This window comes from Phytopseudomonas seleniipraecipitans, from assembly GCF_900102335.1.
GTDB lineage: Bacteria > Pseudomonadota > Gammaproteobacteria > Pseudomonadales > Pseudomonadaceae > Aquipseudomonas > Aquipseudomonas seleniipraecipitans.
Map to the genome: position 1 here is coordinate 1 of NZ_FNBM01000001.1, position 56,144 is coordinate 56,144.

Annotated in this window: 52 protein-coding genes and 1 tRNA gene (1 of these 53 running past the window's edge); 28 read left to right on the plus strand and 25 right to left on the minus strand. The window is 62.9% G+C overall.

Annotated features, from left to right (window positions below):
- The first annotated feature begins 505 nt into the window (after positions 1–505).
- Genes BLS60_RS00005 through BLS60_RS00015 form a run of 3 tightly spaced genes read left to right on the plus strand, consistent with a single transcriptional unit; the run spans position 506 to position 4,065 of the window.
- The gene (locus BLS60_RS00005; RefSeq protein ID WP_092363288.1) at positions 506–1,165 is read left to right on the plus strand and encodes a paraquat-inducible protein A; all 660 of its coding nucleotides are present in this window, start codon (positions 506–508) and stop codon (positions 1,163–1,165) included.
- Positions 1,152–1,775: a paraquat-inducible protein A gene (locus BLS60_RS00010; protein WP_070881143.1), complete on the plus strand. Its 624-nt coding sequence runs from the start codon at positions 1,152–1,154 to the stop codon at positions 1,773–1,775. The genes BLS60_RS00005 and BLS60_RS00010 overlap by 14 nt, the downstream gene beginning before the upstream one ends.
- Positions 1,768–4,065, plus strand: coding sequence for a PqiB family protein (locus BLS60_RS00015; RefSeq protein ID WP_092363291.1), 2,298 nt, complete (start codon positions 1,768–1,770; stop codon positions 4,063–4,065). Before BLS60_RS00010 ends, BLS60_RS00015 begins: the two co-directional genes overlap by 8 nt.
- Positions 4,066–4,192: 127 nt before the next feature.
- Here the strand turns inward: BLS60_RS00015 and mksF are convergent, their stop codons facing one another.
- From mksF to mksB, 3 genes are all read right to left on the minus strand, one after another.
- Positions 4,193–7,012 (minus strand): Mks condensin complex protein MksF, encoded by a 2,820-nt coding sequence (gene mksF, locus BLS60_RS00020; protein WP_092363294.1) that lies wholly within the window; start codon positions 7,010–7,012, stop codon positions 4,193–4,195.
- Positions 7,009–7,704, minus strand: coding sequence for an Mks condensin complex protein MksE (gene mksE / locus BLS60_RS00025; protein WP_092363297.1), 696 nt, complete (start codon positions 7,702–7,704; stop codon positions 7,009–7,011). The genes mksF and mksE overlap by 4 nt, the downstream gene beginning before the upstream one ends.
- Positions 7,705–7,871: 167 nt before the next feature.
- Positions 7,872–9,116 carry an Mks condensin complex protein MksB gene (gene mksB, locus BLS60_RS00030; RefSeq protein WP_070881147.1) on the minus strand — a complete coding sequence of 415 codons (1,245 nt, stop codon included), beginning with the start codon at positions 9,114–9,116 and terminating at the stop codon, positions 7,872–7,874.
- Between the two features lie 288 nt (positions 9,117–9,404).
- Between mksB and BLS60_RS00035 the strand changes: the two genes are divergently transcribed.
- Both BLS60_RS00035 and BLS60_RS00040 read left to right on the plus strand, forming a co-directional pair.
- Positions 9,405–10,502, plus strand: a complete 1,098-nt coding sequence (locus BLS60_RS00035; RefSeq protein ID WP_070881148.1) for a carboxynorspermidine decarboxylase — start codon at positions 9,405–9,407, stop codon at positions 10,500–10,502.
- 139 nt (positions 10,503–10,641) lie between these two features.
- On the plus strand, positions 10,642–11,886 hold the full coding sequence (locus BLS60_RS00040) for a saccharopine dehydrogenase family protein (RefSeq protein ID WP_092365199.1): 1,245 nt from the start codon (positions 10,642–10,644) through the stop codon (positions 11,884–11,886).
- A 73-nt stretch (positions 11,887–11,959) separates the two neighbouring features.
- Here BLS60_RS00040 and BLS60_RS00045 read toward each other — a convergent pair whose 3' ends face one another.
- Positions 11,960–13,585: a HAMP domain-containing methyl-accepting chemotaxis protein gene (locus tag BLS60_RS00045; protein WP_070881149.1), complete on the minus strand. Its 1,626-nt coding sequence runs from the start codon at positions 13,583–13,585 to the stop codon at positions 11,960–11,962.
- 187 nt (positions 13,586–13,772) lie between these two features.
- Between BLS60_RS00045 and BLS60_RS00050 the strand changes: the two genes are divergently transcribed.
- Positions 13,773–14,906, plus strand: coding sequence for a lactonase family protein (locus tag BLS60_RS00050; RefSeq protein ID WP_092363300.1), 1,134 nt, complete (start codon positions 13,773–13,775; stop codon positions 14,904–14,906).
- A gap of 65 nt (positions 14,907–14,971) precedes the next feature.
- Here BLS60_RS00050 and BLS60_RS00055 read toward each other — a convergent pair whose 3' ends face one another.
- The 3 genes from BLS60_RS00055 to BLS60_RS00065 are packed head-to-tail and all read right to left on the minus strand — an operon-like array spanning position 14,972 to position 18,003.
- The gene (locus BLS60_RS00055; protein WP_092363303.1) at positions 14,972–16,279 is read right to left on the minus strand and encodes a CitMHS family transporter; all 1,308 of its coding nucleotides are present in this window, start codon (positions 16,277–16,279) and stop codon (positions 14,972–14,974) included.
- A 54-nt stretch (positions 16,280–16,333) separates the two neighbouring features.
- Positions 16,334–16,657, minus strand: a complete 324-nt coding sequence (locus BLS60_RS00060) for an AtuA-related protein (protein ID WP_092363306.1) — start codon at positions 16,655–16,657, stop codon at positions 16,334–16,336.
- A complete protein-coding gene (locus BLS60_RS00065; protein WP_092363308.1) occupies positions 16,657–18,003 on the minus strand; it encodes an acyclic terpene utilization AtuA family protein in 1,347 nt (448 codons plus the stop codon). Before BLS60_RS00065 ends, BLS60_RS00060 begins: the two co-directional genes overlap by 1 nt.
- Positions 18,004–18,111: 108 nt before the next feature.
- On the opposite strand from BLS60_RS00065, the gene BLS60_RS00070 reads away from it, so the two are divergent.
- The 3 genes from BLS60_RS00070 to rimI all read left to right on the plus strand — a co-directional run bounded on the left by BLS60_RS00070 (position 18,112) and on the right by rimI (position 20,333).
- Complete coding sequence (locus BLS60_RS00070; protein WP_092363311.1) at positions 18,112–19,005, plus strand: LysR family transcriptional regulator; 894 nt, start codon at positions 18,112–18,114, stop codon at positions 19,003–19,005.
- 120 nt (positions 19,006–19,125) lie between these two features.
- On the plus strand, positions 19,126–19,884 hold the full coding sequence (locus tag BLS60_RS00075) for an energy transducer TonB (protein ID WP_420848415.1): 759 nt from the start codon (positions 19,126–19,128) through the stop codon (positions 19,882–19,884).
- Positions 19,881–20,333: a ribosomal protein S18-alanine N-acetyltransferase gene (gene rimI / locus BLS60_RS00080; RefSeq protein WP_092363314.1), complete on the plus strand. Its 453-nt coding sequence runs from the start codon at positions 19,881–19,883 to the stop codon at positions 20,331–20,333. Before BLS60_RS00075 ends, rimI begins: the two co-directional genes overlap by 4 nt.
- Before the next feature lie 4 nt (positions 20,334–20,337).
- On the opposite strand, the gene BLS60_RS00085 is transcribed toward rimI, so the two are convergent.
- Entirely contained in the window at positions 20,338–20,583 is a 246-nt protein-coding gene (locus BLS60_RS00085; RefSeq protein WP_092363316.1) for a hypothetical protein, read from the minus strand.
- Between the two features lie 173 nt (positions 20,584–20,756).
- Between BLS60_RS00085 and can the strand changes: the two genes are divergently transcribed.
- A complete protein-coding gene (can, locus tag BLS60_RS00090; protein ID WP_070881157.1) occupies positions 20,757–21,398 on the plus strand; it encodes a carbonate dehydratase in 642 nt (213 codons plus the stop codon).
- Positions 21,395–22,321: a DMT family transporter gene (locus BLS60_RS00095; RefSeq protein ID WP_092363319.1), complete on the plus strand. Its 927-nt coding sequence runs from the start codon at positions 21,395–21,397 to the stop codon at positions 22,319–22,321. The genes can and BLS60_RS00095 overlap by 4 nt, the downstream gene beginning before the upstream one ends.
- Before the next feature lie 77 nt (positions 22,322–22,398).
- Here BLS60_RS00095 and BLS60_RS00100 read toward each other — a convergent pair whose 3' ends face one another.
- Positions 22,399–23,316 carry an ABC transporter substrate-binding protein gene (locus BLS60_RS00100; RefSeq protein WP_092363323.1) on the minus strand — a complete coding sequence of 306 codons (918 nt, stop codon included), beginning with the start codon at positions 23,314–23,316 and terminating at the stop codon, positions 22,399–22,401.
- 397 nt (positions 23,317–23,713) lie between these two features.
- On the opposite strand from BLS60_RS00100, the gene BLS60_RS00105 reads away from it, so the two are divergent.
- Entirely contained in the window at positions 23,714–24,406 is a 693-nt protein-coding gene (locus BLS60_RS00105) for a hypothetical protein (protein ID WP_092365205.1), read from the plus strand.
- Positions 24,407–24,436: 30 nt separating this feature from the next.
- Here the strand turns inward: BLS60_RS00105 and BLS60_RS00110 are convergent, their stop codons facing one another.
- Positions 24,437–24,778: a zinc ribbon domain-containing protein YjdM gene (locus tag BLS60_RS00110; RefSeq protein ID WP_092363326.1), complete on the minus strand. Its 342-nt coding sequence runs from the start codon at positions 24,776–24,778 to the stop codon at positions 24,437–24,439.
- A gap of 77 nt (positions 24,779–24,855) precedes the next feature.
- Positions 24,856–25,260, minus strand: a complete 405-nt coding sequence (locus tag BLS60_RS00115; protein ID WP_092363329.1) for a RidA family protein — start codon at positions 25,258–25,260, stop codon at positions 24,856–24,858.
- 225 nt (positions 25,261–25,485) lie between these two features.
- Between BLS60_RS00115 and BLS60_RS00120 the strand changes: the two genes are divergently transcribed.
- Positions 25,486–26,379, plus strand: coding sequence for a YihY/virulence factor BrkB family protein (locus tag BLS60_RS00120; RefSeq protein WP_070881160.1), 894 nt, complete (start codon positions 25,486–25,488; stop codon positions 26,377–26,379).
- On the opposite strand, the gene BLS60_RS00125 is transcribed toward BLS60_RS00120, so the two are convergent.
- The 3 genes from BLS60_RS00125 to BLS60_RS00135 form a co-directional block, all read right to left on the minus strand.
- Entirely contained in the window at positions 26,372–26,854 is a 483-nt protein-coding gene (locus BLS60_RS00125) for an LEA/WHy family protein (protein ID WP_092363332.1), read from the minus strand. The genes BLS60_RS00120 and BLS60_RS00125 overlap by 8 nt on opposite strands.
- 55 nt (positions 26,855–26,909) lie before the next feature.
- Positions 26,910–27,755: a DMT family transporter gene (locus BLS60_RS00130; protein ID WP_092363335.1), complete on the minus strand. Its 846-nt coding sequence runs from the start codon at positions 27,753–27,755 to the stop codon at positions 26,910–26,912.
- A gap of 150 nt (positions 27,756–27,905) precedes the next feature.
- Positions 27,906–28,541 carry a TetR family transcriptional regulator gene (locus BLS60_RS00135; RefSeq protein WP_070881163.1) on the minus strand — a complete coding sequence of 212 codons (636 nt, stop codon included), beginning with the start codon at positions 28,539–28,541 and terminating at the stop codon, positions 27,906–27,908.
- A gap of 198 nt (positions 28,542–28,739) precedes the next feature.
- Here BLS60_RS00135 and BLS60_RS00140 point away from each other — a divergent pair, with 198 nt between their 5' ends.
- From BLS60_RS00140 to BLS60_RS00150, 3 genes are read left to right on the plus strand one after another with little or no spacing between them, the layout of a single operon-like run.
- Positions 28,740–29,879 carry an efflux RND transporter periplasmic adaptor subunit gene (locus BLS60_RS00140; RefSeq protein ID WP_070881164.1) on the plus strand — a complete coding sequence of 380 codons (1,140 nt, stop codon included), beginning with the start codon at positions 28,740–28,742 and terminating at the stop codon, positions 29,877–29,879.
- Positions 29,880–29,893: 14 nt separating this feature from the next.
- Positions 29,894–33,037, plus strand: a complete 3,144-nt coding sequence (locus tag BLS60_RS00145; protein ID WP_092363338.1) for an efflux RND transporter permease subunit — start codon at positions 29,894–29,896, stop codon at positions 33,035–33,037.
- Positions 33,034–34,485, plus strand: coding sequence for an AdeC/AdeK/OprM family multidrug efflux complex outer membrane factor (locus BLS60_RS00150; protein ID WP_092363341.1), 1,452 nt, complete (start codon positions 33,034–33,036; stop codon positions 34,483–34,485). Before BLS60_RS00145 ends, BLS60_RS00150 begins: the two co-directional genes overlap by 4 nt.
- Before the next feature lie 58 nt (positions 34,486–34,543).
- Here BLS60_RS00150 and BLS60_RS00155 read toward each other — a convergent pair whose 3' ends face one another.
- Positions 34,544–34,984, minus strand: coding sequence for a hypothetical protein (locus BLS60_RS00155; RefSeq protein ID WP_092363344.1), 441 nt, complete (start codon positions 34,982–34,984; stop codon positions 34,544–34,546).
- Positions 34,985–35,102: 118 nt separating this feature from the next.
- The gene (locus tag BLS60_RS00160) at positions 35,103–35,465 is read right to left on the minus strand and encodes an RcnB family protein (RefSeq protein ID WP_070881168.1); all 363 of its coding nucleotides are present in this window, start codon (positions 35,463–35,465) and stop codon (positions 35,103–35,105) included.
- Positions 35,466–35,676: 211 nt separating this feature from the next.
- Between BLS60_RS00160 and BLS60_RS00165 the strand changes: the two genes are divergently transcribed.
- From BLS60_RS00165 to BLS60_RS00205, 9 genes are all read left to right on the plus strand, one after another.
- The gene (locus tag BLS60_RS00165) at positions 35,677–36,066 is read left to right on the plus strand and encodes a DUF3592 domain-containing protein (RefSeq protein ID WP_070881169.1); all 390 of its coding nucleotides are present in this window, start codon (positions 35,677–35,679) and stop codon (positions 36,064–36,066) included.
- 273 nt (positions 36,067–36,339) lie between these two features.
- The gene (locus BLS60_RS00170) at positions 36,340–36,903 is read left to right on the plus strand and encodes an antibiotic biosynthesis monooxygenase (RefSeq protein ID WP_092363347.1); all 564 of its coding nucleotides are present in this window, start codon (positions 36,340–36,342) and stop codon (positions 36,901–36,903) included.
- 37 nt (positions 36,904–36,940) lie between these two features.
- Positions 36,941–37,759: an alpha/beta fold hydrolase gene (locus BLS60_RS00175; RefSeq protein WP_092363350.1), complete on the plus strand. Its 819-nt coding sequence runs from the start codon at positions 36,941–36,943 to the stop codon at positions 37,757–37,759.
- An 18-nt stretch (positions 37,760–37,777) separates the two neighbouring features.
- The gene (locus tag BLS60_RS00180; protein ID WP_092363352.1) at positions 37,778–39,748 is read left to right on the plus strand and encodes an amidohydrolase; all 1,971 of its coding nucleotides are present in this window, start codon (positions 37,778–37,780) and stop codon (positions 39,746–39,748) included.
- Positions 39,749–40,059: 311 nt separating this feature from the next.
- Complete coding sequence (locus BLS60_RS00185; protein WP_092363355.1) at positions 40,060–41,715, plus strand: MFS transporter; 1,656 nt, start codon at positions 40,060–40,062, stop codon at positions 41,713–41,715.
- Positions 41,712–42,338 carry an isochorismate family cysteine hydrolase YcaC gene (gene ycaC / locus BLS60_RS00190; RefSeq protein WP_070881174.1) on the plus strand — a complete coding sequence of 209 codons (627 nt, stop codon included), beginning with the start codon at positions 41,712–41,714 and terminating at the stop codon, positions 42,336–42,338. The genes BLS60_RS00185 and ycaC overlap by 4 nt, the downstream gene beginning before the upstream one ends.
- A gap of 51 nt (positions 42,339–42,389) precedes the next feature.
- Positions 42,390–43,292: a LysR family transcriptional regulator gene (locus BLS60_RS00195; RefSeq protein ID WP_092363358.1), complete on the plus strand. Its 903-nt coding sequence runs from the start codon at positions 42,390–42,392 to the stop codon at positions 43,290–43,292.
- Positions 43,293–43,467: 175 nt separating this feature from the next.
- Positions 43,468–44,424 carry a GlxA family transcriptional regulator gene (locus BLS60_RS00200; RefSeq protein WP_092363361.1) on the plus strand — a complete coding sequence of 319 codons (957 nt, stop codon included), beginning with the start codon at positions 43,468–43,470 and terminating at the stop codon, positions 44,422–44,424.
- Positions 44,425–44,632: 208 nt separating this feature from the next.
- Complete coding sequence (locus BLS60_RS00205) at positions 44,633–46,057, plus strand: ATP-binding protein (protein WP_167357631.1); 1,425 nt, start codon at positions 44,633–44,635, stop codon at positions 46,055–46,057.
- A gap of 17 nt (positions 46,058–46,074) precedes the next feature.
- Here BLS60_RS00205 and BLS60_RS00210 read toward each other — a convergent pair whose 3' ends face one another.
- The 3 genes from BLS60_RS00210 to BLS60_RS00220 all read right to left on the minus strand — a co-directional run bounded on the left by BLS60_RS00210 (position 46,075) and on the right by BLS60_RS00220 (position 50,330).
- The gene (locus tag BLS60_RS00210) at positions 46,075–46,506 is read right to left on the minus strand and encodes a helix-turn-helix transcriptional regulator (RefSeq protein WP_092363367.1); all 432 of its coding nucleotides are present in this window, start codon (positions 46,504–46,506) and stop codon (positions 46,075–46,077) included.
- A gap of 141 nt (positions 46,507–46,647) precedes the next feature.
- Entirely contained in the window at positions 46,648–47,286 is a 639-nt protein-coding gene (locus tag BLS60_RS00215; RefSeq protein ID WP_070881179.1) for a response regulator, read from the minus strand.
- Entirely contained in the window at positions 47,283–50,330 is a 3,048-nt protein-coding gene (locus BLS60_RS00220) for a sensor histidine kinase (protein ID WP_143024559.1), read from the minus strand. The genes BLS60_RS00215 and BLS60_RS00220 overlap by 4 nt, the downstream gene beginning before the upstream one ends.
- Before the next feature lie 178 nt (positions 50,331–50,508).
- On the opposite strand from BLS60_RS00220, the gene BLS60_RS00225 reads away from it, so the two are divergent.
- The 3 genes from BLS60_RS00225 (at position 50,509) to BLS60_RS00235 (ending at position 51,880) form a co-directional block, all read left to right on the plus strand.
- Positions 50,509–50,841, plus strand: coding sequence for a hypothetical protein (locus BLS60_RS00225; protein WP_092363373.1), 333 nt, complete (start codon positions 50,509–50,511; stop codon positions 50,839–50,841).
- Positions 50,842–51,327: 486 nt separating this feature from the next.
- Positions 51,328–51,600, plus strand: coding sequence for a type II toxin-antitoxin system Phd/YefM family antitoxin (locus BLS60_RS00230; RefSeq protein WP_208597275.1), 273 nt, complete (start codon positions 51,328–51,330; stop codon positions 51,598–51,600).
- Positions 51,566–51,880 (plus strand): type II toxin-antitoxin system RelE family toxin, encoded by a 315-nt coding sequence (locus BLS60_RS00235; protein WP_092363379.1) that lies wholly within the window; start codon positions 51,566–51,568, stop codon positions 51,878–51,880. Before BLS60_RS00230 ends, BLS60_RS00235 begins: the two co-directional genes overlap by 35 nt.
- A gap of 135 nt (positions 51,881–52,015) precedes the next feature.
- Here BLS60_RS00235 and BLS60_RS00240 read toward each other — a convergent pair.
- The 6 genes from BLS60_RS00240 to BLS60_RS00265 form a co-directional block, all read right to left on the minus strand.
- A tRNA-Met gene (locus BLS60_RS00240) sits at positions 52,016–52,092 on the minus strand.
- A gap of 138 nt (positions 52,093–52,230) precedes the next feature.
- Positions 52,231–52,791, minus strand: a complete 561-nt coding sequence (locus tag BLS60_RS00245; RefSeq protein WP_244153334.1) for a cupin domain-containing protein — start codon at positions 52,789–52,791, stop codon at positions 52,231–52,233.
- Positions 52,792–52,928: 137 nt separating this feature from the next.
- On the minus strand, positions 52,929–54,029 hold the full coding sequence (gene ychF / locus BLS60_RS00250; RefSeq protein ID WP_070881184.1) for a redox-regulated ATPase YchF: 1,101 nt from the start codon (positions 54,027–54,029) through the stop codon (positions 52,929–52,931).
- Between the two features lie 35 nt (positions 54,030–54,064).
- Entirely contained in the window at positions 54,065–54,655 is a 591-nt protein-coding gene (gene pth, locus BLS60_RS00255) for an aminoacyl-tRNA hydrolase (RefSeq protein WP_092363381.1), read from the minus strand.
- Positions 54,656–54,706: 51 nt separating this feature from the next.
- Positions 54,707–55,330, minus strand: a complete 624-nt coding sequence (locus BLS60_RS00260) for a 50S ribosomal protein L25/general stress protein Ctc (protein ID WP_070881186.1) — start codon at positions 55,328–55,330, stop codon at positions 54,707–54,709.
- Positions 55,331–55,440: 110 nt separating this feature from the next.
- Positions 55,441–56,144: the 3' portion of a ribose-phosphate pyrophosphokinase gene (locus BLS60_RS00265; RefSeq protein WP_070881187.1), read on the minus strand. Its footprint extends 238 nt past the window's final position; 704 of the gene's 942 nt are visible here — the last part of the coding sequence; its start codon lies off the right edge, out of view; its stop codon occupies positions 55,441–55,443.

A 56,144-nucleotide genomic window follows, 5' to 3' on the forward strand; every position in this document is an offset into this window, starting at 1 on the left:
ACGATGCATCGCCGATGGTAGTGTGGGGTTTCCCCATGTGAGAGTAGGTCATCGTCAAGCTTCTACTAGAAACCCCAGATCTCGACAGAGGTCTGGGGTTTCGTCTTTGTGGCGGCGGAAAAGTAGGTCAGCCGCCAGGGGAAAAGAAAAGGCGGGGCCGTGGGCGCAGACAAAAGCCTAAAGTGCGACGCTTTTGTGGCACTTCCGGGTGTCGCTTCGCTCGACCCAGGCTACGCAGCACGCCCAGGTGAGGGCAGTGGCGATCTTGTGGTGGAAGGGTGGAGCGTCTTCCACCCTACGCGAGCGTGGAGGTTTTATAGCCTGGGTTAGCCGAAGGCGTAACCCGGGACTGTGAGGTTCTGGCGCTCATATGAGTTATCGAAGAGCTTAGCCCGGCGAGCACGGCGCTAGGCTGGAAATGTCAGCAAACGCAAATAATCGCTACAACTGTGCGCCGTTTCCCGGGTCTCGTTTAGAATGATTCGATACTTCCGAGAATTCATCCATGCCCGAGTCGGCCGAGCAGCAATCGTTAGCTGAAATACCTCTGACGGAGCTGGTCGCCTGCCATGAATGCGATCTGCTGATGCGCAAGCCGGCGATCAGTGATGGGGAGAGTGTCGAGTGCCCACGTTGCGGCTATGAACTGTACAACCATCGCCATCAGGTTGTTCGCCGTAGCCTGGCCCTGGTGGTGGCTGCGCTTCTTCTGTACATCCCCGCTAATTTCCTGCCGATCATGCACTTGACCCTGTTAGGGCAAACTGCCAATGACACGGTATGGAGCGGTGTGCTCGGTTTGTACGACAGCGGCATGCAGAGTATCGCCGTGGTGGTGTTCCTAAGCAGTATGGCGGTGCCGCTGCTCAAGCTTGTTTGTCAGCTTCTGGTGCTCTTGAGTATTAGCCTGAAAGTCGGCCGTGGTTACGGATTGCTGCTGTATCGCATTTATCACCACATGCGCGAGTGGGGGATGCTGGAGGTGTACCTGATCGGCATTCTGGTATCGATCGTCAAACTGGCCGATATGGCGGCTTTATCGGTGGGCTTTGGCTTGGCCTGTTTTATTGCGCTGTTGTTGGTGCAGGTCTGGCTGGAAGTGACGATGTCACCTCACCAGATCTGGAAAGCCCTCGCTGGGGAGGATATCAGTGCGCGCCATTGATGCCGGTCTGCTGATCTGTCACGAATGCCACCAGTTGAATCGCCACCAGCCTGAAGTGAAGAAGCAATTCTGTACGCGTTGCGGTGCACGGGTACACCCGCGCCAACCCAACAGTCTGGTGCGCACCTGGGCGTTACTGATCACCGCAGCCATTCTCTATATTCCCGCGAACCTGCTACCGATCATGACCGTTAACTCCCTCGGCAAGGGACAACCGGACACCATCATGTCGGGTGTCATCAGCCTGGTCGAGAATGGCATGCTGCCGATTGCTGCGGTGGTATTCATCGCCAGCATCCTGGTGCCTACCTTCAAGCTGGTGGGTATTGGCCTGTTGCTTTATTCGGTGCAGCGACATCAGCCGATGTCGGTGCGTCAGCGGATATTGATGTATCGCTTCATTGAATGGATCGGGCGCTGGTCGATGCTGGATATTTTTGTCATTGCCATTCTGGTGGCCGTGGTTAGATTCGGCAGCCTGGCAAGCGTCGAGCCGGGGATTGGCGCTGTGGCATTCGCCAGCGTGGTGATCTTGACAATGCTCGCGGCGCTTACCTTTGACCCTCGATTGATTTGGGATAACACGGAATCGGATGACGACCATGAATGATCTGCCCACCGCCAGGACGCGTCCGGCTTCCAATTGGTCTGCCATATGGGTACTGCCGATCATCGCCTTGCTCATCGGTGGCTGGCTGGGCTGGCGTGCCTACAGCGAGGCCGGTATCGAGGTCCAGGTGGTATTTGCCAGTGGCGAAGGCATCGAGGCAGGCAAGACCGAAGTGGTGTACAAGGGCATGTCGGTCGGCAGGGTGACCGCTTTGGGACTGGATCAAAGCGAAGCGCAGCGGGGTGTTATTGCGACCCTGGCAATGAGCAAGGATGTCGAGTATCAGCTCCGCTCCGGGACACGTTTCTGGCTGGTCAAGCCAAGCGTCAGTCTGGCTGGCATTACTGGATTGGAGACCCTGGTTTCCGGCAATTACATTGCTGTGAGTCCTGGGGACGGGGAGCCTGCCTATGAGTTCAAGGCGTTGCCGCAAGCGCCGCCGTTGTCGGACAGCCAGCCTGGCCTGCACCTGGTGCTCAAGGCCGAGCGGCTTGGTTCGCTGAACAAGGACAGCCCGATTTTCTACAAGCAGATCCAGGTCGGCCGGGTGAAGAGTTTTGCCCTGAACGACGATCAAACGTCGGTTGATGTGAAAGTGTTCATCGAACCGGCGTATGCCGATCTGGTACGCAAGCACACGCGCTTCTGGAACGCCAGTGGCATCAGTATCGACGCCAATTTCTCCGGGGTGAAGGTGCGTAGCGAATCGCTGACCAGCATCGTCGCCGGTGGTATCGCCTTTGCGACACCGGAGCATCGCAAGGACAGCCCGCCTACCGATCCAAGCAAACCCTTTCGGCTCTACGAAGACTTTGATGCCGCGCAGGCGGGAATCAAGGCCGTAGTCAAACTGACTGACTTCGAGGGCCTGCAGGCAGGGCGCACACCAGTGATGTACAAAGGTATTCAAGCCGGTACGTTGAAGAACCTGAAGGTCGATGCGGATCTGAAAAGCGCCACGGCCGAGCTGGCCATGGATCCGCTGGCGGAAGACTACCTGGTCGAAGACAGCCAGTTCTGGGTCGTCAAGCCGTCGATCTCCCTGGCAGGGATCACGGGTTTGGAGGCGCTGGTCAAAGGCAATTACATCGCCATGCGTCCGGGCAAGTTGGGCGGTACGCCGCGCCGCGAGTTTGTGGCACGGACCAAGGCGCCACCTCTCGATCTCGGCGCGGAAGGTCTGCACTTGGTGCTGTTTAGCGACACGTTGGGTTCAGTGGACGTCGGCAGCCCGATCCTCTACCGGCAGATGAAAGTGGGTACCGTGCAGAGCTACCAGTTGTCCCGGGACAACAAACAGGTGGTGCTCGGTGTGCACATCGAGCCGGAATATGCCGGGCTGGTGAACCGTACCACGCGTTTCTGGAACGTCAGCGGTATCACCCTTAAGGGTGGGCTTTCCGGTATCGAGGTCAAGAGTGAGTCGTTGCAGACGCTGATGGCGGGTGGCATCGCGTTCGAAACCGATGACCTGAAAGCGCCGGCCGACAAGAAGCGCGTGCAACGCTTTGGCTTGTATACCGATCGTGATGCGGCCATGCAGCATGGCGATGCGCTGAGCATCCGCGTGGAGCGCGGCGACGGCCTCTCGCCAGGCACCGAGATCCGCTTCAAGGGCTTGCAGATCGGCACGATCGACGGCGTCGAGTTAACCGCTGACCTGCAGGCGGTGATGCTCCATGGTCGTCTCACCACTGCTGCCCAACAGGTGCTGCGCCCTGGCTCGCGCTTCTGGGTTGTGAAGCCTGAGGTGAGCCTGGCCGGAGCGCAGAATCTCGATACGCTGATCAGTGGGCAATATATCGAGGTCCTTCCGTCAGAGCAGCAGCAAGGGCGGCAGACCGAATTTTTCGCCTTGAAGAGCGCGCCCAAACCGGTCGTCGATGAGCCGGGGCTGCGGCTGGTATTGAGCGCCGCCAGACTCGGTTCGCTGAAGGCTGGAGCGCCGGTCACCTACCGGGAAATTCAGGTCGGCCAGGTGACGGGCTACGAGCTCGGGGCTACTGCGGATCGGGTGCTGATTCAGGTACTTATCGAGCCGCGTTACGCCGGCCTGGTAAGAACCGGCAGCCGCTTCTGGAACAGCTCGGGTTTCGGTATTGATGTGGGCTTGTTCAAGGGTTTGACGGTGCGTACCGAGTCCCTGGACACCCTGATTGCTGGTGGCGTTGCCTTCGCGACGCCAGAGACCGACAGCAACACGGCAAGAGCCGGGCAGACCTTCGCGCTATTCGATGAAGCGCAGCCGGAGTGGCTCGAGTGGGCGCCGAAAATCGCCTTGCCGAAGTGAGGGCAGCTGCGCCTCGCTCCTGCGATGTTGAACACAGGCTTGTAGGCCTCTAGCTCGAAAGCCTTCAGGCAATATGAACGTAAAAGGCCCGCGTGAAAACGCGGGCCTTTTACGTTCCAAAGCGATATCAGGCGGGCTCGATGCTCGCCGGCGCCTCGGCTTGCTCACGGCGCTTGATGTACTTCCAGTCGGCTTCGTCAATGTAAATGCCGTTCGGCCCGCTGCCACCTTCCAGGTCGATGGCCACAGTGGCCGACACCTGCGGTTTCACCGAGGCAAGGATCGGCACAAAGCCCAGTTGCAGGCTGGTCTCGATCAGCGCTTGCTGGTTGCGCTCATCAATATCCGCTGCCTCGTCGAGGTAGTAAGGCAGGCGCACACGACCGGCCTGATCGCGATCCATCAGGTGCAGCAGCAGGTACATGTTGGTCAGCGCCTTGATGGTCATCGTGGTGCCGTTCGAGGCAGCGCCGTCGATGTCGGTGTGAATCACCGGCTGGCCATGCACCTTGGTGATCTCGAAGGCCAGCTCGAACAGGTCCTTGAGGCCCAGCTGGTTGCCATTGGCGGCGACCAGGCGCGCCAGGTATTCCTTGGCCTCTTCGTTCTTGGCATCCTGATCGCTGCTCTGCTGCAGGTCGAATACCGACAGCGTTTCGCCTTCTTCGTACTGCCCGGCGCTGTGGATGATCTGGTCGATGTGCCGCAGGGCATCCTTGTTCGGCGCGAGGACGATGCGGAAGCTCTGCAGGTTGGACACCTGACGCTTGTTGATCTCGCGGTTGAACAGCGCGAGCTGGTGCTCGAGGTTGTCGTAGTCGCTACGGATATTGCGCAGGGTGCGGGCGATGTCGGTGACCGCCGCACGTCTGGCCTTTGCCAGGGTGAGGGCTTCGTCCTGGCGGTGAGCGTAGGCGTTGACCAACAGTTGCAGGCGGCGCTCCATGTCATCTTCGCTGTCGAACTTGGCGACGCCCTTGAGGCGCACCTGGGCGTACAGCGCCTCGATATGCCCATCCACGCGCTGCAGACCCTGCCAGCTATCCTGATAGTCGTTGAGCAGCGGCTGCAGGTTGTCCAGCGAGTCGTCGACCGGCTCCATGTACGGCGTGCCGAAAGGCAGGTTGGCGGGCAGCAGCTGGCGGCGGCGCAGGGCATCTTCCAGCGTGCGCTCTTTGGCCTCGAGATCGGCGATCTGTCGACCGATCAGTTGCAGCTTGGCGGAGAGTTGCTGGACGCGCTCGGTGAAGGCATCACTGGCGCGCGTGAGCTCGTCCTGGGCGGCTTCCAGTTGTGCCAGCTTTTCCAGCTTGCCGTTTTCCTCGGCGGCCAGTGTCTGGCTGCGGCGGAATTCTTCCAACGCCTTCTGGGCATCCAGTACCGCCTGGTACAACTGCTCGGCCTGGGCTTTGCTCGCGGCGCGGTCGGCGGCGACCGATTGCTGGGTTTTGAGCTGCTTGTATTCGCGGTCGAGGCGGTCTTTCTGGTCACGCAGGGCGGCGCGGTCGGCCAGTGCCTGCAGGGCCGGCGGCTCGATGTGCGACAAATCGATGTCCAGGCCGGGCACCTGAAAGCGCTCGCCTTTGAAGCCATCGAGGATCGCTTCCAGGGATTTGACCCAGACGTCGCCGTCGTCGAGCTGAATGCCTTTTTCGCCCAGCGGCAGGCTGAACAGTTGGCCATTGAACAGGCGCATCAGACGGTCGACGTCAGCCTGGGAAAACTCTTCGCGCAGGCGCGAGTAGCTGTTGTTATCGGCGTGGTCGAGCTGCTGCTTGACCGACTTGAGGCGTTTTTCCAGATCGCGCAAGCGTTCGTCCAGATCCTCGCTGGAGAACTGGCGAGACTGCGCAAGCGCACCCGCCAGCTCGTCGTGGGCATCCTTGGCGGCTAGTAGCTGGGCTTCCAGCACCTTGACGTCGTCGACCAGGGCAAAGCGATTCTTCAGCACCGCAAGCTCGCCGAGCCAGCGCTGGATTTCGCTGATCTCGCGCTCCATGCGCATCAGTTCCTGAGTGCCGCCGCGCTGGTCGTTCTGCAGGCCGTCCTGCTCGTTGCGGTAGTGCTCGGCCTGGATCACCAGCTCTTCCTTGCGGGCACCGGCGTAGTCGTGCCAGGTGCCGAGCAGCGAGTCGAGCAGCGGCGACAGGCGATGCAGCTTGCCGCGCAGGTGTTCGCGCTGGGCAACGCCGGACGCCAGGGCTTCGATCAGCGGGCCAGCGGTAACCAGTGCCTGGTAATCCTGCTCCATACGGCGTACATCGCGGAAGGCTTCTTCGGTAGCGGCGATGTAGTCGACGCTGCCGGAGCGCAGGCTGTGCTCGAAGGCATCGAGGAACAGCTGCTTGAGCTTGGCGGCGGTGATCTCGCGCATGTGCAGCAGGTTGATGAATAGCGCGCGGAAGGTCTTCAGGCTCTGCTCGCTGGTCGAGCGCAGCGGAATCAGGGTCAGGTCCAGCGGGATGCTGGTGTGGCCGCCGACCAGCAGGCGGCGCAACTCATCCGGCTTCAGCTCGTAGGCGGTGATGCCGGCCTGGCCGAGGTTCTTGAACAGTTCGCGCTGCCGCAGGCAGGTGCCGTTCTGCTGGTAGTGATCCAGATCCAGTTCGCCGGCATAAGCGAAGAACTGGTGGCCGAAACCACCGCCCGGGCCGCGACCAGCCACACCAATCACGTGTGAACCGTGGGGCAGGACGACTTCGACGAGGATGTAGCTGGTGTCGGTGGCGAAGTAGAACTTACGCGACTGCTCGAGGCTGTACTTGCCGAAACTCATGTCCGACATGCGCGCCAGGATCGGAAACTGCAGGGCGTTGATCGATGCCGACTTGCCGAGGTTGTTGGCGCCGTACACCGACAGCGGATTTTCCAGCGGGAACAGGCCGAGGCTGTAGCCGGCGGTGTTGAGCAGCGCGAAGCGGCGGATGCCGTAGCGTTCCTGGGTCATGCGTCTTGCTCCTGTGCGGCGCGTTCTTCAGCCAGAGCACGAGCTATGGCCTCCTCCTCGGATTCTTCGATGCCCTCGTCGAGGGTGATGATCGGGTCACCACTGTCGTCGTCGATCAGCACCGGAGCCGGCAATGGCAGATCGGAGCTGTGCAGGCTGGCCGCCAGGTCGCGGTCGTGCTGCACCGACAGGCAGACATCGAGGAAACGGTGCATCGGCGGCAGGAAGCGGTACACGCCGTTGCTGTCCTCGGCGAAACCGAGTTGGGTCAGGCGGCGGATGATTTTGTCTTCGAGTTCTTCGTGGGTGGTCACTTCCGCCTGCAGGAACAGGTCGCGGTATTTGTCGAGCAGCGCCGGCAGCTCATCACGGCCGATGGTGCCGCCGTCGAGCACGGAAAGCGGGTCGCGCCCCTGGTCGGCCAGGTGCTCGACCAGGATGAAGGTGAACAGCGCCAGACGCTGGGCGGTCTTGTTGACCTGCGCAGCGGCCTGCTCGGGCACGAAATAGTAGAAGCCGCGCGGGTCGCATACCAGCTCGAAGCCCATGGCCTTGAACAGGGCGCGGTACTGGTCCTGCAGCGTGGAGAGCTGGGCGTAGCATTCCGGTTCGCTGCGCGACAGGTGATAGCCCTTGAACAGCTCGCGGAAGATGGCCGCGAGCTGGGTCATTTCTTTCAAATCAATGTTCATGCGTCATGCTCACGGGCAGTCTTAGGGTGAACGGCGCGAAGCGCTTTCCACCTGAGAATTTGATAGGGCTGATGGCGGGCTGGAGTAGGGTGGGCGACGCTTCATCCGTCCACCGCCCGGCAATCGACAAGGTGGACAAAAAAAGCGTTGTCCACCCTACGTAAAAATCAGCCATTGGGCCGGCCCACCAGGGCATAGGAGCTGATGCTGATCTCGTGCTCGCGGGTCAGGTAGACCTGGCGCTCCAGGCGATCGCGCTGGAAGCGGCCTTCGCGTGACAGCCGCGAGAACCAGTAGAGCAGCTCGTCAGTGGCGCCTTCGGGCTCCTGCTCCAGCAGCCAGGTCATCAAATCCGGCAGCGGCAGCGACTGTTCGCAGCGTTCGATCATCTCGCGCGCGGTCTTCGGGGCGCGTGGGTTGTCGCCCTTGCGCTTGCCGGTGGCTTTCGGGAAGTGATTGGGCTTGGCCTCGAAGCGCGCCAGGGCATAAACGTACGCCTCGACCTGCGATGCGCTGCCGAGGAAGTTGCTCTGTGGTCGGCTGAACAGCGGCATGGCCGCTTGCGGCACGGCGTCGATGCCTTTCTTGCGGATCACCGACAGCGCCAGGGCCGCACCGCGGGTCACGGCGTTGTGGCGGCGCGCTTCCTCGCGCAGCGGCAGCAGCAGCTCACGGGCCTTGCGCAGGGTCAGCTGGGCGGTGGTCTGCATTTCCAGGATGCGCGCGTGAGTACGCAGCAGCAGGTCATCATCGACCAGTTGGCCGAGGCGCTGCTGTTCACCGAGCAGCTTGAGCAGCACCTGTTCGACACGGCGTACGCCTTGCTCGAAGGCGCCGTCGGCGGCGACCAGCTGGATCATCGGTTCGACGTATTCGTCCCAGGTGGCCAGCACTTCGGCGTAACGCTGACGCAGGGGAATCTGCCGGTCGCTGGTCTTGGCCCGTTCGGCCACGCCCATCAGTGCCTGCTCATCGTTGCCCAGTTTCTTCAACACGTCGCGTACGCGCATGTCGAGCAGGCGCAACTGGCGCGCCAGATCATTACCGTCGCGGACCTCGAAGGCGTCCTGGATATAGCCGGCGAGGCGCTCGAGGTGGCGCAGGTAGGCCTCGATTTCCAGGCACAGGCCGAGGCGGTGCTCGCGGCGCAGGTAGGCGAGAAAGTCGTGGATCTGCGCGTTGAGCTCGAAGCGGTTGGGGCTCTTTGCCACCGGCACCAGAATGTCCAGACGAATCCACTGATCGAGCAAGGCAGTTACGTCTACCGGCGTGCTTTGCGGCGGAAGTTGGGCGGTGAGCTGGTTGCGCAGCTCCACCAGGCTCAGGGTGCCGGCGTCGAAGTGTTCGCAGAGCGGTTCGAGCAGCGCCCAGTGCTCGGCAAGGGCGCGCAATACGCGTTTGGGATCGATCATCGCGGGGCGGTCGCTCGATTTTGAAAAAACGCCGATTGTACGGGAAAGCCATTCGATTCTCTAAGTCACGACCTCACGTGCCGACTGTCATGCCTCCGTCATCGCCGATGGGCATGCTCGGCGGCGAATCGACGGCTATTGGTCCGCGCTGCGGCGTCACATGTCTGCAAATGGACAAAATATGCCCAGTGGCCTTTCGATCTGCAGCGGTTGTCGGCACAATTCGCGTCCGCTTTTTTCAGGAGGCTGGCGGGCTCCTGTTGGCCGACCTTTATTACGGACTGCGCAATGATCAAAACGCCGTACTACCTCATCGACAAACAGAAGCTGCTGGGCAACATGGAGAAGATCGCCTACGTGCGCGAACACTCCGGTGCCAAGGCGCTGCTGGCACTCAAATGCTTTGCCACCTGGTCGGTGTTCGACCTGATGCAGCAGTACATGGACGGCACCACATCGAGCTCGCTCTACGAGCTCAAACTCGGCCGCCAGAAGTTCGCCGGCGAGACCCATGCCTACAGCGTGGCCTGGGCCGATGACGAGATCGAGGAGATGTTGGCGAACTGCGACAAGATCATCTTCAATTCCATCGGCCAGCTCGAGCGCTATGCCCAAGCGTCGGCGGGCAAGGTGCGCGGCCTGCGCGTGAATCCGCAGGTGAGCAGCTCCGATTACCTGCTCGCTGATCCGGCGCGTCCGTTCAGCCGCCTGGGCGAGTGGGACCCGGAAAAGATCGAGGCGGTGATCGATCAGATCTCCGGCTTCATGTTTCACAACAACTGCGAAAACGGCGATTTCGGTCTGTTCGATGGAATGCTCAGCCATATCGAAACGCGCTTCGGCCACCTGCTGCACAGGGTCGGGTGGGTCAGCCTCGGTGGCGGCATTCACTTTACCGGCGAAGGTTATGCGCTGGACGCCTTCTGCGCGCGCCTCAAAGCGTTCTCCGAGAAGTATGGCGTGCAGGTCTATCTTGAACCGGGCGAAGCAGCCATCACCGGCAGCGCCTCACTGGAAGTCACCGTGCTCGACACGCTCTATAACGGCAAGCACCTGGCCGTGGTCGACAGCTCCATCGAAGCGCACATGCTCGACCTGCTGATCTATCGCCTCAACGCCAAGCTGGCCCCCAGCGAGGGTGAGCACACCTACATGGTGTGCGGTAAATCCTGCCTGGCCGGCGACATCTTCGGCGAGTACCCATTCGCCAAACCGCTGCAGATTGGCGATCGCCTGTCGTTCGTCGACGCGGCGGGTTACACCATGGTCAAGAAGAACTGGTTCAACGGCCTGAAGATGCCGGCTATCGCGGTCAAGCAGCTCGACGGCAGCGTCGAGGTGGTGCGTGAATTCGGCTTCGACGATTACCTGTCGAGCCTTAGCTGATCAGTAGGGTGAACGGCGCTTCAGCCGTCCACCACAGCATCACCATTTTTAAACCGGTGGATGAGAAAGTGTCGGCTTCGCGCCGCCCCGATCCACCCTGTAAACGTCTCTAAAACGCAGTTCCCTGGGGGTGAAACAATTGAAGAAGAACGTTCTTATCATTGGTGCAGGAGGTGTCGCCAAGGTGGTGGCCCACAAGTGCGCGCAGCACAACGACGAACTCGGTCGTATTGCCATCGCGTCACGGAACATCTCCAAATGCCAGGCCATCATCGACAGCGTCAAGGCCAAGGGTAGCCTCAAGGTTCCCGCCGACATCCAGGCCTTCTCGCTCAATGCACTGGATATCGAGGCGACCAAGGCGCTGATCCGCGAGACTGAATCGCAGATCGTCATCAACGTCGGTTCCGCCTTCCTCAACATGTCGGTGCTGCGTGCCTGCATCGATACCGGCGTGGCCTACCTGGACACCGCCATTCACGAAGAACCGGGCAAGATCTGCGAAGCGCCGCCTTGGTATGGCAACTACGAGTGGAAACACCTCGAGGAATGCCAGCAGAAGAACGTCACCGCCATTCTCGGCGTGGGCTTCGACCCGGGTGTGGTCAATGCCTATGCGGCACTGGCCCAGCAACAGCATTTCGACCGCATTGATTCGATCGACATTCTCGACGTCAATGCCGGCTCCCACGGCAAGTATTTCGCCACCAATTTCGACCCGGAAATCAATTTCCGCGAGTTCACTGGCCAGGTCTACAGCTGGCAGAACAGCCAGTGGACGACCAACACCATGTTCGAGGTCAAGCGCACCGATGACCTGCCCGTCGTCGGCGAGCAGAATCTGTACCTGACCGGCCATGATGAAGTGCATTCTATCTCCAAGAACCTGGGCGTGCCCAACGTGCGTTTCTGGATGAGCTTCGGCGAGCACTACATCAACGTGTTCACCGTGCTGAAGAACCTCGGCCTGCTCTCCGAGCAACCGGTGAAGACCGCTGAAGGCCTCGAGGTCGTGCCGCTGAAAGTGGTCAAGGCCGTGCTGCCTGATCCCGCCTCGCTGGCGCCGGGCTACACCGGCAAGACCTGCATCGGTGATCTGGTCAAAGGCACCAAGAATGGCCAGTCGCGCGAAGTCTTCATCTACAACGTGGCCGACCACGAAGACGCCTTTGCCGAGACCGACAGCCAGGGTATTTCCTACACTGCCGGCGTACCGCCCGTGGCGGCTGCTCTGCTGGTCGCGCGCGGCGAGTGGGACGTGCAGCGTATGGTCAACGTCGAGGAACTGCCCGCTGAGCCGTTCCTCAAGGCGCTGGACGTGATGGGCCTGCCGACGCGTATCAAGGACGAGCACGGCGACCGTCCCTGGGATCAGTCGCTCTAAGCCTTGTTTGCGTAACGGCTGCACAAAAAAGGATCGCCTCGGCGATCCTTTTTTTATTGCGCGATAGGTCGGGTTAAACGCTGAAGCGACCCACCAGGCGATTGAGGTCTGCGGCCAGGCGCGACAGCTCGTGGCTCGACGCGCTGGTCTGGTGGGCGCCGGTGGCGGATTGCACCGACAGGTCGCGGATGTTCACCAGGTTGCGGTCGACCTCACGGGCGACTTGGGCCTGTTCTTCCGCCGCGCTGGCAATCACCAGGTTGCGTTCATACATTTCGCTGATGCCGTTGGTGATCTCGTTCAGTGCGGTGCCGGCGCTTTGCGCCAATTCGCGTGTCGCCTGAGCCCGCTGGTTGCTGGCCTGCATCGAGGTCAGTGCCTGGCTGGCACCGGTGCGCATGCTGGACACCATCTGCTCGATTTCCTGAGTGGAGTTCTGGGTGCGATGGGCCAGGGCGCGCACTTCATCGGCCACCACCGCGAAACCGCGGCCTGATTCGCCTGCGCGCGCCGCCTCGATGGCCGCGTTGAGTGCCAGCAGGTTGGTCTGCTCGGCGATAGCGCGGATCACGTCCAGCACCTTGCCGATTTCCTGGGATTGCTCGGCCACTCGCTGCACCAGCGACGAAGTACCTTCCACTTCACCCGACAGGTCGCTGATCGCTGCGATGGTTTCCGCGACGCGTGTCTGACCGACCTGAGCCGACTGGTTGGAGGCTTTGGACGCTTCCGAGGTGGATACCGCATTGCGGGCCACTTCGTCGACCGCGGCGCTCATCTGGTTGACGGCCGTGGCCGCCTGTTCGATTTCGTCGTTCTGCTGTTGCAGGCCGCGCCCAGCTTCCTCGGTCACGGCGTTGAGCTCCACCGCCGCGGCGGCAAGCTGGGTGGAGGAGCCGGAAATCTCTGCAAGGGTTTCGCGCAAACGCTGCTGCATACGCGCCAGCGCGGCCTGCAATTGACTGACCTCGTCGCTGCCGGTGACTTCGATGCGTTTGGTCAGGTCACCGTCGGCGACGTGCTGCGCCGCTTGCACGGCATTCTTCAGCGGCCCGACGATGCTGCGGGTCAGCAACCAGGCCAGCAGCACGGTCACCAGGGCGGCCAGCAGGATGACGGCCATGACGATAAGGCGCGACTGAGCGTATTCATCCGCCGACACCTTGCCTTCCTGTTCGATGCCCTTGCTATAGATCTCGCCGAGTTCGGCGAGCTGGGCGCCGGTGCCATCGACCACCGGCTTCATGTCCACCAGCAGCAGCTTGTTCAGCGCTTCCCGATCACCGTTGCGCGCCAGTACGAAGGACTCGGCCATGCCGCGTTGGTAGGCCGCGAAGTCCTTGCGGAACTGATCGTAAATGCGCTGCTCTTGCGGCGTGTCGATGAACGGCTCGAAGTCCTGGATGTTCTGCATCAGGATCTTGTTGCGCGCCTCATACTGGCCCACATAGGTATCGATGTTCTTGGGGTCGGGATCGAGCGCCACGCGCAGGGAGATGGTGCGAATGCGCAGCATGTTCTCGCGAATGGTGTCGACGGTACGGATGCTCGGTACCCAATCGGTTTCGATGGCTGACGCTCGGTCGCGGATGCTCGACATGGTGGCGAGCGAGAAAATACCTAGGAACGCGACCATTAACGCGATCAATGCGAATCCGCAGGCAGCCCGCGGGGCGATGGTGAACTGGCGTAAAGACATGAAGGGCCTCTTGGGCAGACAACTGTTGTTTTAGTCAGGCAGCGTATCGGCTGAGGCTGCTTGGTCTTGAGGGGGCAGGGCGTCATCTGGCTGCCGGCGAAAAAGGAGTGCACATGACGCTTGCGGTAACAATTACGGGGTCATACGATGACTGACCACAATAATCACAACAACAAGGCCACCCATCATGTTCAAGCCGCTCCTGCTCGCCACCGCACTCGCTTCATCGCTGGCGCTTCCAGCCCACGCCGCTGCGCCCTTTGCCTACATTTCCAGCCCCAACGACGGGCTGATTTCCCAGTACCAGTTGGATGAAAGCAGTGGGGCCATCTCCCTGGTCGAGCAGACCAAGGCGGGTGACAAGGTCAATCCCATGGCGCTGTCGCCGGATGGCACCACGTTGTTCGCGGCACAGCGCGTCGCGCCGTTCACGGTGCTGGTCTACAGCATCGACGCGAAGACCGGGCATCTGCAGAAACGCAGCCAGGCGCCGCTGGCGGACAGCCTGGCGTACATCTCCACGGACCGTAGTGGCCGTTTTCTGATGGGCGCTTCCTACGGTGGCGCGGTGCTTACCGTGCAGGCCATTGATGCCGAACAGCAGGTGTCGGAAAAGGTTGCGGTGTATAAGACCGGCCCGTTCGCCCACTCGATTCGCAGCGATATCAGCGACCGTTTCGTCTATGCCGGCAACCTGGGCGCCGACAAGGTGCTGCAGTTCAGCCAGGACAAGAAAACCGGCGCGCTTACGCCCATCGGCGACGGCTACGCCAGCACAACCGCCAAGACCGGGCCGCGGCACATCGTGTTCTCGCCCAACGGCAAGTTCCTCTACGTGGTCGGCGAACTCAGTGGCGCCGTGACGGGCTACGCCATCAACCCTGATAGCGGCGCGCTGAAGCAGGTCAGCCATGCTGACGGTATTCCTGCCAGCCTGGGCCTTGCTCAGGGTGAGGCGCGCAGCGCCGCCAACAACGACCTCAAGGATGACCCGACGCCGCGCATCTGGGCCGCCGACATCCGCCTGTCGCCAGACGGCACGCTGCTGTACATCACCGAGCGCACCACCAGTTCGGTGTCGGCCTTCAAGGTCGATCCCGACAGCGGCAGCCTGAGTTTTGTCGGCAACTACCCGGTCGAGGAAAAGCAGCCGCGTAACATCGCCTTCTTCCCCAGTGGCAAGTGGCTGCTGGTGACTGGCGAGAAGAGCCAGACGGTGGGCAGCTATGCCATCGGTGATAAAGGCAGCCTGAAGCGAGTTGGCGAAGCGAAATCGGGTGATGGCGCGCTGTGGATCGAGATTCTGCAACCCAAGCCCTGATCTGTTTTCACCTTCAACAAAAAAGGATCGCCTCGGCGATCCTTTTTGTTGCTGTCTCGGGCTTTTTATACGGTGACGACGCCCAGCAGCACGGCGCTCGCCAGCATTACCAGACTGATACCCCAGGCCCACAGCACCGTGTAGCGGATGTGCTTGTAAAGCTCCACGCCCGCCAGGCCAATGGCCAGGTAAACACTGGGCACCACCGGGCTGACGCCGAAACCGGTGTTCTCGCCGATCAGCATGGCATTGGCCACGGATGCCGGATCAACACCGGCTGCCACCGCAACATCACGAATCACCGGCAGCAGCGCGAAGTAATAGGCATCCGGCGAGAACAGCATGCCCAGCGGTACACCGAAGGCGCCAATGATCACGTGCAGCCAGTTGGCCGAGCCCTCGGGCAGGATGTTGATCATCCAGTGCGCCATGCCCTCGGACATGCCAGCACCGGCCAGCACGCCGAGCAGAATGCCTGCCGCGAGCATGACCAGGGCCATCTGCATGGCATCGCTGGCGTGGCGCAGCACGGCTTTGTTCTGTTGCTCCAGGCTCGAATAATTGAGCACCAGCGCCACGCCGAGGCCGACCATGAAGCAGGCGAACAGTGGAAACGCGCCAGTGAACAGGCACACAAGAATGATTACGGTCAGCGTCAGATTGGCCCAGTAACGCCAGTCCCTTGGGCTGAGCAGGTGTGCGGTATCCGCAGCAGGGGTTTGATCTGGGGCGTACTGGCCCGTCACCACGCCACTGTTGGCGAGATGGCGCTGAGCGCGCAAACCGAGGAATACCGCCAGGCCCATTACCAGTGCCAAGCCGATCAGCTGGATCGGGATCAGCGAGATCCACAGTTGCGAGGCATCGATGCCGGTCACTGCCGAAGCGCGGGCAGTGGTACCGCCCCACGGCACCATGTTCATCACCCCGGCGCTGAGTACCACCAGGCACAGCAGCATCTCGCGGCTCATGCCCAGGCGTAGGTACAGCGGCAGCATGGCGGGGATGACCAGCAAGAAGGTCGCCGCGCCGATGCCGTCCAGGTGCGTGACGGCAGTCACCGCCACCGTGACGATCGCCACTGCCAGTGGGCGGCCTTTGGTGCATTTGAGCAGGAAGGTGACCAGTGGAGCGAACAGGCCGCGCTCGCGCATCACGCCGAAATAGAGGATGGCGAAGATGAACAGGGTGGCCGTAGGCGCGACTGCCTTCAGGCCTTCTGTGATGAACTTGCCGATCTCGCTCAGGCCGAAACCGGCGATCAGGCAGGCAATCACCGGCAAGGTGACGAACGCCACCAGCGGGGTAACGCGGCGCATCAGAATCAGCGCGACGATGACGAACATCAGGGTGAAGCCGAGGGCGGTGATCATGTTGATCTCTCCGATTTTATTATTGTTGGAGTCGCAAGGCTGAACGCGCGGGCGCTATGCAGGCGCGGGTAGCCTCAGGTCGAGCAATAGGTAGCTGAGGCTCTTGCCGTGCCGGTCGATGCCGGGGCTGGCATTCACGCCACCCTCCAGGGCGTTTTCCACCACGAAGTTGAAGCCGCCCAGATTCGGTAGCTCATAGCGGCGCACGCGGCCGATCTGCCGGTGAGCCAGGCAGCTCGCCACGCGCTCCACGGTGAGCTCGGCGGCCAGCCAGGCGTAATGCGCCGGGTCGTAGGCGAATATCGCGACGCTCAGAATGTTGCCCTTGTCGCCCGCGCGGGCATGGGCGTAATCACACAGCACTACGTTTTCGGTCATCAGAACCACTCCACCCGTTGCTGCACCTCGGTGCGTGGGATCAGAAAACTCGCGGTACCCAGCGACTCGCTCAGGTGCCGCCGCACGCCGCCGCCGCCTGCCGGGCCATTGGTGTACAGCGACTCGGCGTCGAGCAGCAGGTTTTCCAGCAGGGCCTGATCCTGGTCGACGAAGCTGATGCGCAGGCGCACGTCCTGCGGGTCAGGCGTCTGGGCCAGGCGCTGCTGCAGCCATTCGCCGCGGGCATCGTTGAACAGGCTGGCGACGCCGATCAGGTCGATCCAGGGTGTGAGCTGCGGCGCCAGGCGCGCGCAGCGTTGCAGCAGAATGTCGCGGGCCAGCACGGCGCGGGGCAGGGCGCCGGGCCCAGCGTAGGAGATTTCCGCTTCGGCAAACCATTTCCCGCGCAGGCCGACCAGCCCCTTGAGTTCGGCTGGGCGTGGATGGCCGCGCACGCCTTCGACCTCGACCCGGTCGGGGCCGACCTGGCGCACCCGTGCCTGGGTGAGATCCAGGGTCACGTCGGGGGTCAGGTAAGCGGCCGGGTCATGCACTTCGTAGAGCAGCTGTTCCTTGACCGTGCGCTCGGTAACGCAGCCGCCAGTGCCAGCCGCTTTGCCGATGGTCAGGCGGCCATCGGCCTGGATGCTGGCGATCGGGCAGCCGACATTGGCCAGGTCCGGCACGTCCTTGAGACCGGGGTGGGCGAAGTAGCCACCAGTGACCTGGGTGCAGCATTCGAGCAAGTGGCCCACCGTAGTGGCCAGGGCGACGCGGTCCCAGTCATCGGCCTGCCAGCCGAAGGCATGGCGCAACGGGCCGACCGCCAGGCTGGGGTCGGCCACGCGACCACAAAGGACGATATCGGCACCTTCGTCGAGGGCCTGAACGATACCATCGGCACCGGTGTAGACATTGACCGACACCACTTGGCCGTCCAGAGACTCGGGCAGCCAACGTTGCAGCGCGTCGTTCGAGTCGAGCAGATCGTCACCCAGTACGCAGGCGATGCGCGCCGCGGCGAAGCGGGTGCCTTGCAGAAGGTGGCGCAGGCGTCGGCCGGCGGCGCTGGGATTGGCCGCGCCACCATTGGTGATGATCGGAATGCCGGCCGCCAGGCAGGTCTCCAGCACCGGCTCGAGAAAGTCGAACAGGCGTGTGGCGTAACCGCTTTCGGTATCAGCCAGGCGGCGCAGTTGCGCTTCAGCAAGGGTGCGTTCGGCGAGCAGTTCGAAGAACAGGAAGCGGCGGCCGTCACGCGCGGCCAGGTCGCTGGCCAGCGCCAAGGCAGCATCGGGCCGGTCATTGGCGAAGCCGGCCCCACAACCGATATGGACTGTTGTCATCGTTATTGATCCGGGTCGAGGTCTGCTGGCAGGGTGCAGCGTGCGGATTTAGTTGTGAATTCGAAATGTGATATCAATTGATAAGTTAATTTTATAAGAGCGGTGATCATGGACATCAGCTTCCGCCAGCTGCAGGCCTTCGTATTGATCGCCGAGCAGCGCAGCTTCAGTCGCGCCGCCGAGCAGATTCACCTGTCGCAGCCGGCGCTCAGCTACAGCCTGCGCAAGCTGGAAGAGGCGCTGGGGCTGTCGCTGTTCGCGCGCAACACGCGCAGCGTGGAGCTGACCGAGGCCGGGGTGCGCTTTCTGGAACAGGCGCGGCGGTTGTTGCGCGACATGCACAACGCGGTGCACGACGCTCACGAGCAGGTGCACCTGCAGAGCGGCTCGTTGCGCATCGGCGTGCTGCCGTCGGTGGCCATCGAGCCGCTGCCTCGGGTGCTCGTTGAGTATCGCCGGCGTTATCCGGGTATCGAGATCAGCCTGCGCGACGGTCGTGCCGGGGAAATTCGCCAGTGGGTCAGCGCTGCCGAAGTGGACTTCGCCATCACCTCGGTGGCCGAAGAGCCCGGCGTACTGGATTTTCAAGCGCTTTATGACGACAGCCTGGTTCTGCTGGTTCAAGGCTTGAGTAAGCTGCCTGCAGGCGGCCTGGTCGCGGCCGTGCGCGAGCTGGATTACATCGCCACTACCCGAGATACCAGCCTGCGCACCATGGCCGACCAGACTCTCGAACGCATGGGCCTGGTGCCCGCGCCGCGCTGGGAGGTGGCCTACATGAGCAGCGCAGCAGCGCTGGCGCGTGCGGGGCTGGGCTATGCGCTGCTACCGGCAAGCGTGGCGGATACCTTCAATGCCGGCGGCAGCCTGTCCGTGCATCCGCTGCCGCATGCGCCTTTGCGCGGCATTGGCGTGCTGCAGCGCAAGCCCTGTTACCTGAGCCCGCCGGCTCAGGCGTTCGTCAGTCTGCTCAAGCAACATGCAGCGTGCGCCGATGATTAGCCTGGCGAGAGGGCTACCCGCAGCCGGCGATTCACGCGACAATCAGCGCCCTTGAAAATCGATGTGCCGGGTACCCAAGATTTGAACACCGAGCTGCGACGCCGCGCTTATCTGGATGCCATGCAAGTGGCCAGCTGGCTGCCGCGTGTCGAACTGCCCTTCGCGGCGCCGTCGCGGCCCGAGCTGCTGGTTGCCTTCGAGCCGGAGCCCGAGCCTCAAGTAGCCGCAGCGCCTCAGGCGAAGGCGCCGCCAGCCTCGCCGGGGGTGGCGCCCGCTAGCAACGATGCGGTCCGCGAGCGGCCACGCATCGAAGTGCCCAAGCCTGGTGCTGCCAAGGCCAGCGAGCCCGCAGCTGCTGCCGAAGTCAGTACGCCGGTACGTGAGCGCCCGGTACCGCCGCCGCGGTTCGCCCTGCAGCTGTTGCGTGCCGGCAGCTGTGCGTTGCTGGTCGAGCTGCCTACGGGCGAGCCGTTCCAGAGTCGCGACCCGTCCTACCTGCTGCTCAAGGATCTGCTGCGTGCTGCCGGCCTGCCGGATGCGCCGCAGATTATCGGCGAGCCGGTGCGTTGGCCCTTGCTGGTGCGCGGCAATATGGATCAGGGCCCGCAGGCGGCCCTGGACTTCGTGCAGAGTTTTATCGGCGCGCGGCTGGAGGAGCAGGAACCCTGCGCCTGCCTGTGGCTGATCGGCCTGCCGGCGATCCGCTTCGCCGGCGACGCGGATGCCGAGGCCTACAACCGCGAGCTGCAAGTCGAAGAACTGGGCGCCGCGTGGGCGTTGCCGGGGCTGGAGCTGCTGATGGACGAGCCGCAGCGCAAGCGCGAGTTGTGGCAGGCCATGCAGCGGGTACGTCGTCGCTGGCTGGAGGCTTCGGCATGAGCGAGGCAATTTCCTTCCGCCGGGCGACCGAGGCGGATATCGAGGCGGTGTTGAAGATCGAATACGCGGCTTTCAGCCATCCGTGGACGCGCGGCATCTTTCTCGACAGCCTGAAATCCTACGAAGTGTGGCTGATGTTCGAAGGCAGCCAGCAGGTCGGCCACGGGGTGATCAACGTGATCATCGATGAGGCGCACCTGCTCAACATCACCGTAAAGCCAGAAAGCCAGGGTCGCGGATTGGGCCTGCGGTTGCTCGAGCACCTGATGGAGCGCGCCGCTCAGCTCAAGGCTGGCGAGTGTTTCCTCGAAGTGCGCTCAAGCAATCAGTCGGCCTATCGTCTTTATGAGCGCTACGGCTTCAACGAGATTGGCCGGCGCCGCGATTACTACCCGGCGCCGGGTGGTCGTGAAGATGCGCTGGTGATGGCCTGCACCCTCGTCGAGTGATACATCAGCGGCGCGCCTGACGCCGCAGTTCGCGTTCCTCATCGACCAGGCTCAAATCGTATTTGTCCAACAGCGCGGGTGCGCCATCGCTGTCTTCTTGCTCATCGGCTGGCTTGCCCGCGCACGGCTGTTGCCTGGCGTGCGCGTCGCTATGCGTCTGCCCCGCTGGACACTGGCCACGGGATGAAAAGCTCCCCGACCGTGAATGGCTCTCGGGTGGTTCGCTGTTTTCCGGCTGTTTGTCAGTCATGACGACCTCTTATCTGTCGATGGCTACCCGCTATGGACGGTCATGCAGACGCAAAGATTCAGCGTTTCGTCGGGGCAGCCCTGCCCGCAGTGCTCAGCCGGCGCAGAAATCGTCTTGTCAAAAAGGCCGATGCATCCGTATGGTGCGCATCGACCTTTTCCGGAGCGACTGGGATGAGCGACCTTAAGCACCTGTTCGACAACAATGAGCGCTGGGCAGAGAACATTACCCAGAACGATCCGGACTTCTTTCCACGCCTGGCGCGCCAGCAGACGCCGGAGTACCTGTGGATTGGCTGTTCGGACGCCCGCGTGCCGGCCAACGATATCGTCGGCCTGCTGCCTGGCGAGCTGTTCGTGCACCGTAATGTGGCGAACGTGGTGCTGCACACCGACCTCAATTGCCTGTCGGTAATCCAGTACGCGGTCGATGTGCTCAAGGTTCGCCACATCCTGGTGACCGGCCACTACGGCTGTGGCGGTGTGCGTGCGGCCATGCACGACACCCAGTTCGGTCTCATTGATGGCTGGCTGCGCAATATCCGCGACCTCTATTACGAGCAGCATGAACACCTGGCCGGCTTCACCGACGAGGAAGCGCGGGTGGACCGCCTGTGCGAGCTGAACGTGATGAAGCAGGTCGGCAATGTCAGCCGCACCAGCATCATTCAGAACGCCTGGCACCGCGGTCAGTCGCTTTCTGTGCACGGCTGCATCTACGGCCTCAAGGATGGTCGCTGGAAAGACCTCGACGTGACCGTGAGCGGTGCCGAGCAGTTACCCGAGCAATACCGCCTGCGCCCATTGCAATCATGAGCACGACAGGATCATCTCGCTCGCTGGCCATCGCTGGGGTTCTGGTGGCCGTGTTGTGCTGGGCCGGCAACGCGCTCGTAGCGCGCGCGTTTGCCGGCGAAATCCCGCCGTTTGCGCTGGCCTTCTGGCGCTGGAGCCTGGCCCTGGTGATCGTGCTGCCCTTCGTGGCGTTACCCATCTGGAGACATCGCGCCGAGGTGCGACATGCAAGCTGGCGCCTGCTGCTTATCGCTGCATTCGGTATCGCCGGCTACAACACCTTCTTGTACAGCGCCGCGCAGACCACCGCCGCCATCAACATCACTCTGGTCAACACCTGCGTTCCGCTGATGACCTTCATCTTTGCCGGGTTGCTGCTCGGCGCGTGGCCAACCCGCCGCGCCTGGTGGGGCATGGCGGTGGCGGTATTGGGGCTGCTGGTGCTGATCTGTCGTGGAGACTGGCAGACCCTCGCCCGGCTGGAGTTCAACCGCGGCGACCTGATCATGTTGATGGCGGTGGTCGACTGGGCGCTCTATACCGTGCTGCTGCGCCGCTGGGCAGCATACCTGGCACCCATCCCGCCGCTGGCGCTGCTGGGAATATTCATGCTGCTCGGCGTGCCGTTGATTCTGCCGCTGTATCTCTATGAGCTGTCCACTGGCGCGCAATTGCTTGCAACGCCGGCGAATCTGGCCGCCATTGGTTACACCGCAGTGTTCGCATCGCTGGTGGCTTATCTGGGCTGGAACAACGGCGTGAAGGTGCTCGGCGCGTCGACGGCGGCCATGGGCAATTACCTGATGCCGGTGTTCACGGCGATTCTTGGCTGGGTATTGTTGGGCGAGGCGCTGCAGGTCTTCCATTGGATCGGCGGCGCGATGATCTTTGCCGGCTTGCTGCTGGCCACGTTGCCGAAACGTTCACAGCACCGGGCGGCCTGAGCTCGCGCAACGTGCGACACCCAAGGCAATGCCCTGGGTGTCGCTTCCATCGAACCGCGCAGAGGGGCTGTCAGTCGCTAGCGGTATGCCGCGAGCACCTGATCGATTTGCAGATCGAGGCTCTGCAGACCACCGCCGGACAGGTACCACAGCGGCGGATCGAGGTAGACAATGCGCTTGGCCTGGGCGGCTGGCGTGCTGGCCAGTGGCGAGTCGGCCAGCGTGGCGACGTCCAGCGGCGTGGCACCGATGGCTGCGCTGCGGTCGATGATGAATATCACCTCCGGGTTGGCGGCCGCGATGTTTTCAGCGCTGAGCGGCTGTGGGCGCTGCCGCGGCGCATCGGGCGCCTGTGCTGGGGGAGCCGGCAAGGCGCGCGGCGCTTGCAGCAGGGAATAGATCACCGACTGTTCGGTTGGCGCGAAGCGACCGTCGTTGTGGGTCAGCACCAGAGTCCTTTTGCCGGATGCGGCGATGGCTTGGCGCGCGCTCTCGGCCTTGGCGCCGAGCCTTGCGAGTGCCTGGTTGGCCTCGGTGGCCTTGCCGAACAGCTGCCCGAGCAACGTGACGTTGTGAGCGACCCCCGCGAAGTAGTCGTCACCGGTAATGGCCATATCCAGGGTCGGTGCGATCTGCTGCAGCGCGGCGCGGCTCTCACCCTGGCGCCCGGTAATCAGAATCAGCTCGGGTTGCAGGTTGCGCACCGTGTCGACCTCAGGTTTTTTCATCCCGCCAGCATCGCGAAGCGTGCCGGTCTTATCGGCCAGGTAGGGCGGCACGCTTGCAGGCGTTGCGACCACTCGGTCACCCACGCCCAGCGCGATCATGGTGTCGTAACTGCCGAAATCGAAACTGACGACTCGCTTGGGATTGGCGGCAATTTCGACCTGCTCACCGGCCTGGGCTACGCGGACGCTACCAGGTTGTTGTGAACTGTTGTGGCTGCAGCCGGCAATTGCCAGTGCCAGCACAGTAATTAGAGTGGCCTTGTTCACCTGAATGATGCTCCTTGGTGGTGATGGATCGCGGACGAAGTGCCGGAATCTTCAGGGCGGGGAAACATAGCATTGCAGGTTGATCGAGAAGCTTTCTCAATGGGTAAAGATTGCAAACATCAGCCGTATCCCTGGGCTTAGTAAGGCTAATTTCAGGGGCAGGAAAACTTTGCCGGGCTGTCGAGGGTCTATCCCGTGACGGGTGTACGTGACAAACGTGACGCCGTAACGGGCATAAGGGCAATCTGCTTGCTAGTGTTATGCCATCTGCAGAAGGATGGGCCGTGAGTTAATGGATTACTCGCACGCTTCTTTAGCTATCGAATCACCCGCCGTCACCCCGCTGACGGCGTCTTGCGTGCCGCGCCGCAGCACCTGCTGGCAGGGCCTGGTTTTGATGGCGATGGTGCTTTGCCTGAGCGGGTGTGCCCGTAATCAGAATAACGGCGCCTTTATCAGCAACAGTGCTGCTGCCACGCCCGGTGAGCTGTTCCAGACCAGTTCGGACCGCGTTGCAACCATCGGCATGCGCAACAACCTCAACAGCTTGTACCGGCTGATGGACAAGCTCTACCAGCGTAACCCGCGGGAATGGCGCAAGAGCGGGTTGGGTGACCGCGACGCGACCCAGCGCGCCGTGCAGCAGGCCATCGAAGAGGGGAGGCCGCCGCCATCGCTGGCCGGTCGGCAGGATATCGTGGCGCTCAGCTACGCATTGAGCAGCGAATTCGAAGGCGACCGCGTCGGCGCCTTCATCTATGCCATCGGCAGCATGCTGGTGACCGCCCATGGCGGGCGTACGCAGTTCTATCTCACCGACTCCATCGACGCGCAGTTCGTGCACAACGCGGCGCGTAATATCGAGAAAGCCACCTGGCTGCTTGCGACCCGGCGCGATGCCCAGGGAAACCCGCTGCTGTTGTCCAACGAGATCTCCGAGCAAGGGCGCAACCTGAGCTTCGCCGTCGAGTTCGGCAAGATCGTTGCCCGCCTTGATTACCTCAGCGATGTACTCGACGAGCGCTACCGACGCATCGGCGTCAACTATGCGCACAGCTTGCTGTTCCTGAACTTCCTGCCCGTGCAGTGAGTCGGCGCCTGTGCAGCGCGCTGCTCGCAGTCAGACCTTTCTGACGAACTCGGATTTGAGTTTCATCGCGCCGATGCCGTCGATCTTGCAGTCGATGTCGTGATCGCCATCGACCAGGCGGATACCCTTGACCTTGGTGCCGACCTTGACCACCAGCGACGAGCCCTTGACCTTGAGGTCCTTGATCACGGTGATGGTGTCGCCGTCCTGCAGCACGTTGCCAACCGAATCCTTGATCACCTTGGCGTCATCGCCAGACGCTTCGCTGGCGGTGGCCGACCATTCATGGGCACATTCCGGGCAGACCAGCTGGGTGCCGTCTTCGTAGGTGTATTCGGAGTTGCAGGCGGGGCAGGGAGGCAGCGTGCTCACGGGGAATCCTTCTGAGGCCGGTGATAAAAAGGCCGCAGATTATATAGGGTTTTTTGACTGCCCGCAGAAGCGCGGCGTCAGGCGTCCGGCAGCAGCGCTTCGGCTTCGATCTCGACCAGCCACTGCGGCTCCGACAGGCCACTGACCACGATCCAGGAGGTGGCAGGCGGCTGCTCGGGAAAGTATTCGCGCAGCGTCTCGACGATGCACGCCTGGTCGTCGCGGGCTGCCACGGCAATATAGATGCGCATCACCAGCACGTGCGCCATGTCGCCGCCGGCGTGTTCGATAAGCCTGCGCACGTTGTGCAGGGCTGCGCGGGTCTGGCTGGCCAGGTCATCACCGACCAGGCGCTCGTGCTCATCCACGCCGATCTGCCCGGAAAGGTGCAAACGCCGCCCGCCCTGGCTGATCACGGCCTGGCTGAAGCCATACTGCAGGGTGTCGAATACGCAATCCGGATTGAGCGTTTGTCTGTGCATCAGTGCCTCCTTGGCAAAACAGCCAGCCAGTCTAGAGCGCCCTTGCGCAGCAATTAAGCGTACAACTGTTACCAGCTGTACGCTGCGCAGTGCGGATAAGCCGAACTCATGCCGGGTTCGGTACCTCCAAGCGAGAGCGGGGGGCTGATCGGTAATCGGCCGCTGCACCTGTCGACGATTCAACCGGCCGCACGCAGGCGGCCAGCCATAGCCAGCGGAGGCGCTATGTTTTTACCCAACTTGCAGGGTGTCAGCCTGTTCCAGGTGATGAAGAAGACGGTGATTGACTTCATCGAGGACGAGCTGCCTACCTACGCGTCGGCCCTGGCGTTCCAGATGTTCTTTTCGCTGTTTCCCTTCCTGTTGTTTCTGGTCGCGCTGATCAGCCTGCTGGATATGCAGCCGTTCTTCGACTGGCTTCGCCAGCAGGCCGAGCTGGTGCTGCCACTGTCGACGGTAGAGCTGGTCAATCCGGTGATCGATCAGTTGCAAACCCAGAAGGCCGGGCTGTTCTCGATTGGTATCGTGGTGGCGCTGTGGACGGCTTCTTCGGCGGTGCGCTCGACCATGGACGCGATGAACAAGGCCTATGGCGTGAAGGAAGGCCGCAAGCCCTGGAAGCGCATTCCGCTGTCGCTGTTCTACACCATCGGCATCGCCGCCGCGCTGCTCACTGCAGCGGCGCTTATGGTGCTTGGGCCGCAAGTGATGAACTGGCTGGCGCATCAGATCGGTATCGAGCAGATCGTGGTCACGCTGTGGAATTGGCTGCGCTGGCCGGTGGCGATTTCTCTGTTGATGATCGTGGTGGCGGTGGTGTACTTCGTGGCGCCTGATGTGGAGCAGCGGTTCCGCTTCATCACGCCTGGCTCGGTGCTGGCCGTGGTGGTGTGGATTGGCGCATCACTGGGTTTTGCCTACTACGCGCAGAATTTCGCCAACTACAACGCCACCTACGGCAGCATCGGCGCAATCATCATTTTCCTGCTGTACCTGCACATCTCCTGCGCAGTACTGCTGTTCGGTGCCGAGCTCAACGCAGTCATCGAGCATTTCTCGAAAGAGGGCAAAGAGCCCGGCGACAAGCAGATCCTCCCGGAAAACGAGCCCGCTACCTGACGGCGGGCTGCGCCGGCGGCCACGTCAGCTGGCCGCTGTCACTGAAGCGGCGGGTACCGAAAAGGCCATCGGCGAGTTTGCCACGCAGTTGGTACGGCAGGCTCTGCCCAGGCTGATGGCCGCTGGCGCCCCACGCCTGGCGAAGCACCGAGTAAGCGGAAATGGTTACCGGTACGCGGATGATCGCCTCGCCAAAACGCGGCACCTGACCTTGTTGGTCGCTGACGCCACGGGCTAACGGCTGATCGTTGATGTCCAGCTGCAGCGATACGCCGTTGAAGTCGATAGCGCTTTCGTTGGGGTTCTGTACGCGCAACTTCACTGCAAAGCGCATCTCCAGGCCCTCGCCAGGCAATGGCTCGAGGCCGACCAGGTCGATATGCAGCGGGTCGCGCGGCGTCAAACTGGCGCAGGCGCAGAGGCCCGTTATCAGTAAAAGAACAGTCAGATGGCGTAGCCGGCCAGCAAAGCGCATGGCGTTTCTCCGGTTATCGAACGTGCTGTTGTGACCACTCCGGGCTGTGTTCGGCTCAGGCCTTTGCGCGTTGCCGGGCGCCGAGTACCAAGGCGATGCCACCGAGTACGGCCAGCGAGCTGAGGCTCAAACGCAGAGTCAGGGCTTCGCCGAGAAGCAGGCTGCCAGCCAAGGCGGTGATGATCGGCACGCTGAGCTGGACGGTTGCCGCCTGAATGGCCTTGAGCTCGCTGATGGCCGTGTACCAGATCGCGTAACCAAGGCCGGACGCCAACGCGCCGGAGGCCAGGGCGTAAAGAGCACCGGCCATGTCCCAGCGGGCGCTGTACGTCAGTACCAAGCTGAGCAGTATCGCGATGGGTACGCAGCGCAGAAAGTTGCCGGTAGTGGCGGCGAGTGCGTCGCTGTTGCCGCGGCCCAGCAGCGAATAGGCGCCCCAAGCCGCGCCTGCGATAAGCATCAACAATGAGGGTGCGAGGGCCGGCGCACTGGCGCCCGGCAGCAACAGCACCAGCAGCCCGGCAAACGCCAGCGACAAGCCGGCAAGGCTTGCCGAACTCGGCCGCTCCCCTTGTCGCCATCCCCACAGCAGCATGCTGATCTGCACCGCGCCGAACAGCAGCAGTGCGCCTGTGCCGGCATCGAGGCTGACATAGGCGAAGGAAAACGCTGCCGCATAAATGAACAGCGCGGCGGCGCCGTACCAGCTGCCTCCGACCGGGAAGCCACGCTGGCGCAGACGCAGCAGCAGCGCCAGCATTAAGGCTCCGCTAAGCAGGCGCAGGTTGGTAAAGGTGGCAGGGTCGATCTGCGTGGTTTTTAGAGCCAAGCGGCAGAGCAGCGAGTTACCCGCGAAGGCGAGCATGGCAACGGCGGTGAGGAGCAGGGTGCGTGCTGACATGGGCCATCCTTTTGCGCAGGTCTGGCAGTGAGTCGAGCCGTTCACGCGCGGCGGCATTCTGCCGCTGCGCTGATGGGTGGGGTGAGTGTAAGCAACGCAGGCATCGACGGGTATGCACAGAAGGTCTTACAGCGGGACGATGTGATTAGCTCAGGCGCTGCGCAGGGCGCGGCTGTGCAGCAGCATGTCGATCATCGCCTCGACCATCGCGTGGGCGTGGGCGCCGAGGTCATAGGCATCGGGATTGAGCAGCCAGTGCGCCTGGATGCCATCCATATAGGCGTGCAGGCAGATGGCGGCCCGTTGGCAATCCAGATCGGCAGGCAGCTGGCCTCGGTTGACTGCATTGCGTAACGTTTTTGCAATGCGCTGGTCGCAATCTTGGTTGAAGGCTTGCATCTGTTGACGCAGATCGCCGAGTTCGGCGGTGTATTCGCACTTGTACTGGAGGATTTCCCCAACGCGCCGGCATTGAGCGTCGCTGTGCATGCGCATGAGCAGTTGCACCAATAGCTGGCGCATGTGGCCCAGCGGGTCGGGCTCGTCTTCGCTCTCACAGGCCTGCGCCAGTTCTTCCTGGGGCAGCATGAGGCGGTCGAGCATGGCCTGGAAAACGTCGACCTTGTTCTGGAAATGCCAATAGATCGCGCCGCGTGTTACGCCGGCCGATGTTGCGATATCCGCCAGCGAGGTGCTGGACACGCCTTTGTCGTAGAACACACGTTCGGCTGCATCAAGGATGTGCGCCCGGGTCTCTTCGGCTTCCTCTTTGGTGCGTCTCGCCATTGAGCAGTTACCACACAGAAAAAAATGGATGTACAGCCTGGGCTGAAGTCTTAGATCGCCACAGTGTTACACAAAAGATGCGTTTACAAACATTCTCGAATGTAAGTATATTTACCGTCTATTCCTACTATTCACCTCGGCTATCTGCCAGGTACCGCCCGCGCGGCTCGAATCAATATGACAATGAGGTTCTTTCAGATGCAGAAGAAGCCAGCCTTCGCCGCTATGGTTTCCGCTATCGCTCTGGCCACGCTGATGCTCGCTGGTTGCAGCGAAGAGGCAGCGCCACCACCGCGCCAGGCGCCTACCGTCGGCATCGTGACGTTGCAGGCTGAGCCCTACACGCTGACCACCGAGCTGCCCGGCCGTACCGCTGCGTACCGGATTGCCGAAGTACGCCCGCAGGTCGATGGCATCATCCAGAAGCGCCTGTTCAAGGAAGGTTCGGAAGTCAAAGCCGGCCAGCAGCTGTATCAGATCGATGCGGCGGTATACGAGGCCGCTGCCAAAAGCGCCCAGGCCACCCTGGCGTCTGCAAAATCCCTGGCAGAGCGCTACAAGGACTTGGTCGCCGATCAGGCAGTGAGTCGTCAGGCTTATGACGAAGCCCAGGCCTCTCGCTTGCAGGCGGAAGCGGCGCTGGAACAGGCGCGCATCAACGTGCGATACACCAAAGTGCTCGCGCCAATCGCTGGCCGCATCGGCCGTTCGGCAGTCACCGAGGGTGCGCTGGTCAGCAGCGGCCAGACCAACGCCATGGCCACCATCCAGCAGCTCGACCCCATTTATGTCGACGTGACCCAGCCGAGCAGGGACCTGCTACGCCTGCGCCGTGACCTGGAAAGCGGTCAGTTGCAGAAAGTGGGTGAAAACGCCGCGAAGGTGCAATTGCGCCTGGAAGACGGCAGCACCTACCCGCACGACGGCAAGCTTGAATTCTCTGAAGTGTCGGTTGATGAGGGCACTGGCTCAGTCACCCTGCGCGCCGTGTTCCCTAACCCGGACCACACCCTGCTGCCAGGCATGTTCGTGCATGCGCGCCTCGCCGCTGGCGTCAATCAGCAGGCCATCCTCGCGCCGCAACAGGGCGTGACGCGCAACGCCAAAGGTGAGCCCACCGCGCTGGTGGTCAATGCCGAGAACAAGGTCGAACTGCGTCAGCTCCAGGCTGAGCGCACCGACGGTAACCGCTGGGTGATCCGCGAAGGTCTGAGTGCCGGCGACAAGCTGATCACCGAAGGCCTGCAGTTCGTGCAGCCGGGCGCCGAGGTGAAAACCACCGAGGCGAAGAACGTGGCCGAGCCGAAGCCGGCCGCTGACCAGGCTGAAAGCCGCTAAGGAGCGATTACACGATGTCGAATTTCTTCATCGACAGGCCGATTTTCGCCTGGGTGATCGCCTTGGTGATCATGCTGGCAGGCGGTCTGTCCATTCTCAAATTGCCGGTCAACCAGTACCCGAGCATCGCGGCGCCGGCCGTGAGCATCCAGGTCAACTACCCGGGTGCCTCTGCGCAGACCGTGCAGGACACCGTGGTACAGGTGATCGAGCAGCAGATGAACGGTATCGACGGGCTGCGTTACATCAGCTCGGCGAGCAACTCCGATGGCAGCATGGAGATCACCGTCACCTTCAACCAGGGCACCAACCCGGACATCGCTCAGGTTCAGGTGCAGAACAAGCTGCAGCTGGCGACGCCGCTGCTGCCTCAGGAAGTGCAGCAGCAGGGTCTGCGGGTTACCAAGGCGGTGAAGAACTTCCTGTTGGTGATCGGTGTGGTTTCCACTGACGGCAGCATGACCAACCAGGATCTCTCCAACTACATCGTCGCTAACATGCAGGACCCGATTTCACGTACCTCGGGCGTTGGTGACTTCCAGGTGTTCGGTGCTCAGTACGCCATGCGTATCTGGCTGGATCCGGCCAAGCTCAACAACTACCAGCTGACCCCGACCGATGTGCGCAGTGCCGTCCAGGCGCAGAACGTGCAGATATCCTCGGGCCAGTTCGGCGGTTTGCCGGCATCTCCGGGGCAGCAACTCAATGCCACGATTATCGGCAAGACGCGCCTGCAGACTCCCGAGCAGTTCCGCGACATCCTGCTCAAGGTCAACCGTGACGGCTCCCAGGTGCGCCTCGGTGATGTCGCCAAGGTCGAACTCGGCGGCGAGAACTACAACATCCGTGCGCAATTCAACGGCAACCCGGCATCCGGCCTGGCGATCAAGCTGGCCAGCGGTGCCAACGCCCTGGACACCGCCAAAGCCATTCGCGCCACCATTGACGAGCTGAAGCCGTTCTTCCCGGCCGGCATGGAAGTGGTAATGCCGTATGACTCCACGCCCGTGGTCGAGGAGTCGATTCACGGCGTGGTCATGACCCTGATCGAAGCCTTCGTGCTGGTGTTCCTGGTGATGTACCTGTTCCTGCAGAACTTCCGTGCCACGCTGATCCCGACCCTGGCCGTGCCAGTGGTGCTGTTGGGTACCTTCGGCGTGCTGGCGGTGTTCGGCTACAGCATCAACACCCTGACCATGTTTGCGATGATTCTGGCCATCGGTCTGCTCGTGGACGATGCCATCGTGGTGGTCGAAAACGTCGAGCGGGTGATGCGTGAGGAAGGCTTGTCGCCGCTCGAGGCCACACGCAAATCCATGGGCCAGATACAGGGTGCGCTGGTGGGCATCGGCGTGGTGCTGTCGGCGGTACTGCTGCCAATGGCCTTCTTCGGCGGCTCGGTGGGTGTGATCTACCGGCAGTTCTCGATCACCATCGTTTCGGCCATGGTGTTGTCGGTGATCCTCGCGCTGATCTTTACCCCGGCCCTGTGCGCCACCATGCTCAAGCCGATCGCCAAGGGCGATCATCACGAGAAGCGCGGTTTCTTCGGCTGGTTCAACCGCACCTTCGAGCGCAGCGTGGACAGCTACGAGCGCGGCGTACGTGGGGTGGTCAAGCGCAAGGCGCCGTTCCTGATCATCTACGCAGTTATCGTTGCAGTCGCCGGCTGGCTGTTTACCCTGATTCCGTCGGCGTTCCTGCCCGAGGAAGATCAGGGTGTGCTGTTCGCCCAGGTGCAGACGCCGTCCGGCTCCAGCGCTCAGCGTACCCAGGCGGTCGTCGACGACATGCGCAAGTACCTGCTCGAAGACGAAAAAGACGTGGTCAACTCGGTGTTCACCGTGACCGGCTTCAACTTCGCCGGCCGCGGCCAGAGCTCGGGTATGGCGTTCATCATGCTCAAGCCGTGGTCCGAGCGTACCGCTGACGGCACCAGCGTGTTCGACCTGGCACAACGGGCGCAAGGCCGATTCTTCGGCGGCGAGTTCCGTGACGCCATGGTCTTCGCCTTCGCCCCGCCAGCTGTCATGGAATTGGGTAACGCCACCGGCTTCAACCTGTTCCTGCAGGACCGCGCCGGTGTTGGCCAGGCCACCCTGAACGAGGCCCGTGACAAGTTCCTGCAACTGGCCAACCAAAGCCCGGTGCTCAGCAGCGTGCGCGCCAACGGGTTGCTCGATGAGCCGCAGTACAAGTTGCTGATCGATGACGAAAAGGTTCGCACCCTCGGTGTGTCCCTCGCGGATGTGAACAGCACCCTGCAGATCGGTTGGGGCGGCAGCTACGTCAACGACTTCATCGACAAGGGTCGGGTCAAGAAGGTCTATCTGCAGGGCGAAAGCGACGCGCGGATGAACCCCGAGGATCTGAACAAGTGGCACGTGCGTAATGATCAGGGTCAGATGGTGCCGTTCAGTGCCTTCGCCTCCGGTGAGTGGACTTACGGCTCGCCGAAGCTCTCGCGTTACAACGGCGTAAGCGCAATCGAGATTCTCGGTGCACCGGCACCGGGCCACAGCTCCGGTGAAGCAATGGCCGAGGTCGAGCGTATCGCTGGCGAATTGCCGCAGGGCATCGGCTACGACTGGACTGGGCAATCCTACGAGGAGCGTCTGGCTGGCTCGCAGACCCTGGCACTTTACGCGCTGTCGTTGCTGGTAGTGTTCCTCTGCCTGGCGGCGCTGTACGAAAGCTGGTCGATTCCGTTCTCGGTGATCCTGGTCGTTCCGCTCGGTATCCTCGGTGCGCTGCTGTTCACCCTGGGCCGCGGCTTGTCCAACGACGTGTTCTTCCAGGTGGGGCTGATTACCACCATCGGGTTGTCGGCACGTAATGCGATCCTGATCGTCGAGTTCGCCAAGGCGCTGCACGAGGAGGGCAAGAGCCATCTCGAGGCAGCGGTCGAAGCGTGCCGTATGCGTCTGCGTCCGATCATCATGACCTCCCTGGCGTTCATCCTCGGTGTGGTTCCGCTGGCCATCTCCAGCGGTGCAGGCGCCGGCAGCAAGCACGCCATCGGTACGGGTGTAATCGGCGGTATGCTGACTGCGGCGGTGTTGGCGATCTTCTGGATTCCGCTGTTCTACGTGGTGGTCAGCTCGATGTTCAAAGACAAGAGCGTCAAAAAACCTAATGATGAGGAGGCGGTCCAGTGAGGCAGTCCCTGTTGTCTCTGGCGGTCGCGAGCATCGTGCTCAGCGGCTGCAGCATGATTCCCGACTACCAGCGTCCTGAAGCGCCAGTAGCCAATGCCTGGCCGCAAGGTCAGGCCTATGAAGGCAGCGCAGCTCAGGGGACGGTCATCGCGGCCGATCTCGGCTGGCGCGAGTTTCTGCGTGACCCGGCGTTGCAACGGCTGGTGGAAACCGCGCTGGCCAACAACCGCGACCTGCGCGTCGCCGCGTTGAACGTCGAGGCCTACCGCGCCCAGTACCGCATCCAGCGTTCCGAGTTGTTCCCCAACATCTCGGCCGATGGCAGTGGCACGCGCCAACGCACACCCGCTGATTTGTCGCAGACCGGCCGTTCGACCGTTGGTGGGCAATACAGCGCCACCGTCGGTGTGAACTCCTGGGAAGCCGACTTCTTTGGTCGCCTGCGTAGCCTCAACGAGCAGACGTTGCAGCAGTACTTCGCCACAGAAGAAGCGCAGCGCAGCGCTCAGATCAGCCTGATCGCCAGCGTGGCCAACGCCTACCTGACGTTGCAGGCCGACGAGGCGCTGCTGAAGGTGACCCGCGAAACCTTGGGCACTTTCCAGCGCAGCCTGGAGCTGACTCAACGCAGCTTCGACGTTGGCGTCACCGACGCACTGGCACTGAGCCAGTCGCGTACGTCGGTGCAGACCGCGCAGGCCAACCTGGCCCAGTACACCCGTCTGGTCGCTCAGGACCGTAACGCCCTGGCAGTATTGCTTGGCGGCCCGGCCCCGGCCGATCTGCCGCAAGGTGAGGGGCTGGACAAGCAACTGCTGGCTGAGGTCCCGGCTGGTCTGCCGTCCGACCTGCTGCAGCGTCGCCCGGATGTGCTGCAGGCCGAGCGTGAATTGCTCGCCGCCAACGCCAGCATTGGCGCCGCGCGTGCGGCGTTCTTCCCGAGTATCAGCCTGACCGCCAACGCCGGCACCGCCAGCAGCCAGCTTTCCGGATTGTTCGACGGTGGCTCGGGCACGTGGCTGTTCCAGCCGCAGATCAACCTGCCGATCTTCACGGCTGGCCGTCTGCGCGCGAACCTCGACTATGCCGAGATTCAGAAGAACATCCAGGTGGCGAACTACGAGAAAGCGGTGCAAACCGCCTTCCAGGAAGTCGCCGATGGCCTGGCGGCTCGCGGTACCTTCGAAGAGCAACTGCAGGCTCAGCGCAGCCTGGTGGAAACCTCGGAAAGCTACTATGACCTCGCTGACCGTCGCTTCCGTACCGGCGTGGACAGCTACCTGACGCTGCTCGATGCTCAGCGTCAGCTGTTCACCGCGCAGCAGCAGTTGATCGGCGTTCGCTTGTCGCAGCTGACTAGCGAGATCAACCTGTACCGTGCGCTTGGGGGCGGCTGGAGCGAGCGCACTCAGACCGCACCTGCTACGGCTGCCGCACCACAGTCCTGATCGGTTTCGGTCAGGCGAAAAAAAGCCCCGGACTTCCGGGGCTTTTTCATATCTGCAGCTAGCGGCTCGGGGCAGGAATCTGCAGTTCGGTGGTTTGCGCTTCCTTGGCAGGCATGGCGAGCGGCTCGCGACCGCTGGGATCCTTCAGCGCACGCTGCCTGGCATTGGCTGCCATTTGCTCGGACCAGGCGAATTGCAGGTCGCGGTATTGAGGCGCCACAGCAGCGCTGTTGAGGCGCGCCTGTTCTTGCCAGAACGCGGCGTCGCCGCGCCACCAGGGATCTTCGCCAGGGGCGGGCGGCTCTACCATCAGCGCCTTGACGGTCGCCTTGCTCGGGGTCACCTCGATTACTGTCGGCGCTGCGGGCAGCGGCATGGGGCGCAGCACCGTAAACAGGCAAGCACCGCCATACGCCATCGCGGCGCCTACGGCAATTGCCGCGACGCCGCGAACGAGCTCATTTGGCGGGCTGAAGGATCGATCAATTGAAGCTTTCATCATCCATCCCTAGAAGAGAAAGAACCGGCGCTGACAGACGGCGAGAATGTCTGTGAATGATAGCCAGCTGCACGATATTGACGAGGCTTTTTTACGTCACTATCACGCCTTTTATCGGTTACTTGGCCTTGATAATGCGCTGAATGGTACCGGTATTGTTATTAAGCAACACATAGTCGGTGCCAATCTTTACCCAATGCTCGTGTTCCTTGTCTTCAGGCTCGGGCAGGTCGTGTTTTTTCAGATCCTTGATGGCGTAATCGTCGCGCCAGTATTTGTGGGGCGCAGGCGTGCCTTCCTTGAGATGACCGATATGCATCGGGTCCTTGGCTTCCGGATCTTCTTGATCAGGTTGTTGCTGCAATACCTGGTCTTGATAGACCTCACGGGCCGGCTCCTGCTTTGCCGGGTCGGCGGCGTGGGCGAGGCCGGTCATCAGTAGAGCGCCGAACAGTACGCTGAGGGTAGGCGTGGTTTTCATGGTGACTCTCCTTAATCCGTGTGCATGTTTATGGACACGGGCAGGTTGCAGAAAACTCAACCTAAATTTCAGGTGCAGCGGCAACCTGCCGTTTCGCCTGTGCTGGGGCGCGAGGCTGTACGAGTTGCGGGCCGCCGAACGGTGATCGTTTTCAATGAACCTTCGTTGCGCCTGAAGCGCCTATTGTTGATCTTAATTGTTCGAGTCCGTCATGCCTGTTTCCGTATTTCTCGCCCTGGTCTTTGGTTGCGTCGGTGCCGTGCTGATGGGCATCGGCTTGTCCCGCCGCCGGGCCAGCCGTGACTGGCAGCAGGCCCAGGGGCGGATCATCGCCAGCGACTGGGGGCTCAACACCTCGAGCCGCTACCCACGTTTCGAATGGCGCGACGAAGACGGCAACCTGCACATGCACGAAAGCAGCATGAGCAGCTGGCGCCACTACCGCAAAGGCGACCCGGTGCCGGTGCGCTACGACCCAACGTTTCCCAAGCGCGCCGTGATCGACACACCGGTGCAGCGCGGCGCGTCGTTCTTCTGGCTGGGCGTGCTGCTGTGCAGCGTTTCCGGCTCCTTCCTGCTCGTCGAGTTGCTGCTCGAATAGCCCTTCCGGGGCCAACTGCCGTTGGCCCGCGACGATCCAGCACATACGTCCAATCGATAGCCCGCCCCGGGCGGCATAGTGACTGCACGGTCAACGCGGCCCTGTGCTCGCTGATCGCTATGCCGCCGGCCCCTGCATTGCCGCGTGGATCGCCGATTCGATCACGGGAATATCTTCTTGAAGCCGCTGCTCTGCTGCTCATCATCCTTGCTTGCCCAGCGCCTCAGACGCGCCCGATACGTCCGCGTGCTCGCAACGGGAGTACGGTGATCCATGGCCGCCATCGAACCGGGCAACGTGGTAACGCTGGTCATCCAGCACAAGGTGCGCCCCGGTCATGTGCCGGCCTACGAGGCCTGGCTCAAGCGTGCGGTGAGCGCCGCCGAGCAGCAGAACGGCCATCTGGGCGTCAACGTGATTCGCTCGGACGGGCAGAACGACACCTTCACCACCGTTCTGCGTTTCGCCGAAAGCTGGCAGCTGGATGAGTGGATCGCCTCCGACCGTCGCCGCCTGCTGATCGACGAAGTACTGCCACTGCTCGAAGGCGGCGACCAGACCCAGGTCAGCCGCGATCATGAGTTCTGGTTCACCCCCGAACACGCCCAGGCGCCGCAGCCACCGAAGTGGAAGCAGGCGGTACTGACCTATCTGGTCATCTGCCCGCTGACCATGCTCATCCCGCAATTGTGGCTGCCGTTGTTCCAGCAGTACCCGGCCCTGGGTGGAGTGGTAGCGAGCAACCTGCTGATCACCCTGTGCATCGTCGTGCCGGTGGTGTTCTGGATTATGCCGGTGGTCACCCGCTGCTGCGCGGGCTGGCTGAGCGCCCGTTGATTTCCCCATCCATTGCGATACCCGAGAGGACACGCCCATGAGCACTTTCACGACCCGCGACGGCACCGAGATCTATTTCAAGGATTGGGGCAGCGGCAAGCCCGTGCTGTTCAGCCACGGCTGGCCACTGGACGCGGACATGTGGGAATACCAGATGGAGTACCTGAGCAGCCGCGGTTACCGCACCATCGCCTTCGACCGTCGCGGCTTTGGACGTTCCAGCCAGCCGTGGACGGGCTACGATTACGACACCTTCGCCGACGACATTGCTGAGTTGATCGAGCATCTCGATCTGCATGACGTCACCCTGGTCGGCTTTTCCATGGGCGGCGGCGACGTCAGCCGCTACATCGGCCGTCACGGTACCGCGCGGGTCGCCAAGCTGGCGCTGCTCGGCGCGGTCACGCCGATCTTCGGCAAGACGGCGGATTTCCCCGAAGGCGTCGATGCCTCGGTGTTCACCGGCATCAAGGACGGCCTGCTGAAAGACCGTGCGCAGTTCCTCGCCGATTTCGCCACCCCGTTCTACGGCATCGACAAGGGCCAGCAGGTCTCCGACGGCGTGCTCAGCCAGACCCTCAACATCGCCTTGCTGGCCTCGCTCAAGGGCACCATCGACTGCGTGACGGCCTTCTCGCAAACCGATTTCCGCGCCGACATGGCCAAGGTCGATGTGCCGACCCTGGTGATCCACGGTGACGCCGACGCCATCGTGCCGTTCGCCACCACCGGAAAGCTTGCCGCGCAGATGATCGAGGGCGCCGAGCTGAAGGTGTACGAAGGTGCTCCCCACGGTTTCGCCGTGACTCACCAGCAACGCGTCAACGAAGACCTGCTGGCCTTCGTGTCCCGCTGATCACTTGGAGCGCCAGCCATGACGTCTGATCCCAAAGACCCCAAGCGCCGCCAGATCGTCGCTGCCGGCAGCCTGCTCGGCGCCGCTGGTGCGCTCTGGTCCGCCTTACCTTTTGCCGGTCGCGCCGGCTATGCATTCGGAGCGAACATGAACGACGCCGACCTGATCCTGCTTAACGGCACCTTCCACACCGTCGACCCCGAGCGCCCCCACGCCACCGCCGTGGCCATCAAGGGTGGCCGCTTCATCGCCGTGGGCAGCGATGCCGAAGCGATGGCCACCAAGGGCGCCGGTACGCAGGTCATCGACCTGAACAAGCGCACGGCGATTCCGGGTCTCAACGACTCGCACCTGCACCTGATCCGCGGTGGCCTGAACTACAACTTGGAACTGCGTTGGGAAGGCGTGCCATCGCTGGCCGACGCCCTGCGCATGCTCAAGAACCAGGCCGATCGCACGCCGACTCCGCAGTGGGTGCGCGTGGTGGGCGGCTGGAACGAATTCCAGTTCGCCGAAAAACGCATGCCCACCTTGGACGAGATCAACCAGGCCGCACCCGATACCCCGGTGTTCCTGCTGCACCTCTACGACCGCGCCTTGCTCAACCGCGCCGCGCTGCGCGTGGTGGGCTTCAACAAGAACACGCCTAACCCGCCGGGCGGCGAGATCCAGCGTGACAGCAAGGGTGAACCGACCGGCATGCTGATCGCCCGGCCCAACGCCATGATCCTCTATTCGACCCTGTCGAAAGGGCCGACACTGCCGCTGGAATACCAGGTCAACTCGACTCGCCAGTTCATGCGCGAGCTCAACCGCCTGGGGCTGACCAGCGCCATCGACGCCGGTGGCGGTTACCAGAACTACCCGGACGACTACCAGGTGATCCAGCAACTGGCCGACAACGACCAGCTCACCGTGCGCATCGCCTACAACCTCTTCACCCAGAAGCCCAAGGAAGAGCTGGCCGACTTCCAGAAATGGACCAAGACCGTTACCTACGGCCAGGGCACCGACTACTTCCGCCACAACGGCGCCGGTGAAATGCTGGCCTTTTCCGCCGCTGACTTCGAGGACTTCCTCGAACCGCGCCCGGATCTGCCGCCCGGTATGGAAGCCGACCTGGAGCCGGTGGTGCGTCACCTCGTCGAGCACCGCTGGCCGTTCCGCCTGCACGCGACCTACGACGAATCCATCACGCGCATGCTCGACGTGTTTGAGAAGGTCAACCGCGACATCCCGTTCAATGGCCTGCCGTGGTTCTTCGACCATGCGGAGACCATCACCCCGCGCAACATCGAGCGGGTCAGGGCGCTGGGCGGCGGTATCGCCATCCAGCACCGCATGGCCTTTCAGGGTGAGTATTTCGTCGACCGCTACGGCGCCAAGGCCGCCGAAGCCACGCCGCCGATCAAACGCATGCTCGCCGAAGGCGTACCGGTCGGCGCCGGCACCGACGCCACCCGCGTGGCCAGCTACAACCCGTGGACCTCGCTGTACTGGCTGGTCAGCGGCAAGACTGTCGGCGGCACCGCGCTGTACCCCGAAGGCCTGTCCCGCGCCGTTGCGCTGCAGTTGTTCACCCAGGGCAGCGCCTGGTTCTCCAGTGAGCAGGGCAAGAAGGGCCAGGTCAAGGTTGGCCAATTGGCTGACGTGGCGGTGCTCTCGGCGGATTACTTCAGCGTGAGCGAAGAGGCCATCAAGCACCTCGAGTCGGTACTCACCGTGGTCGGCGGCAAGGTCGTGTATGGCGCCGGCGAGTTCGACAAGCTCGGCACACCACCGTTGCCGGTACTGCCGGAATGGTCGCCGGTCGCCTTGGTGCCCGGGCACTGGAAGCCGTCGGCGCCGCTGCAGGCTACCGTGCACCAGTGCATCGGTTCCTGCGCGGTGCATGCCCACAGCCACGAGCGCGCCCGGCAGAGCAAGGTGCCGGTGAGCGACTACGCCGGCTTCTGGGGCGCCTTCGGCTGCTCGTGCTTCGCCTTCTGACGCCTTCCACCTGATCGCACTGCGATCGGCATGTAGTGGTGCGCCCCGTAGGGTGGATCGGGGCGCGTCGCCGACGCTTTTTTCATCCACCACACGATCGCGGCTCCGGTGGATGGGTGAGGCGTCATCCACCCTACTGGGTTTGTAGGAACGGGCTTGCCCGCGAAAGCGCTGGTGGGTTTCGCGCAGGCGTCGCGGCTGAAATCGCTTCGCCGGCAAGCCGGCTCCTACGGGGGCTGGCGTCTCCACCGCAGGCACGCGCATTTTTTCAACGAACACCGATCGTCATTGGGCGGTTTACGAGAGTAGCCATGGAAAGCGTCACCAAACAGAACCCCGCCAGCCCCTGGAGCCCGTTGCGCAACAGCGTATTCCGCTGGTTGTGGCTGGCCAGCATCGCCTCCAACATCGGCACCTGGATGCACGAGGTGGGTGCCGGCTGGCTGATGACCTCGCTGTCTGCCAGCCCGCTGGCGGTGGCGATGGTGCAAGTGGCGGCCGCCTTGCCGATGTTCTTTCTGGCGCTGCCCGCTGGCGCCCTGGCGGATATCGTCGACAAACGTCGCTACCTCCTCACCGTGCAGCTGTGGATGGCCACGGTCGCGGTGCTGCTCGCCGGGCTGACGCTGCTTGGCCTGATGAACGTGCCCCTGCTGCTGTTGCTGACGCTGGCCATGGGCATCGGTACCGCGTTGATGATGCCTGCCTGGTCGGCGCTCACCCCGGAGCTGGTCGGCAAGCATGAACTGCCCGCTGCGGTGGCGCTGTCGAGCTTGGGCATGAACGTGGCGCGGGCCATCGGCCCAGCGATCGCCGGGGTGCTGGTCAGCCTCAGCGGCCCCTGGCTGACCTTCGCCCTCAACGCCGTGTCGTTCTTCGCGGTAATCGCCGCCCTGTATGCCTGGAAGCGCACGCCCACGGCGAGCATTCTGCCGGCCGAGCGGCTGTTCGGTGCCGTGCGCCTCGGTGTGCGCTATGCGCGCAGTGCCAAACCGCTGCAGGCGGTGCTGGTGCGCACCCTGGCGTTCTTCGTCGGCGCCAGCGCGGGCATGTCGTTGCTGCCGCTCTTGGTGCGCCGCGAGCTGCAGGGCACGGCTGCCGACTTCGGCATCCTGCTCGGCTGCGTCGGCGCCGGTGCCATTGCCGGGGCAATGTTCCTGCCCAAGCTGCGCGAGCGCCTGCGCAGTGACGTGATCGTCGCAGGCGCCAGCGTCGCCTATGCCGGGGTGTTGTTCGGCCTGGCCTTCATCCGCGAATTCGCTCTGCTGATCCCGGTGATGCTGATCAGCGGCGCCGCCTGGATCGCCGTGCTGTCGAGCCTGCAAGTGGCCGCGCAAACCTCGGTGCCGAGCTGGGTCCGGGCCCGCGCGCTGGCGGTGTACATCCTGGTGTTCTTCGGCTGCAGCGCCCTGGGCGGCATCGTCTGGGGGACGCTGGCCAGCGAGTATTCGCTGACCGTGGCACTGGCCGGTGGCGGGGCGATGCTCCTGCTCGGCGTGCTGCTGTCCTGGCGCTTTGGGCTGCCGGTCACCGACGCTGAAGACCTGGCGCCCTCCGTGCACTGGCCGGCGCCAGTGCTCAGCGCCGATATGGACCGCGAGCGCGGCCCGGTGATGGTGACCCTGGAATACGACATCCCCCAGCAAAACGCCGAGGCCTTCAGCCAGGCCATGCTGGCCGTGCGCGCCATGCGCCGGCGCAACGGCGCGTTGTCCTGGGGGCTGCTGCAGGACAGCGAGAACCCCAACCTCTGGCAGGAATTCTTCTTCGATGCCTCATGGCTCGAGCACCTGCGCCACCACGGCCGCGTCACCGTCGCCGAACAGCGCATCGAAGCCCACGCCCGGCAGTACCAGCGCGAGGGCGTGGCCGTGCGCATTCGCCACCTCCTCGGCGTGCCGGCACCGCGTGGCCCGCACACCCCTTCATCAAACACCCCGCATGCAACCACAGGAGTTTCACCATGACCGTTCCCTACAAGCGCCTCAACAAAGATGACGCCGTCGTTCTGCTGGTCGACCACCAGGCTGGCCTGATTTCCCTGGTGCAGGATTTCACCCCGAGCGACTTCAAGAACAACGTGCTGGCCCTGGCCGCCTGCGCCAAGTTCTTCAACCTGCCGACCATCCTCACCACCAGCTTCGAACAAGGCCCGAACGGTCCGCTGGTTCCCGAGCTGAAAGAGATGTTCCCGGACGCGCCGTACATCGCCCGCCCTGGCCAGATCAACGCCTGGGACAACGAAGATTTCGTCAAGGCGATCAAGGCTACCGGCAAGAAGCAGATCATCATCGCCGGCGTGGTGACCGACGTCTGCGTGGCGTTCCCGACCCTGTCGGCGATCGCCGAGGGCTTCGACGTATTCGTGGTGACCGACGCTTCCGGCACCTTCGACAAGACCGTGCAGCAGGCCGCCTGGAACCGCATGAGCGCCTCCGGTGCCCAGCTGATGAATTGGTTCAGCGTAGCCTGTGAACTGCATCGCGACTGGCGCAACGACATCGAAGGCCTGGGCGCCTTGTTGTCCAATCACATCCCCAACTACCGTAACCTGATGACCAGCTACTTCACGCTGACTGCCGGCAAGTGATACCACCCGGCCGCAGCGTTCAACCGCCGCGGCCGGCTCCGGAGCACCGTCTTGAACCGTAACGATCTACGCAAAGTCGACCTGCAACTGCTGGTCGTGTTCGAAAGCCTGATGCACGAGCGCAACCTAACGCGCACGGCTGAAAAGCTGTTTCTCGGCCAGCCGGCGATCAGCGCCTCGCTGACCCGTCTGCGCGACTATTTCAATGATCCCCTGCTGGTGCGCAACGGCCGTGAAATGGAGCCGACGCCACGGGCAATGGAAATCTTTCGCCGCCTGCCGTCCGCCCTGGATGGCATTTCCCAGGCCATCAGCGAAGTCCGCGACTTCGACCCGAGCAGCAGCACCTCGGTGTTCCGCATCGGCATGTCCGACGACGTCGAATGCGGCCTGCTGCCCCAACTGCTCAGCCACCTGCGCCAACAGGCGCCCGATTGCGTGCTGGTGGTACGCAACGCCAACTTCCTGTTGCTGCCGGGCCTGCTCGCCACGGGTGAGGTGTCCATCGGCATCAGCTATACCACGCAGCTGCCGGCCAACGCCAAGTGCCGCAGCTTGCGCGACATTCGCGCCATGGTCATCCGCGCCGCCGATGGTTCGCCGCCGTTGAGCCTGGACGACTACTGCACGCGCCCCCATGCCCTGGTGTCGATGTCCGGCGACCTGTGCGGCAATATCGACCAGGACCTGGCACGCCTCGACCGCACCCGCAAGATCGCCCTGGCCGTGCCGCATTTCAATGGCCTCGGCGCACTGCTGCGCAACTCGGACATGATCGCTACCATCCCGGACTACGCCGCCGAAGCGCTGTTACAGGGCGGTGGCCTGGTGATCGAGGAGCCGCCGTTCGACATTGTGCCCGCGCAGCTGACCATGGTCTGGCGCGCCGCCCAGGACCAGGACCCCGCCGAACGCTGGCTGCGCGAGCAGATCCTGCGTTTCATGGGCACCTGATCCGCGCTGGCGGCGCCTGGCCGCCTGCCATCAACACTTTAGTGTGGCTGCACGTCAGCCCTTGCGGGTCTGCCGCTGCGGCTGTCCTGCCTCGATAATCGGCGCTACGATTTACAACCTGACAGCTGCCCAGCCTGGGCCGCTGCCTGTGTCCATCCGTGCGCCGAGACCCCCGATGACCACCAAGACCGTCGCGATTCTGCTGTTTACCGACGTGCTGATGCTCGACGTGGCCGGCCCGATCGAGGTGTTTTCGGTCGCCAACCGCTACCTGCCCGAGAGCGACCACTACCGGATCGTCACCCTGGGGGCGACATCGCTCAGCGTGCGCGCCTCCAATGGCATCGTCATGCAGGCCGATCAACTGGCCGCCGAGGCGCCGGTCGCTTACGACACGCTGCTCGTGCCGGGCGGCCCTGGCGCCTACAACGCCAATCACCCGCACCTGCACGGTTGGCTGCGCGAAGCCGCAGTGGCGTCGCGGCGCCATGGCGCAGTGTGCACCGGCGCTTTCATCCTCGGTGAAGCCGGCCTGCTCGATGGCCATCGCGTCACCACGCACTGGCATTACCTGGATCGGCTCGCCAAGCGCTTCCCCAAGGCCTGCCTGGAAAGCGACCAGCTGTTCACCAAGGACGGCAAGCTGCTCAGCTCCGGCGGTGTAACGGCAGGCATCGACCTGGCGCTGTCGATCCTCGCCGACGACCACGGCAAGAAGCTGGCGCTGGATGTCGCCAAGGTGCTGCTGGTGGTAATCAAGCGCCAGGGTGGCCAGGCCCAGTTCAGCCCGCTGCTGCCACCGACCGGGCAGGGCGCCACGCCGCTGGAGCGGGTGCAGCAGTACGTGCTGGAGAACATCCAGGAATCGTTCAGCGTCGAGCAACTGGCCGCGCTGGCGGCGATGAGCGTGCGCAACTTCGCCCGCGTGTTCACCCGTGATCTGCAGATGACGCCCATGGAGTTCGTGCTCAACGCGCGGATCGACCACGCCCGCACCTTGCTGGAAAGCACTGACCTGCCGTTGAAGACCATCGCCTTTCGCAGTGGCTTCGGCAGTACCCGCTACATGCGGCAGATGTTCGACAAGCGGCTGGGGCTCACCCCGGTGCAGTACCGGCACCAGTTCGGCTAGTGGCAGAGTGCCCTGGCGCGAAACGGTGTAAGGCCCGTGCCAGAGCGGTTGGCGCTTGTCCGTGATGCGCACCGGTATGGCCGGATCGAGTCCCCCGCGGCGATGTCGCCCGGCAGGGGAACAGTAGAGAATGATTCTCTTGAACACGGGAAGGAGCGGCGTATCGCCGCGAGCCGGCGCGCTGGCTTGGCGGGATGCTGAAACGATCATGCACGATCTCGATACCGACGGCGAAGAACGCGTCCTGCGGTTCGGCCGCTTCGAACTGCACCCGCAGCGACGCCTGCTGCTCGACGGCGACCGCGCCCTGCCGATTGGCGCCCGCGCCCTGGATATCCTGCTGGTGCTGGTGGAAAGCGCCGGCAAGATCGTCAGCAAGGAATCGATCATTTCCCAGGTCTGGCCGAAGACCTTCGTCGAAGAAATCAACCTGCGCGTACACATCTCGGCCCTGCGCCGCGCGCTCGGCGTGTGCCCGCAATCGCGGGACTACATCACCAACGTGCGTCAGCGCGGCTACAGCTTCGTCGCCTACGTCGAGCAGGTCAGCCGGCGCACCGGCGACGTGGCGCTGCAGCCCTGCGATGTACCGAGCCTGCCGAGCCGACCGGTGCGTATCGAAGGCCGCGACAAACTGATCGAAGACCTGACCCGCCGCCTGCACGCCCGTCGGCATATCACCCTGATCGGCCCCGGTGGCGTCGGCAAGACCACCGTGGCGTTGCGCGTGGCCCAGCAGCAGTTGGGCCGTTTCCGTGATGGCGTGCGTTTCGTCGACCTAGCGCGCGTCAGCGACCCGGCCTGCCTGGCCAGCGTGCTCGCCTCCGAACTGGGCCTCGCTGTGCCGACGGACGTGGACGCCCAGACTCATCTGCTCGCCACCCTGGCCGACCGCCACATGCTGGTGCTGCTGGATAACTGCGAGCACCTGATCGATGCCTGCGCGGTACTCTGTGAAGCGCTGCTGCACGCCGGTCCGGCGCTGCACATTCTCGCCACCAGCCGTGAGGCACTGCGCACCTGCGAGGAGTACGTGCAACCGCTGGCGCCGCTGGAGTCGCCGCCCATGGGCAGCCACCTACGCCTGGCCGCGGCCTTGCGCTACCCGGCGATCAAGCTGTTCGCCCGCCGCGCGCGGGCGCGGCAGTCAGGCTTTCGGTTGCGCGAAACCGATGTACCGCGGGTGGTCGAGTTGTGTCGCCGGCTCGACGGCTTGCCGCTGGCCATCGAACTCGCCGCTGCGCAACTGGATGCCCAGAGCCTGGAAGGCATCCTCGCGTTGCTCGACAACCACGGCTACCTGAGCCTGCTCGGCCGGCGCAGCACGCCGGCCCGCCAGTCCAGCCTGATGGCCTCGCTGGACTGGAGCTATGCGCTGCTCGACGAGCACCAGCGCAGCTGCCTGCACGGGCTGGCCGCGTGTGGCGAGTACTTCACCGTCAGCGATGTGCGCGATGCGCTAGGTCGCCTGCCGATCAGCGACACCGAGCGCTGCGGCTCGATTTCCCGGCTGGTCTCGCTGTCGCTGATCGGCCTGCGCCGTGATGGCGACAACGTCTATTACCACATGCTCAACAGCACCCGCGCCTACGCCGCCGAGAAGGGCCGCCAGGCCACCATCGCCGCGCAGTAGCCCAGCGCCACGGCGGCCTAGCAGGCAACCTGGTGGAGCACATCGGCGACTGCCTGCTGCGCCAGTTGCTCACGTTTCCAAGCCAGCGGGCTCATGCCGATGCTTTTGGCGAATACCCGGCAGAAATGCGCCTGGTCGAAGAAGCCGCACTCCATGGCGATATCGGTCAGCGACAGCGATGACCGCAGCAACAACTCCCGAGCCTTCGTCACCCGCTGCTGGCGCAACCACACGTGAGGCGAGAGGCAGGTGCTTTCCTTGAATTTGCGGGTGAAGTGGCTGCGCGACATGGCGCAGGCCTCGGCCACTTCAGCGACCGAAATCCCGGCATCCAGCCGATCAAGCATCAGCCGTTTGGCAACCGCTTCCTGCCAGGGCATGAGCTTGCCAATCGCCGCTGGGCTGATGGCAGGGACAAGCGTGGGGGCGGCGCGCAATACTCGATTCATGCTGATATCCGTATGGGCAGCTGGCGTCACCGCGGAGGCGGAACGGCGCGGCGTCAGGTGCGCCGCGGGCAATACGGATTGTTGAAGGGTGGGGCGCTGGGGGCGAGTTGCGTAATGTTAATTAAGGTTAAGAACGCGGCCTTAACCTTGGGGCCAGCTGTCGATGATGCCGCGTTGCAGGGCAATGGCCACGGCATGGGTACGGTTACGTGCCTTGAGCTTGTCCATGATGCTGCGCATATGGCCCTTCACCGTGTCTTCGGATATCGCCAGCTGCGTGGCGATATCAGCGTTGCCCAGGCCCTCGGCGACAGAGCGCAGCACCTGGACTTCGCGGGTGGTGAGGGTGTCCTGGGCGATGGCCTCGAACAGCTCGCTGGCGATCGGCTCGGGAAAGTAGCGCTTGCCTGCCGAGAGGGTGCGAATGGCGCTGACCAGTTCCTTGCGCAGCATGCTTTTCAGCAGGTAGCCGCGGGCGCCGGCCTGCACCGCCTGGAGCGCACGGGCATCGCCGCTGTAGGTGGTGAGCACGGCGATGCAGGCGTCGGGGTAACGCGCGCGAATCGTCTGGATCGCCTCGGTACCGCTCACGCCAGGCATCTGCAGGTCCATCAGCGTCACGTCCGGGCGCAGCTCGCTGAAACGCTCCACGGCCTGCTGGCCATCGGCAGCTTCGCCAACCAGCAGAATGTCGGGGTGGGCCTCGATCACGGCGGCGATGCCCTCGCGCAGCAGCGCATGGTCGTCCACTACCAGCAGGCGGATGGGGGTGTCGTTCATACCTCGTCTTCCGTTGGTGAGCGCGGGCCCAGCCAGCGCCGCCAGAAACTGCTCGTTCGGTCGGCATAGGCCAGACTCGCGCTAAGTTCCAGTTGCACGCGGGTGCCGCCGCTGACCAGCTGTTGCACGGTGAACCGCGCGCCGATAGCGTGGGCCCGCTCATGCATGCCACGAATGCCCCAGCGCCCGGGTCGGCCCTCAGCGGCGGTGTAGTCGGGCGCAATGCCCTGGCCATCATCGTCGACACGCAGCTGGAAGCGCCGCCCACCATACACCAGGCGCACCTCGATGCGTCGCGCCACCGCATGGCGCACGGCATTGCCGATGGCCTCGGCGGCGATGCGGTAGGCCTCGTCGTGTACCAACGGATGCAAGGGCCGTTTATGGCCGCTGACCTGCACGGCGAAGGTCAGGCCGGGTTCGTCCAGCATCTGGCCGAACTGCGCCAGCTCGGCGGACAAACCAATGCCCGGCGCGCCCGGCAGCCGCAAGGCCTGCACCCGCTCGCGGCCTTCGTTCATCACCTCGTCGGCGCGGTCCAGGGCGCGCTCCAGCCGTGTTCGTGCCGGGTGTTCCACGGGTAGCGTGTCCGCCGCCGCCTGAAACCGCAGCATCAGGCCCTGCAGTCCTTGCAGCAGCGTGTCGTGCAGTTCGCGGGCGATGCGCTCGCGTTCGGCCTGCTGGGCCTGCAGCCGTAACTGCAGGCCCTGGATGTCACGGCGTACCACGCGCCGGTGCAGCCACCAGAGCCCGAACAGCAGCGCGGCGCCGAGCGGCAGGTAGAAGAGCGGGCGCAGGTAGAACACCGGCTCGACACTGAACGCCAGCACGGTCGGCGCGGCAGGCACTGCGCCGCTCTGGTCGAAGGTCTGCACCTCGAACCGGTAGCTGCCAGCCGGCAATCCGGTGTAGGTGGCGCGCCGCTGGCGCCCGGCCTCGATCCAGTCGCGGTCGTAACCCTGCAGGCGATAGCGGAACGATAGGCTTTGCGGCGCGCGCAGGTTCAGCGCCGTGTAGTCGATCACCAGGCGTTGCGTCGCCGCTGGCAGGTTCAGCGGTGCCGTCAGCGGCTGCGGGGCGCCATCCACCTGCACGGCTTCGATCACCACCGGCGGCACGGGCGGCGCTGGCGGTTGGCTGGCCGGGTCGATCCAGCTGACCCCGGCGCTGGTGGAAAACCACAGCCGGCCGTTCTGCCCACGCACGGCGGTGGGCAGCGGCAGCACCCGGTAAGGATCGTTGGCCAGGCTGCCGTCCAGGCCGACGGAGCGGTAACGCAGGCGATAGCCCGGCTCGTCCAGCGCGCGCCGCAGCTCGGCAGCCGGCAGCTGGATGATGCCCGCCTTGCCATGCACCCACAGGTCACCGCCGTGGCCGGGCAGGATCGCATAGAGGTTGTCGAACTGGCCGTTATCCGGCAGTTGCAGCGTCTGGAAGCGCTGGCCGTCGAAGCGCGCCAAGCCGTGCTGGCCGCCCACCCAGTCGGCGCCCTCGTGGTGCAGCTGCGCGGTGACGTGACCGATGTCCAGGCCCTGCGCAGCGCCCCATTGACGAACCTCGTCACCCTGATAAGTGACGATCAGGTTGTCCCGGTAGCCGAACCACAGGCGCCCTTCGGCATCGCTGCTCGCACTCACCGGCATCACCTGGCTCGGCGCCTCGCTGGGGTGCGGCAGCGCCTGCCAGCTGTCGCCGCGCAGCACGTACAAACCGAGGCGGTTGATCGACACCCACAGCGCGCCGTCTGCGCCCACTGTCATCGCGCGGATCGACGTGTCATCCGCCGCCTCTGGTGGCAGCTCGGCCTGGTGCTGGATGCCGCTCGGCGTGCCGCGCCAGATCCCGTGCGGGCCGCCGGCCCACACCGTGCCATCGCGGCCAGCGATCAGGCTGGTGACCGGTTCGGCAATCGACCAGCGCTGCAACGCCTTGCCGTGCAGGCGCATCAGTGCGTGGTGGTTACTTGCCGCCCACAGTGCGCCGTCGCTGCTCACTGCCAGGGCCGCGTTGAGCGTGTCGGCCGGCAGAGGGGCAGGGGTCATCTCGCGCAAGCGGAAGCGGTCGAGCCCGCCGCTGCTGCCGGCCCACACAGTGCCGTCGCGGTCTTCCAGTAACGGCCACAGGTAATCGGCGCTCAGCCCCTGGGCGCTGGTAAGCCGCTCTTCATACAGGTCATCGAGCTGCTCGCCCGCCGTTTCGTAGCGGCGCAACCCATTGCCCGGCGTACTGGCCCACAGCCCACCGCGGCGGTCGAACAGCAGGCCATTGATCGGCGAATCCACCACCTGGCTCTGCAGACGCTGCTGCGCTACATGGTGCAGACGATTGACGTAACGTTCGCCCACCCAAATAGTGCCATCCGCCGCCTGGGCGATCTGGCTCGCCCAGTCGAGATCGCCGGGCACTTCCTGGAAGCGCTGGGCACCCGCTGGACGTTGGTACAGCCGCGTGCTGCTTGCCGCCCATGTGGCACCCGAGCGGTCGACGAACACCGCGCGTGCCCCATGCCCCGCAAAGCCCTCGGCCTCGCCGACCGAGTGCCAGCGCTGGCCATCGAAGCGCGCCAGGCCATCGTGAGCGGCCGCCCAGATCACCCCGTCTGCATCACGGGCGAACCCGTACAGCGGGCCGCTCGGCAAGCCCTGGCCCGGCGCGAAGTAGCGGGACCTCGGCCCCTCGATGAGCCGCGCGCCACCGGCCCGCAACCCGACCCACAGGCCATCGTCCACCGCCAGCAGGCTGGCCACCGTACCCAGCGGCTGGTCGTCACCCGGCAGGTAGCGTATGAAGTTGAAGCCGTCGAAGCGCAGCAAGCCGTCATCGCTGCCCAGCCACAGGTAACCGTCCGTCGTCTGCGCCAGGGCACCGACCTGATTGGGGCCGTCATCGTCGGCGTTGGTCCAGCGGTGGTGCTCACGCAACGCCAGCGGTTCGGCCTGGCTCATCGCAGCTACCACGCTTAACGCACCCGCCAACAGCCAGGCACAGCAACGCCGCGTCAATGCAGGCAGGCTGGCGGTTTCGGGCAGGCGAGGGGGATTCACGGCAGTCAGTCAGGGCAAAGTGGAAACGGCGATTGTGCGCCCGGCGCTACGTTGATGCCAGCGCGGGGCAGGCCGAACAAAGAATGTAAGTGGTACTTAAATCACAGCGCGGACAGCCGGCGCGCGCTACGCTGTTTACGCCTGTACACTGAACTCGTAGCTGCCAACGCAGCTCTGAATGATCGAGTGGAAAGATCATTACCAGCCAGGAGGGCTGATCATGGGATTGGAAGACCGAGAGTGGTGGCGAGAGGGCCGCCGACAGCAAGGCCACAACGCTTCATGGGAAAACTTCAGGGCCAAACCTGATCCCGACGCCGCCACGCCAGAAGGTGGCAATATCCTCAGAATTCAACGCCCCGCCAAACTGCGCGTAGCGCCATCCTACCTACAGCTGCACGCCCAACAACTCCTCGAAAAACGCGAACGCTCCGGTGTCAGCCGCTTGTTGCTGATTCTCGGCCTGGTTGCCTGCGGCTCGATGGTGACGGTGGGGTATTTTGTGTTTTAGGTGGGTCACTGCCGGGCATATGCGGCAGTTGTTAAAAAGGCTTATCGATTGATAAGCCTTTTTTGTTTCTGGGGCGTGGAGAGCGCCGAGTGTTATGAAAAAGCGCAACTGGCTGTCAAGCATGCTGGATTCCGCTAAAACCGATACACGCAGCCGCCAAAGCTACCCGCTTGTTCCCACTGAATGGTGAAGTGCAGTCCAAAGGGGACACCTTTTTACGGCATCGTCTGGCCTAAGTGCTTGAGTGAAAAGCGCTTTCAATCTTATGCAAAATGGTGCTTTTAAAAGTGCTTTTTGCCGTGCTATGGTGCCAGCGCTTACCCCGTGTTCGCACACAACCATACGAAGACAAGTCCTGCATACGATAGCTCGGCCCATAGAGATGAAAGCCCGGATAGGCCCAATGAGGCACGGTGGCTGGCCAGTACAGAGAGCTCAGGCGCATTTAGAGATAGAGATAGAGAGCGAGAACAGGTGGCTATGGCGATGACATACGCGGTGCTGGCTGACGTTGCGGCGTCGGTGACAGACCTTAAAAAAGACCCTATGGGCACCATCCGTGAAGGCGGCGGCGAAACGGTCGTGATCCTCAATCGAAATGAGCCAGCGTTCTATGCCGTGCCCCCCGCACGCTACGAAGCCATGCTGGAGCTGATTGATGATCTGCGTCTGGCTGAGATCGTGCGTGAGCGACGTGGTGAATCCACTGTACGAGTAGATATCGATGACCTCATCGCGCAAGCCGGCGGATCCGACTAAGTACTCCCTGGAGTTCAACGTCCAGGCACTCAAGGAGTGGGACAAGCTTGGCAACACCATTCAGTTGCAGTTCGCCAAAAAGCTCAAGGAGCGTCTAGATAATCCCAGGATCGAGGCCGACAAGCTTCGGGATATGCCCAACTGCTACAAGATCAAGCTGCGCTCTATCGGTCACCGCTTGGTGTATGAGGTGATTGATGCTCGTCTGGTTGTCACCGTGATTGCGGTAGGCAAGCGAGAGCTAAACAAAGTCTATGGCAGTGCCGCCAAGCGTTTGTAATCGGCTTCGAGCCATTCACGGCCCACGCATTCAGCCTGAGAACCGTTCTGATGCGTGACGAGCGGATCGCAGTCAACCAGCATTTTCACGCACGCACAAAAAAGGGCTTACCTTTCGGTAAACCCTTGTTTTGTTTGGTGGCTACGCAGGGACTTGAACCCCGGACCCCAGCATTATGAATGCTATGCTCTAACCAGCTGAGCTACGTAGCCGAGTGGCGCGCATTTTCCGCAGAAGCCCTTAGTGTGTCAACCCTTTCTGCATAATAAATTTACGCACTTTCAAACGCTTAGCCGTTTTTCCGCTAGGAGTGGCTGTGTTTCGCCCTCGGCTCGTGCGAAATGGACTGTTTAGCCGAGAACGGGATCACTACAGGGGTAGGGCGTTTGCTCGATGGCGCGCTGTTGTTCGGCAGTTGGCGCCGCTCGGCAGAGGTCCGGTTCCTGACCGTGCGGATAACCGCCTACTACGAGGAAATCATCGCTGCTGCCAACGTTGCAGTGTCCGGTGCCGGCCGGTAGCACCAGCACATCGCCTGCCTGCACGTTCAGCTCCTGGCCGCCAGGGCCGCCCACCATCACTCGCGCATGGCCCTGGATGACGCCTAGCACCTCGTGCGCGTTGCTGTGGTAGTGGTGGTAGTCAAAGATGCCATCTACCCACTGCGCAGGCCAACCGTGGGCCTTAAACAGCTGCTGCGTGCCAGCTGCGCCCGGTAGCCCCTTGAGCACCTGTCGGTAAACCCGCACGGGATGCTCGCTGTTGTTGGGCATCCAGTCGTTGCGCGTCAGGTGCAGTAGCTCGGCGCTCTCTGGAGCGTGTTCGCTGTGTGGCGATGCCCCAAAGTCGCCCGAGGCTTCGCCCAGGTTGGCGAGGTAGTGCAGCATCAGGCGGTGGGAAAGCATATCCATGGCAAGCGCCCTCTCAAGGCATTGGCTTCACCTTAATAGAGGGTCCTGTAGCGCGGGTGTTTAGATTATCGCTGGCTTGCAAAAGCAAAGCCCCTCGAGAGCGGGCTCTGGAGGGGCTTGGTGTCGCGCAGGGCGGCTTAGACGTTGAAGCGGAAGTGCATCACGTCGCCGTCCTTGACGATGTATTCCTTGCCTTCCAGGCGCCATTTGCCGGCTTCCTTGGCACCGGCTTCGCCCTTGTACTGGATGAAGTCGTCATAGGCGATGACTTCGGCGCGGATGAAGCCTTTCTCGAAGTCGGTGTGGATCGCGGCAGCAGACTGCGGTGCGGTAGCACCGACCTTGACGGTCCAGGCGCGCACTTCCTTCACGCCAGCGGTGAAGTAGGTCTGCAGGTTGAGCATCGAGTAACCGGCACGAATCACGCGGTTCAGGCCTGGCTCGGTCATGCCCATGGTTTCGAGGAACATCTGCATTTCTTCCAGATCGTCCAGCTCGGCGATCTCGGCCTCGATCTTGTTGCACACCGGTACCACGATGGCGCCTTCGGCGTCGGCGATGGCTTGCACCACGTCGAGCAGCGGGTTGTTCTCGAAGCCGTCTTCGGCGACGTTGGCGATGTACATCACCGGCTTGGTGGTCAGCAGGTGGAAGGTCTTGACCAGGCGCTTCTCGTCATCGCCCAGGGTCTTCATCAGGCTGCGAGCCGGCTTGGCTTCGGTGAAGTGGGGGATGAGCTTTTCCAGCAGCGCTTTCTGCGCCACGGCTTCCTTGTCGCCGCCCTTGGCGGTGCGGGTGACGCGCTGCAGTTGCTTCTCGCAGCTGTCGAGGTCGGCCATGATCAGTTCGAGGTCGATGATCTCGATGTCACGCTTGGGGTCGACGCTGTTGGCGACGTGGATGACGTTCTCGTCTTCGAAGCAGCGCACCACGTGGGCGATGGCGTCGGTCTCGCGGATGTTGGCGAGGAATTTGTTGCCCAGGCCTTCACCTTTCGACGCGCCTGCTACCAAGCCGGCGATGTCTACGAATTCCATGGTGGTGGGAATTACGCGCTCGGGTTTGACGATTTCCGCCAGCGCATCGAGGCGCGGGTCGGGCATCGGTACGATGCCGCTGTTCGGCTCGATGGTGCAGAACGGGAAGTTCTCGGCCGCGATACCGGATTTGGTGAGGGCGTTGAACAGGGTGGACTTGCCGACGTTGGGTAGGCCGACGATGCCGCAATTGAATCCCATGGTGTGTCCCTCGCGCCAAAGGCGGTAGATAAAATTTAGAGAGTGGCTTTCTGGCTGTGCAGCTTGCGCATCGCTACCGTCCAGTCACCGGCAAGAATCTCCGGGAGGACGTCGAGAGCGAAACCGATGCTGGCATCCAGCAGTTCCTGCTCGCCACGCGGTGCGCGGCCCAGCACGAAGTTGGAAACCATACTGGCGTGCCCGGGGTGGCCGATGCCAAGCCGCAGGCGGTGGAAATTATTCTGGTTGCCGAGTTGCGCGATAATGTCGCGCAGCCCGTTATGCCCGCCGTGCCCGCCACCCTGTTTGAGTTTGGCGACGCCGGGAGGCATGTCGAGTTCGTCGTGGGCCACCAGGATTTCTTCGGGCCCCAGCTTGAAGAAATTTGCCAACGCCGCCACGGACTGGCCGCTGCGGTTCATGAACGTGGTGGGGATGAGCAGACGAACTTCGCGGCCCTCATGGGCGAATTTGCCCACCAGGCCGAAATACTTGCGATCAACGCTGAGGTTGACGCGCTGGCTGTCTGCCAGGCGCTCAACGAAAAGGGCCCCTGCATTGTGCCGGGTCTGGTCGTATTCGGGACCCGGGTTACCCAGGCCAACGATCAGTTGTACGGCAGTCATACAGGAGCCCTTTCTTGAAGCAGTTCCTCACCGAAGTGAGGAGCTCGCCAATTACTCGGCGGTGCTTTCGCCTTCGCCTTCGGTATCTTCTACACGAACGCGCGGCAGGTGGATGCTGGCAACCGGCAGATCGCTGCCGTGGGCCAGAGCAACCAGCTCAACGCCTTTCGGCAGTTTGATGTCGGACAGGTGAACGGTCTGGTCGATTTCGACATTGGCCATGTCGACTTCAATGAACTCCGGCAGGTCTTTCGGCAGGCAGGAGATTTCGACTTCGCTCAGGCTGTGCAGGATTTCGCCGCCGCCTTTCTTGACGCCAACTGCAGAGGCTTCGTTGATGAAGTGCAGAGGAGCGTGAGCGGTCAGCTTCTGGCCGGCAATGACGCGGATGAAGTCAGCGTGCAGAACGAAGCCCTTAGACGGGTGACGCTGCAGAGCTTTGATCAGTACGTTTTCTTTCTTGCCGTCAACGACCAGGTTCAGCACGTGGCTGAATGCGGCTTCGTTTTCCAGCAGTTTGGCGAAATCCTTGGCAACCAGGCTGATCGATACAGGGGCTTTCTCGCCACCATAGATTACAGCCGGAACCAGGGCGGCGTTACGACGCAGGCGGCGGCTCGCACCTTTCCCCAGGTCGGAACGCGCTTCGGCATTCACAGTAAATTCAGCAGTCATTTCACTTCTCCAAAATAACCAAACCGCCCGTTACGCTTGCGACCAGCGACGGGGCGGTTCAGTGAAATGCCAGGCCACGCGGCCAGGCGTTTTTTATCAGTGCGTTGTTCTTAACGGAACATCGCGCTGATCGATTCTTCATTGCTGATGCGGCGTACCGCTTCAGCGACAACCGGCGCGATGTCCAGTTGGCGAATGCGCGAACAGGATTGCGCGGCGGCGGACAACGGGATGGTGTTGGTCACCACCAGTTCGTCCAGTACCGAGTTCTCGATGTTCTCGATGGCGCGGCCCGACAGTACCGCGTGGGTCGCATAGGCGAACACCTTGGCAGCGCCGTGTTCCTTCAGAGCCTTGGCCGCATGGCACAGGGTGCCGGCGGTGTCGACCATGTCGTCGACCAGGATGCAGGTACGGCCTTCCACGTCACCGATGATGTGCATCACCTCGGAGTGGTTGGCTTTCTCACGACGCTTGTCGATGATCGCCAGGTCCACACCCAGGGATTTGGCGACGGCGCGAGCGCGCACCACACCGCCAATGTCCGGGGAGACGATCATCAGGTTGTCGAAACGCTGATCTTCGATGTCGTCGACCAGTACGGGCGAGCCGTAGATGTTGTCGACGGGGATATCGAAGAAGCCTTGAATCTGGTCCGCGTGCAGGTCGACGGTGAGAACACGGTCGATGCCTACAACGGTCAGCATGTCGGCCACGACTTTGGCGCTGATTGCCACGCGGGCGGAACGCGGACGGCGATCCTGGCGGGCATAGCCGAAGTAGGGGATGACAGCAGTGATTCGAGTGGCTGAGG

What these genes read in the sequence shown, in the direction of transcription:
- ycaC (WP_070881174.1), top strand. Translation starts at nt 41,712, where the DNA reads ATGACCGTTCCCTACAAGCGCCTCAACAAAGATGACGCCGTCGTTCTG.
- BLS60_RS00225 (WP_092363373.1), top strand. Translation starts at nt 50,509, where the DNA reads ATGATCGAGTGGAAAGATCATTACCAGCCAGGAGGGCTGATCATGGGA.
- BLS60_RS00050 (WP_092363300.1), top strand. Translation starts at nt 13,773, where the DNA reads ATGTTCAAGCCGCTCCTGCTCGCCACCGCACTCGCTTCATCGCTGGCG.
- BLS60_RS00060 (WP_092363306.1), bottom strand. Translation starts at nt 16,657, where the DNA reads ATGACCGAAAACGTAGTGCTGTGTGATTACGCCCATGCCCGCGCGGGC.
- BLS60_RS00125 (WP_092363332.1), bottom strand. Translation starts at nt 26,854, where the DNA reads ATGCGCTTTGCTGGCCGGCTACGCCATCTGACTGTTCTTTTACTGATA.
- BLS60_RS00095 (WP_092363319.1), top strand. Translation starts at nt 21,395, where the DNA reads ATGAGCACGACAGGATCATCTCGCTCGCTGGCCATCGCTGGGGTTCTG.
- BLS60_RS00035 (WP_070881148.1), top strand. Translation starts at nt 9,405, where the DNA reads ATGATCAAAACGCCGTACTACCTCATCGACAAACAGAAGCTGCTGGGC.
- BLS60_RS00070 (WP_092363311.1), top strand. Translation starts at nt 18,112, where the DNA reads ATGGACATCAGCTTCCGCCAGCTGCAGGCCTTCGTATTGATCGCCGAG.
- BLS60_RS00085 (WP_092363316.1), bottom strand. Translation starts at nt 20,583, where the DNA reads ATGACTGACAAACAGCCGGAAAACAGCGAACCACCCGAGAGCCATTCA.
- BLS60_RS00185 (WP_092363355.1), top strand. Translation starts at nt 40,060, where the DNA reads ATGGAAAGCGTCACCAAACAGAACCCCGCCAGCCCCTGGAGCCCGTTG.
- BLS60_RS00055 (WP_092363303.1), bottom strand. Translation starts at nt 16,279, where the DNA reads ATGATCACCGCCCTCGGCTTCACCCTGATGTTCGTCATCGTCGCGCTG.
- mksB (WP_070881147.1), bottom strand. Translation starts at nt 9,116, where the DNA reads ATGATCGATCCCAAACGCGTATTGCGCGCCCTTGCCGAGCACTGGGCG.
- BLS60_RS00180 (WP_092363352.1), top strand. Translation starts at nt 37,778, where the DNA reads ATGACGTCTGATCCCAAAGACCCCAAGCGCCGCCAGATCGTCGCTGCC.
- can (WP_070881157.1), top strand. Translation starts at nt 20,757, where the DNA reads ATGAGCGACCTTAAGCACCTGTTCGACAACAATGAGCGCTGGGCAGAG.
- BLS60_RS00005 (WP_092363288.1), top strand. Translation starts at nt 506, where the DNA reads ATGCCCGAGTCGGCCGAGCAGCAATCGTTAGCTGAAATACCTCTGACG.
- BLS60_RS00075 (WP_420848415.1), top strand. Translation starts at nt 19,126, where the DNA reads ATGCAAGTGGCCAGCTGGCTGCCGCGTGTCGAACTGCCCTTCGCGGCG.
- BLS60_RS00170 (WP_092363347.1), top strand. Translation starts at nt 36,340, where the DNA reads ATGGCCGCCATCGAACCGGGCAACGTGGTAACGCTGGTCATCCAGCAC.
- BLS60_RS00135 (WP_070881163.1), bottom strand. Translation starts at nt 28,541, where the DNA reads ATGGCGAGACGCACCAAAGAGGAAGCCGAAGAGACCCGGGCGCACATC.
- BLS60_RS00145 (WP_092363338.1), top strand. Translation starts at nt 29,894, where the DNA reads ATGTCGAATTTCTTCATCGACAGGCCGATTTTCGCCTGGGTGATCGCC.
- BLS60_RS00175 (WP_092363350.1), top strand. Translation starts at nt 36,941, where the DNA reads ATGAGCACTTTCACGACCCGCGACGGCACCGAGATCTATTTCAAGGAT.
- BLS60_RS00235 (WP_092363379.1), top strand. Translation starts at nt 51,566, where the DNA reads ATGACCTCATCGCGCAAGCCGGCGGATCCGACTAAGTACTCCCTGGAG.
- BLS60_RS00200 (WP_092363361.1), top strand. Translation starts at nt 43,468, where the DNA reads ATGACCACCAAGACCGTCGCGATTCTGCTGTTTACCGACGTGCTGATG.
- BLS60_RS00065 (WP_092363308.1), bottom strand. Translation starts at nt 18,003, where the DNA reads ATGACAACAGTCCATATCGGTTGTGGGGCCGGCTTCGCCAATGACCGG.
- BLS60_RS00165 (WP_070881169.1), top strand. Translation starts at nt 35,677, where the DNA reads ATGCCTGTTTCCGTATTTCTCGCCCTGGTCTTTGGTTGCGTCGGTGCC.
- mksE (WP_092363297.1), bottom strand. Translation starts at nt 7,704, where the DNA reads ATGAACATTGATTTGAAAGAAATGACCCAGCTCGCGGCCATCTTCCGC.
- BLS60_RS00015 (WP_092363291.1), top strand. Translation starts at nt 1,768, where the DNA reads ATGAATGATCTGCCCACCGCCAGGACGCGTCCGGCTTCCAATTGGTCT.
- mksF (WP_092363294.1), bottom strand. Translation starts at nt 7,012, where the DNA reads ATGACCCAGGAACGCTACGGCATCCGCCGCTTCGCGCTGCTCAACACC.
- BLS60_RS00260 (WP_070881186.1), bottom strand. Translation starts at nt 55,330, where the DNA reads ATGACTGCTGAATTTACTGTGAATGCCGAAGCGCGTTCCGACCTGGGG.
- BLS60_RS00115 (WP_092363329.1), bottom strand. Translation starts at nt 25,260, where the DNA reads ATGCACAGACAAACGCTCAATCCGGATTGCGTATTCGACACCCTGCAG.
- ychF (WP_070881184.1), bottom strand. Translation starts at nt 54,029, where the DNA reads ATGGGATTCAATTGCGGCATCGTCGGCCTACCCAACGTCGGCAAGTCC.
- BLS60_RS00230 (WP_208597275.1), top strand. Translation starts at nt 51,328, where the DNA reads ATGACATACGCGGTGCTGGCTGACGTTGCGGCGTCGGTGACAGACCTT.
- BLS60_RS00160 (WP_070881168.1), bottom strand. Translation starts at nt 35,465, where the DNA reads ATGAAAACCACGCCTACCCTCAGCGTACTGTTCGGCGCTCTACTGATG.
- BLS60_RS00130 (WP_092363335.1), bottom strand. Translation starts at nt 27,755, where the DNA reads ATGTCAGCACGCACCCTGCTCCTCACCGCCGTTGCCATGCTCGCCTTC.
- BLS60_RS00120 (WP_070881160.1), top strand. Translation starts at nt 25,486, where the DNA reads ATGTTTTTACCCAACTTGCAGGGTGTCAGCCTGTTCCAGGTGATGAAG.
- BLS60_RS00105 (WP_092365205.1), top strand. Translation starts at nt 23,714, where the DNA reads ATGGCGATGGTGCTTTGCCTGAGCGGGTGTGCCCGTAATCAGAATAAC.
- BLS60_RS00155 (WP_092363344.1), bottom strand. Translation starts at nt 34,984, where the DNA reads ATGAAAGCTTCAATTGATCGATCCTTCAGCCCGCCAAATGAGCTCGTT.
- BLS60_RS00215 (WP_070881179.1), bottom strand. Translation starts at nt 47,286, where the DNA reads ATGAACGACACCCCCATCCGCCTGCTGGTAGTGGACGACCATGCGCTG.
- BLS60_RS00205 (WP_167357631.1), top strand. Translation starts at nt 44,633, where the DNA reads ATGCACGATCTCGATACCGACGGCGAAGAACGCGTCCTGCGGTTCGGC.
- BLS60_RS00210 (WP_092363367.1), bottom strand. Translation starts at nt 46,506, where the DNA reads ATGAATCGAGTATTGCGCGCCGCCCCCACGCTTGTCCCTGCCATCAGC.
- pth (WP_092363381.1), bottom strand. Translation starts at nt 54,655, where the DNA reads ATGACTGCCGTACAACTGATCGTTGGCCTGGGTAACCCGGGTCCCGAA.
- BLS60_RS00045 (WP_070881149.1), bottom strand. Translation starts at nt 13,585, where the DNA reads ATGTCTTTACGCCAGTTCACCATCGCCCCGCGGGCTGCCTGCGGATTC.
- rimI (WP_092363314.1), top strand. Translation starts at nt 19,881, where the DNA reads ATGAGCGAGGCAATTTCCTTCCGCCGGGCGACCGAGGCGGATATCGAG.
- BLS60_RS00140 (WP_070881164.1), top strand. Translation starts at nt 28,740, where the DNA reads ATGCAGAAGAAGCCAGCCTTCGCCGCTATGGTTTCCGCTATCGCTCTG.
- BLS60_RS00245 (WP_244153334.1), bottom strand. Translation starts at nt 52,791, where the DNA reads ATGGATATGCTTTCCCACCGCCTGATGCTGCACTACCTCGCCAACCTG.